At 37.3% G+C, this 57671-nt stretch carries 45 protein-coding genes and 1 riboswitch (1 of these 46 running past the window's edge); of the genes, 22 read left to right on the plus strand and 23 right to left on the minus strand.

Annotated features, from left to right (window positions below):
* Nucleotides 1-202: 202 nt before the first annotated feature.
* The 3 genes from OM074_RS11610 to OM074_RS11620 form a co-directional block, all read right to left on the minus strand.
* Nucleotides 203-1639: a DUF5723 family protein gene (locus OM074_RS11610; protein WP_301199644.1), complete on the minus strand. Its 1437-nt coding sequence runs from the start codon at nucleotides 1637-1639 to the stop codon at nucleotides 203-205.
* 24 nt (nucleotides 1640-1663) lie between these two features.
* On the minus strand, nucleotides 1664-3325 hold the full coding sequence (locus OM074_RS11615) for a hypothetical protein (protein WP_301199645.1): 1662 nt from the start codon (nucleotides 3323-3325) through the stop codon (nucleotides 1664-1666).
* 93 nt (nucleotides 3326-3418) lie between these two features.
* Nucleotides 3419-4306 carry a hypothetical protein gene (locus tag OM074_RS11620; RefSeq protein WP_301199646.1) on the minus strand — a complete coding sequence of 296 codons (888 nt, stop codon included), beginning with the start codon at nucleotides 4304-4306 and terminating at the stop codon, nucleotides 3419-3421.
* Between the two features lie 291 nt (nucleotides 4307-4597).
* Here OM074_RS11620 and OM074_RS11625 point away from each other — a divergent pair, with 291 nt between their 5' ends.
* Nucleotides 4598-4798, plus strand: coding sequence for a hypothetical protein (locus tag OM074_RS11625; protein WP_301199647.1), 201 nt, complete (start codon nucleotides 4598-4600; stop codon nucleotides 4796-4798).
* Nucleotides 4799-4856: 58 nt separating this feature from the next.
* The gene (locus OM074_RS11630) at nucleotides 4857-5591 is read left to right on the plus strand and encodes an alpha/beta fold hydrolase (RefSeq protein WP_301199648.1); all 735 of its coding nucleotides are present in this window, start codon (nucleotides 4857-4859) and stop codon (nucleotides 5589-5591) included.
* Between the two features lie 80 nt (nucleotides 5592-5671).
* On the opposite strand, the gene OM074_RS11635 is transcribed toward OM074_RS11630, so the two are convergent.
* On the minus strand, nucleotides 5672-6583 hold the full coding sequence (locus tag OM074_RS11635) for a proline dehydrogenase family protein (protein ID WP_301199649.1): 912 nt from the start codon (nucleotides 6581-6583) through the stop codon (nucleotides 5672-5674).
* 415 nt (nucleotides 6584-6998) lie between these two features.
* Here OM074_RS11635 and OM074_RS11640 point away from each other — a divergent pair, with 415 nt between their 5' ends.
* Together OM074_RS11640 and OM074_RS11645 are read left to right on the plus strand one after the other, a co-directional pair.
* Nucleotides 6999-11945: a PKD domain-containing protein gene (locus tag OM074_RS11640; protein WP_301199650.1), complete on the plus strand. Its 4947-nt coding sequence runs from the start codon at nucleotides 6999-7001 to the stop codon at nucleotides 11943-11945.
* A 7-nt stretch (nucleotides 11946-11952) separates the two neighbouring features.
* Complete coding sequence (locus OM074_RS11645; RefSeq protein WP_301199651.1) at nucleotides 11953-13014, plus strand: PorP/SprF family type IX secretion system membrane protein; 1062 nt, start codon at nucleotides 11953-11955, stop codon at nucleotides 13012-13014.
* 421 nt (nucleotides 13015-13435) lie between these two features.
* Here the strand turns inward: OM074_RS11645 and OM074_RS11650 are convergent, their stop codons facing one another.
* The 3 genes from OM074_RS11650 to ppk1 all read right to left on the minus strand — a co-directional run bounded on the left by OM074_RS11650 (nucleotide 13436) and on the right by ppk1 (nucleotide 17603).
* A complete protein-coding gene (locus OM074_RS11650) occupies nucleotides 13436-13870 on the minus strand; it encodes an Hsp20/alpha crystallin family protein (protein WP_301199652.1) in 435 nt (144 codons plus the stop codon).
* A 476-nt stretch (nucleotides 13871-14346) separates the two neighbouring features.
* Complete coding sequence (locus OM074_RS11655) at nucleotides 14347-15591, minus strand: Pycsar system effector family protein (RefSeq protein WP_301199653.1); 1245 nt, start codon at nucleotides 15589-15591, stop codon at nucleotides 14347-14349.
* On the minus strand, nucleotides 15588-17603 hold the full coding sequence (gene ppk1 / locus OM074_RS11660; RefSeq protein WP_301199654.1) for a polyphosphate kinase 1: 2016 nt from the start codon (nucleotides 17601-17603) through the stop codon (nucleotides 15588-15590). Before ppk1 ends, OM074_RS11655 begins: the two co-directional genes overlap by 4 nt.
* Nucleotides 17604-17885: 282 nt before the next feature.
* On the opposite strand from ppk1, the gene OM074_RS11665 reads away from it, so the two are divergent.
* Both OM074_RS11665 and OM074_RS11670 read left to right on the plus strand, forming a co-directional pair.
* A complete protein-coding gene (locus tag OM074_RS11665; protein ID WP_301199655.1) occupies nucleotides 17886-18659 on the plus strand; it encodes a hypothetical protein in 774 nt (257 codons plus the stop codon).
* 162 nt (nucleotides 18660-18821) lie between these two features.
* Nucleotides 18822-19874, plus strand: a complete 1053-nt coding sequence (locus tag OM074_RS11670) for a TlpA family protein disulfide reductase (RefSeq protein ID WP_301199656.1) — start codon at nucleotides 18822-18824, stop codon at nucleotides 19872-19874.
* A gap of 19 nt (nucleotides 19875-19893) precedes the next feature.
* Here the strand turns inward: OM074_RS11670 and OM074_RS11675 are convergent, their stop codons facing one another.
* The gene (locus tag OM074_RS11675) at nucleotides 19894-20673 is read right to left on the minus strand and encodes an EFR1 family ferrodoxin (RefSeq protein ID WP_301199657.1); all 780 of its coding nucleotides are present in this window, start codon (nucleotides 20671-20673) and stop codon (nucleotides 19894-19896) included.
* Between the two features lie 353 nt (nucleotides 20674-21026).
* On the opposite strand from OM074_RS11675, the gene OM074_RS11680 reads away from it, so the two are divergent.
* The 6 genes from OM074_RS11680 (at nucleotide 21027) to OM074_RS11705 (ending at nucleotide 26730) form a co-directional block, all read left to right on the plus strand.
* On the plus strand, nucleotides 21027-21407 hold the full coding sequence (locus OM074_RS11680) for a response regulator (protein ID WP_301199658.1): 381 nt from the start codon (nucleotides 21027-21029) through the stop codon (nucleotides 21405-21407).
* 136 nt (nucleotides 21408-21543) lie between these two features.
* Nucleotides 21544-22323, plus strand: coding sequence for a transporter (locus OM074_RS11685; RefSeq protein WP_301199659.1), 780 nt, complete (start codon nucleotides 21544-21546; stop codon nucleotides 22321-22323).
* 44 nt (nucleotides 22324-22367) lie between these two features.
* Nucleotides 22368-22931: a GNAT family N-acetyltransferase gene (locus tag OM074_RS11690; RefSeq protein WP_301199660.1), complete on the plus strand. Its 564-nt coding sequence runs from the start codon at nucleotides 22368-22370 to the stop codon at nucleotides 22929-22931.
* Nucleotides 22932-23158: 227 nt separating this feature from the next.
* A complete protein-coding gene (locus OM074_RS11695) occupies nucleotides 23159-24118 on the plus strand; it encodes a sugar kinase (protein WP_301199661.1) in 960 nt (319 codons plus the stop codon).
* A gap of 304 nt (nucleotides 24119-24422) precedes the next feature.
* Complete coding sequence (locus OM074_RS11700) at nucleotides 24423-25784, plus strand: MFS transporter (RefSeq protein WP_301199662.1); 1362 nt, start codon at nucleotides 24423-24425, stop codon at nucleotides 25782-25784.
* Nucleotide 25785: 1 nt separating this feature from the next.
* Entirely contained in the window at nucleotides 25786-26730 is a 945-nt protein-coding gene (locus OM074_RS11705; RefSeq protein ID WP_301199663.1) for a glycoside hydrolase family 43 protein, read from the plus strand.
* Nucleotides 26731-26874: 144 nt separating this feature from the next.
* Here the strand turns inward: OM074_RS11705 and OM074_RS11710 are convergent, their stop codons facing one another.
* Entirely contained in the window at nucleotides 26875-27888 is a 1014-nt protein-coding gene (locus OM074_RS11710) for a LacI family DNA-binding transcriptional regulator (protein ID WP_301199664.1), read from the minus strand.
* Nucleotides 27889-28105: 217 nt separating this feature from the next.
* Between OM074_RS11710 and OM074_RS11715 the strand changes: the two genes are divergently transcribed.
* The 4 genes from OM074_RS11715 (at nucleotide 28106) to OM074_RS11730 (ending at nucleotide 34435) form a co-directional block, all read left to right on the plus strand.
* Nucleotides 28106-30760: a TonB-dependent receptor gene (locus OM074_RS11715; RefSeq protein ID WP_301199665.1), complete on the plus strand. Its 2655-nt coding sequence runs from the start codon at nucleotides 28106-28108 to the stop codon at nucleotides 30758-30760.
* Nucleotides 30761-30826: 66 nt separating this feature from the next.
* A complete protein-coding gene (locus tag OM074_RS11720) occupies nucleotides 30827-31459 on the plus strand; it encodes a zeta toxin family protein (RefSeq protein WP_301199666.1) in 633 nt (210 codons plus the stop codon).
* A 29-nt stretch (nucleotides 31460-31488) separates the two neighbouring features.
* Nucleotides 31489-33201, plus strand: coding sequence for an alpha-amylase family protein (locus OM074_RS11725; RefSeq protein ID WP_301199667.1), 1713 nt, complete (start codon nucleotides 31489-31491; stop codon nucleotides 33199-33201).
* 1 nt (nucleotide 33202) lies between these two features.
* The gene (locus OM074_RS11730) at nucleotides 33203-34435 is read left to right on the plus strand and encodes an MFS transporter (RefSeq protein WP_301199668.1); all 1233 of its coding nucleotides are present in this window, start codon (nucleotides 33203-33205) and stop codon (nucleotides 34433-34435) included.
* Nucleotides 34436-34499: 64 nt separating this feature from the next.
* On the opposite strand, the gene citC is transcribed toward OM074_RS11730, so the two are convergent.
* The 11 genes from citC to OM074_RS11785 all read right to left on the minus strand — a co-directional run bounded on the left by citC (nucleotide 34500) and on the right by OM074_RS11785 (nucleotide 45349).
* The gene (gene citC / locus OM074_RS11735; RefSeq protein ID WP_301199669.1) at nucleotides 34500-35576 is read right to left on the minus strand and encodes a [citrate (pro-3S)-lyase] ligase; all 1077 of its coding nucleotides are present in this window, start codon (nucleotides 35574-35576) and stop codon (nucleotides 34500-34502) included.
* Nucleotides 35569-36963 carry a triphosphoribosyl-dephospho-CoA synthase gene (locus tag OM074_RS11740; protein WP_301199670.1) on the minus strand — a complete coding sequence of 465 codons (1395 nt, stop codon included), beginning with the start codon at nucleotides 36961-36963 and terminating at the stop codon, nucleotides 35569-35571. Before OM074_RS11740 ends, citC begins: the two co-directional genes overlap by 8 nt.
* 63 nt (nucleotides 36964-37026) lie before the next feature.
* The gene (citF, locus tag OM074_RS11745; protein WP_301199671.1) at nucleotides 37027-38580 is read right to left on the minus strand and encodes a citrate lyase subunit alpha; all 1554 of its coding nucleotides are present in this window, start codon (nucleotides 38578-38580) and stop codon (nucleotides 37027-37029) included.
* Between the two features lie 215 nt (nucleotides 38581-38795).
* Entirely contained in the window at nucleotides 38796-39689 is an 894-nt protein-coding gene (locus tag OM074_RS11750) for an HpcH/HpaI aldolase/citrate lyase family protein (RefSeq protein WP_301199672.1), read from the minus strand.
* 2 nt (nucleotides 39690-39691) lie between these two features.
* Entirely contained in the window at nucleotides 39692-40015 is a 324-nt protein-coding gene (citD, locus tag OM074_RS11755) for a citrate lyase acyl carrier protein (RefSeq protein ID WP_301199673.1), read from the minus strand.
* 326 nt (nucleotides 40016-40341) lie between these two features.
* Nucleotides 40342-40896 carry a 2-oxoacid:ferredoxin oxidoreductase subunit gamma family protein gene (locus tag OM074_RS11760; protein ID WP_301199674.1) on the minus strand — a complete coding sequence of 185 codons (555 nt, stop codon included), beginning with the start codon at nucleotides 40894-40896 and terminating at the stop codon, nucleotides 40342-40344.
* Between the two features lie 31 nt (nucleotides 40897-40927).
* The gene (locus OM074_RS11765; RefSeq protein ID WP_301199675.1) at nucleotides 40928-41692 is read right to left on the minus strand and encodes a thiamine pyrophosphate-dependent enzyme; all 765 of its coding nucleotides are present in this window, start codon (nucleotides 41690-41692) and stop codon (nucleotides 40928-40930) included.
* Nucleotides 41693-41695: 3 nt separating this feature from the next.
* Nucleotides 41696-42778, minus strand: coding sequence for a 3-methyl-2-oxobutanoate dehydrogenase subunit VorB (locus tag OM074_RS11770; protein WP_301199676.1), 1083 nt, complete (start codon nucleotides 42776-42778; stop codon nucleotides 41696-41698).
* Nucleotides 42779-42842: 64 nt separating this feature from the next.
* Nucleotides 42843-43076 (minus strand): 4Fe-4S dicluster domain-containing protein, encoded by a 234-nt coding sequence (locus OM074_RS11775; protein WP_301199677.1) that lies wholly within the window; start codon nucleotides 43074-43076, stop codon nucleotides 42843-42845.
* Between the two features lie 185 nt (nucleotides 43077-43261).
* Entirely contained in the window at nucleotides 43262-44581 is a 1320-nt protein-coding gene (locus OM074_RS11780; protein WP_301199678.1) for an aminotransferase class I/II-fold pyridoxal phosphate-dependent enzyme, read from the minus strand.
* A gap of 243 nt (nucleotides 44582-44824) precedes the next feature.
* Entirely contained in the window at nucleotides 44825-45349 is a 525-nt protein-coding gene (locus OM074_RS11785) for a flavodoxin (RefSeq protein ID WP_301199679.1), read from the minus strand.
* A gap of 300 nt (nucleotides 45350-45649) precedes the next feature.
* On the opposite strand from OM074_RS11785, the gene OM074_RS11790 reads away from it, so the two are divergent.
* The 5 genes from OM074_RS11790 to OM074_RS11810 all read left to right on the plus strand — a co-directional run bounded on the left by OM074_RS11790 (nucleotide 45650) and on the right by OM074_RS11810 (nucleotide 52154).
* Nucleotides 45650-46750 carry a sugar kinase gene (locus OM074_RS11790; protein ID WP_301199680.1) on the plus strand — a complete coding sequence of 367 codons (1101 nt, stop codon included), beginning with the start codon at nucleotides 45650-45652 and terminating at the stop codon, nucleotides 46748-46750.
* Nucleotides 46751-46901: 151 nt separating this feature from the next.
* Entirely contained in the window at nucleotides 46902-47255 is a 354-nt protein-coding gene (locus OM074_RS11795) for a hypothetical protein (RefSeq protein ID WP_301199681.1), read from the plus strand.
* Between the two features lie 45 nt (nucleotides 47256-47300).
* The gene (locus tag OM074_RS11800; protein ID WP_301199682.1) at nucleotides 47301-49682 is read left to right on the plus strand and encodes a TonB-dependent receptor; all 2382 of its coding nucleotides are present in this window, start codon (nucleotides 47301-47303) and stop codon (nucleotides 49680-49682) included.
* 25 nt (nucleotides 49683-49707) lie between these two features.
* Nucleotides 49708-50199 (plus strand): DUF4625 domain-containing protein, encoded by a 492-nt coding sequence (locus tag OM074_RS11805; protein ID WP_301199683.1) that lies wholly within the window; start codon nucleotides 49708-49710, stop codon nucleotides 50197-50199.
* A gap of 216 nt (nucleotides 50200-50415) precedes the next feature.
* Nucleotides 50416-50534, plus strand: a riboswitch (SAM riboswitch).
* 249 nt (nucleotides 50535-50783) lie between these two features.
* Nucleotides 50784-52154: an aspartate kinase gene (locus tag OM074_RS11810; RefSeq protein ID WP_301199684.1), complete on the plus strand. Its 1371-nt coding sequence runs from the start codon at nucleotides 50784-50786 to the stop codon at nucleotides 52152-52154.
* A gap of 278 nt (nucleotides 52155-52432) precedes the next feature.
* Here the strand turns inward: OM074_RS11810 and OM074_RS11815 are convergent, their stop codons facing one another.
* The 3 genes from OM074_RS11815 to OM074_RS11825 all read right to left on the minus strand — a co-directional run bounded on the left by OM074_RS11815 (nucleotide 52433) and on the right by OM074_RS11825 (nucleotide 56670).
* Entirely contained in the window at nucleotides 52433-53494 is a 1062-nt protein-coding gene (locus OM074_RS11815) for a substrate-binding domain-containing protein (protein ID WP_301199685.1), read from the minus strand.
* A 218-nt stretch (nucleotides 53495-53712) separates the two neighbouring features.
* Complete coding sequence (locus OM074_RS11820; protein ID WP_301199686.1) at nucleotides 53713-55221, minus strand: UxaA family hydrolase; 1509 nt, start codon at nucleotides 55219-55221, stop codon at nucleotides 53713-53715.
* A gap of 9 nt (nucleotides 55222-55230) precedes the next feature.
* Entirely contained in the window at nucleotides 55231-56670 is a 1440-nt protein-coding gene (locus tag OM074_RS11825) for a tagaturonate reductase (RefSeq protein ID WP_301199687.1), read from the minus strand.
* A gap of 268 nt (nucleotides 56671-56938) precedes the next feature.
* Here OM074_RS11825 and OM074_RS11830 point away from each other — a divergent pair, with 268 nt between their 5' ends.
* A protein-coding gene (locus OM074_RS11830; protein ID WP_301199688.1) for a GNAT family N-acetyltransferase crosses the window boundary here: on the plus strand, nucleotides 56939-57671 show its 5' portion. Its footprint extends 389 nt past the window's final position; 733 of the gene's 1122 nt are visible here — the first part of the coding sequence; its start codon is at nucleotides 56939-56941; its stop codon lies off the right edge, out of view.

Consider the following 57671-nt stretch of genomic DNA (forward strand, 5'->3'; position numbering starts at 1 on the left):
TTTGACTTATTTAGAATTTTATATCTAGAAAAATACTATTCTCTGAAAACAATTAATTCTCAAAGAATAGTACTTTTTCAGGTCTGACTATTTATAAGTCGTTTTTTGTTTTATTTTGACAGGCTGGAGTTAGGGAAAATAAAAAGCGGCTTTAAGAAAAACATAACTTAAAGCCGCTTTTTATTAAATTATTCTGAATTGATTACCTGTGCGCAATCATCGATTTGTTTTTAAATCCTTTTGCCCCAAAAACAAAGTTAATACCAGTCATTAAAGAAAATGATTCCATATGTAAGGGAGCAGGATAGCTTGTTCCATCATCTTCAATAGTATGGTATTTAAAAGGAATGTGGTCGGCAACAATGTAAAACTGTATTGGTCCGCCTTTTAATGCCAGCGCTAAACCAATAGCACTGGAACCGTTAATTTCCTTGTTGTAATTGATACTTGCTGTAACAAAACTGTAAGGATTGAAATTAGCCGACAGGTTAAACTCCTGGCGGAAATTGTATTTTTCAAAGGTGCTTCGCGACAATAATCCAAGGCTTACAGCGTGGTTTACTTTATATTGCCCCCCAATGTACAATGACGGGGTTAGTCCGGTTGAGAATTTCTTATTGCCGGTTTCACCCTGTAGTACATCTGTAATTGAGTCCATTTCGTTCTCAAACATTTCGCCAATGCTGTCAAGGGTTAAAACACCCACGTCTGCACCAGTAAATTTATATTCCCCGCTAAAGGATTGTGAATGTAAATCTTCTTTCCATTTGATGAACCCAAGGTTGTTTAATGCTGCCGAAAAAACGATTTTGTCGCTATAGGCATAAACTCCTCCCAGGTCAAAAGCAATACCGCTGTTTTTAAATCCTGAGCCATATTTGCTATTGTATTCGCTGTCTTCTAAATCCTGGAATTCAACATTGTCGGCAAAGCCATCTTCTCCTTCTTCCACTTCAAGAGGAGCCGATGCGTATATATTTCCTTTTACATTAAGAGTGTATTCTTCCAGTCCTGTTTTGATAACAAAATTATCTATTTCAGATAATGAGGCCACTTGTCCGAATAAAGGTTTAACGTGGATACCAACTGTTAACTTTTCGTCAATTTTATGGGCGTAACCTAATGATATTTCTTTGTAGGCCATAAGCTTTTCCCCGGTTCTTGACAGGTCAAGTGTGGTATTTACCGGAAGCCCTTTGTCTGCTATCTCAAAAAAGTCGCTGGCTATATTGATCCTGGCGCTTATTTTTTCAGCAAAAGAAAAGGTAAAATACCCTCTTTCCCCGGTCCTGAATCCAAAACCGATAGGGGCTATGCTTATTTCTGATGAGAGTGCACTTGATTTCCCAATACTGGTGTATAAATCGTCATAGTTAAACGATTTGTCAATAGGCGTAACCCACTGGCCGTTTTGTTTTTGTAATAAATCTTCGGCAGCCAGGTCGGTGTGGATGCCGGCATAAACACTTGGTATAGAAATATAAGTGTTGGCGCGGGGCATCATGGCCGGGTTGCTGATGTTAACCTGTGGGAGGCATTCTAAATAATATGTGGATAAAGGGCTCTGGGCGCTTAGGTTTACACCATATAACAAAGTGGCAAAAACAATAACAGCGCGTATATATTTATTAAAAATCATCTTCTTATTCTTAAATTGTTAACATTACTCTATATTGCCTTTTGCTTCCATTGAAATGGAGATGTCGCAATAGTTATCTTCCCGTATACGAACCAGTTTTTCACCATTTTCTGAGGTGGCAGATAATGTTTCTACAAATATGTACATCACTTCAGAATCCCTGAAAAGCTCCATTTGTTCCTGGGAAAGCTGTGCTGAAAAGCTGCTTGCTGATAGTTTGGTAACTATACCATTTGCATCAACTTCCGGTCCGGCAATGCTTACCGGGGTATCAAATAATTTGTCAACAATGTTATAGTTTGCATCCCTGAAAGATACTTGCATCATGATGTCAAATGGAATTCCATTGCTCATATTCAGATGGATGGTTGCTTCTTCAAAGTTTTCGGTGAAGTCATCGTCCTCTCCTTCACCAACTTCTTCAACGTAATTAAAATCAACGGTATCGGTGCGGGCATATTGAGATGCTTTGAACCACAATGGTATTTTTATATTTACAGAAGCATTGACTTCACTTGTACGGCTGATAAAATAGGATTGAGAAGGATCTGAGCTGACAATATTGGTGGCAATTTCTCCAATAACCCGGTTGGGCTGAAATACACCCAGTTCCATTTCGAGGATATTTGAATTGTCGCCCGATATGACTTTGTTTGCCAAGGAAGGGGTGACAGGGTTGCCATAGGTTGCTGCTTCAACAGAGAATGTGTTGTCGTCTAATTCAAGCGTTTTGCTTGTTGATGAATAGGTATCTAAAAATGAAATCTCGTTGATGCTGGCTTCAAAAGGAACTCCAATTGTGCTGGATGTGTTCACGTCGATCCAAATATTCCCAAACTCAACCAGGCTGTTGATGTTCATATCCTCAAAAGCATCAAATTCAAGGTCGATACTTTCCGTGTCCATTGGGCGGGCATCAAAATATCCAAAAGCTACATCAGGCTCTATGTCTGTAATCAGGAAATTGACCTCTACAGGAGTTGGTATTGCAGGTGAAAGAGGGTCTATTTCAAGCGAAATGTTAGTAAACTCAATAACAACATTTACTATACCTGCCGGATTGGCTTCGTCTTGTTGAAATTCTATTTCATACCCAGCCAGCGATTGTTGAAGCGAGTAAGTATTGTTGCCCGGAGTGCCATCAACGCTAAATGTTGTAGATAAAATTTCTCCGTCTTTACTAACTTCAGGAAGTGATATTTTTACATCGGCCTGAAGTCCTGCCGGGGTGTTAATATTAAGGTTTAAATCTGCTCCAGAAATAATCATGCGATCTAAACGGATGCCTTCATCCTCGCTCATGGTTATTGTTTCGGTATAGGTAACATCATCATATGGGATTAAGGCATTTGATGCTTTTAGTGTTGATTTTGAAGGTAATTCCACCGGGGTATAGTACCAGGAGTAATTCACATCAGATAATGTGTAAACATCATCTATTTCAAAAGGGTATTCCTCGCTGAATTCATAATACAGGTTTCCTTCGGCATCTTTTGTAATCCAGCCTTCTTCATCAACTTCTTCAAGAAAATCCTCTACTGAAATATGAAGGTTGCTAAGTGGTCCGGCAAACTCATACGTCCTGTTGGCTTCGTCTGCAATATCATCAACATTTATAGTGTCCTGTTCGCAGGAAGTAAGCATGCAAATGCCCGATAAGAACACTGCGGTTATTAATTGATGCATTTTCAAATTAATAGATACAAGTTTATGTATCCAACTTCTTTTTTCAGGAAGTTTGTGTGTCATTTGATTTATCATTTTAGTTTTCATTATTAATTACTCGTTTACACTTATTGAATAAATGTCGTACCCGCCATTGCCACCATCTCTGTCTGAAGAAAATAAAATGATGTTGTCACCAGGGTAGGGTTGAAAGAAAAGTTCGTTTGCCGGCGAATTGATCATGGATCCCATGTTTACAGGTTCGGTCCATGAGCCATCTTCGTTTTTAGTGGTTTTAAATATGTCGTAACCTCCCAGACTGTCGTGACCTTCTGATGAAAAGTACAGGGTGTTGCCATCCGGGGATATATATACAGCTTCCTCGTTGTATTTTGTGTTGATTACAGATCCCAGGTTCTGTAATCCGCTAAAACGGCCTGATCCGTTGTGCTTGCAAACCCAGATGTCTTTTTTTCCATGTCCACCCACTCTGTCTATTACAACATAGGCCGATCCGTCTTCTGCGATAGAAATGCTCGATTCGCGATAGGCAACATGGTTGATGGCACCTTTGAGTATTTTCTTCTTCAGGACTTTGCCGTAGTTTATTTTTGCCGAGTTAAGGGAGCCGTTTTTTCTCTTCCCTTTATAGAAAAGAATCTTTTCGTTTTTGCTGTCTACACCAGCGATGCTAATATGAACCGATTTTTTGAATCCTTTGGTTGGATAAACCTGGATACTTGAATCGTTTGGTGCCCCTAGGCAATAATAGATTTTTTCGTTACCATGGGTGTTCATCTTTTTACCCCTGGTAGAGGTAAAATACATTAATGAGTCCCAAGGGGTAACCAGAGCGGCATATTCGTTAGCGCTTGTGTTGATTGTTGGCCCCAGGTTTTGGGGATAATCCTTAAATGAGACCGTATTTTCTGTGCTGTTTTGGCTATAGGTTGCAGCTCCTGTTAAGGCCGTAATCAGGAATAGAGTAAAGAATTTTCTCATGAGTTTTTATATTTTTTCTTTTTATGTGTGCAAAGAAACAGATTGCCTGTAAAATGTCAATTAATTTATAGTTAAATGTCGTGAAATGTACGCCGTGTAATTATAAAAGGTTTGAAAATTGTGATAAATAATAGCTTTTTTTACGCAAAGTAAATGTTAAGAATAAAATAGGGGAATGTTTGTGTACTTGTTTGGTCAAATATTTCGTTTGATTGGTCGATGTTTTTATGTGACATATATATAATTTGATAATTTTGTTAGGAGTGATTAATGTGAGCTTTTCTAAACTATATGCGGAAAGATTATAAGAAATTTAGTGAATTTATAGATAGTGTTACTTTTACATTTGATCCTGAAATGGATGTTGGTGAGATTGAGCGAAAGATAAAAAGTCAGATACCTGAGCATACATTGCCAAATCAGTTCTATTACATAACAAATAATTATACCCGGGAGATTATATATGTTTCCGAAAGTATTACTGAATATTAAAAACACTGCACAATTGATGTTGGAATATGTGCAAAGTAGAAGATAAACTTTACAGGTTATGAATATTTTATTTATACCAGGGAATTCGCAAAGTGTGGATTCTTTTTCAGAACAAATAGGTAGTTCATTATTTGATAAGCACCAATTAACTGTATTTGACTTAGAGGGTGAGGTAAATGCACTTGAAAATCCTGGTCCGATATCATTTTTTTCTGATTTAAAGGAGCGTTTATTGGAGTTGCACAGGTTTAAAAAATTTGATTGTGTTGTGGGGCATTCCTGGGGAGGGCATTTAATTGCTGAAAGTGTTGCCCAAATGGAAGGGGTGAAAGGAATTGTGACTTTTGGAGCTCCATTTATAGCAAAGCCGCCTCGTATGGAAGATTCGTTTCTGCCTAATCCAGCAGTCCCTTTGTTTTTTACTAAAAATTTAAATGATGAGCAATTGGTGCAATTGGCAAAGGCTTGTTTGTATAATAAAGACTGGGTTCAACATATTTTTAATGGTATGAAGAAAAGTTCCGGGATAATTAGGGAATTAACCCCGGCGGCAATTTCTACAGGGAGTTATGTGGATGAGGTTGAGCAGGTGGCAAAGCTTAGTATTCCTATATGCATAGTTCATGGTGAAAAGGATGAAATGGTTAATGCTGACTATTACGGCACAATGGATATTCCTACATTATGGGGTGGCGAGGTGTTTCGTATTTCAGGTTCAGGACACTTTCCTCAGCTTGAAAACGCCGAAGAATTTAATAATTTGCTGGCTCGTTTTTTTGAAGACTTATGCTAATACTGGTTTTGTAGAAAATAAAAACGGACATTGTGTTTCCCCCACAATGCCCGTCTCATAAACATAACCAATATATTAACCTAACCTTTTACAAAAATAGATTTAATGATGTGTTGTGCCATTTTGGGGTTTTCCTTCAGTCGCCTGGTTGAATAGCCAAACCAGTCCTTCCCATATGGAACATACACTCTCATTTCGTGTCCGTCTCCAACGATGCTGTTTCTTAATTCAGGAGTTACTCCATACAGCATTTGGAATTCGTACATATCTTTGGGCACATTGTATTTTTTTATTAATTCAAGTGCTCCTTTAACCAAAGCTTTGTCGTGTGTTGCGATACCTACGTAAACACCTTTAAAAAGTAGTTTTTCCAAAAGTTTTAAGTAGTTCTCGTTTATTTTTTTTGGATCTTTGATTGCAATTTTTTCCGGCTCCACATAAATGCCTTTGCATAGTCTGAAATTCAATGGAGAATCCGGAGTGTGCAGATGCATCAAGTCATCAATGTCCTTGCTTGTTCTATGCAAGTAGGCTTGTAAAACCAGTCCTACGGTTTTAGGGAATTCGTGTTTTAGCCTTTTATACAGAGTCAGCTCCAGATCAACGCATTCAGAATCTTCCATATCAATCCTCACAAAACTATTGTGCCTGGCAGCAAGTTCAACTATAGTGCGGATGTTTTGATAACATTTTTCCGGATCGAGCAATAGGCCGAAGCTGGTTGGTTTTAATGAATAATTGCCTTTAATGTTGGCATTTTCAAAAGCACCTATGATATGAAGATATTGATCGCGGTTTTTAGTCGCCTGACTAAGGTTTGTGATAAACTCACCCAATAGGTCGATAGTTACCATAACGCCATGCTCATTTAAGCTTTTGGAAGCTGTGATGGCTTCTTCAATTGTTTCCCCTGCAATGTATTTTTTAGAAAAAACCCATACAAACTTCTTTGGGAAGTAGGGAACAACTGATGCTATTGCTTTATTTATCATATTCATAAATTTACTTACTAATAAAATCTTACAAAATACAAGCGTATTTTGTAAGAATAGTAAATAACCAGACTGTTATTAACGATGTAAAATTCTACTTTTGGTGAAATATAAAAAATGACGAATCTCATTAAAACCCTTGAAAATAGGGAGATGCTGATATAAATCATGTAATTAACATACGTTTACAAATGTGGGTTTGTAGTTAAAGTTAAAATTGTAAGTAGTTTGTGGTGTGTATGTTGTTTGTTGATCATAATGTAGTTTGGAGGGAGTGTATTTGTCCATGTAAATATTTGCATTGTTTAAAGATGTTGATCAAATATTTTTTTAAAACAATCTAAAAAAAATGTGTTTTCATCAAAACTATTTTTAAAATTCCTCGTTAAATGGCATAACACAAAACGAAACCAAGGTGAAAATTCAACACAACACAACAATACACCTGGTACTTTTTTTATTTTTGACATCCCTGCTTCCATCAAAAGTTTTGTCGCAGGACTGTTCGTATTTATCTAAGGCCAATGATATTGTGCCTAATGGTAAATGTGCTCCCGTTGATGTAGTGTGGGTAGTAACCTACCGGGGGGTTAATAATCAAGGAGCCAGTGTTCAGATACAATATGATTGGGACGATGGAAACCCTGTTGAAGTAATAGATGCTTCAAACCCAGGGGTTGATCCCAAAGAGTGGCAAGCTACACATGCCCATACTTATCCAAATACAGGAGATTTATGTAATTACCATCCAAGGGCAACCTTAGTTGTTAATGGAGTGGTATGTACGAGTTCTGTGCAGGAACAAATTGTAACAGTTTGGGATACTGACGACAGGAATGGAGGAGAGCTTGCAATTGATCCTCAGGTGTATCCGATATGTGTTGGTAATGGTGCCACTTTTCATTTTACGGATAATAGTCAGTGGAATTGTACTCCTCCGGATGAAAATGACGTTATTAATAATGAAGACAGGTGGATTCAGTGGATTTATGGAACGGGAGGAACTACTATAGTTGATGCAGAAGTGGGTGGTGTAGTCAGGACTTATCCTTTTGCCGGGAGTATTGATCATGTTCCTGGTCCTATCGAAGGGCCAATAGCCCCATATAATACCACAATGGATATAACAATCCCGGATCACCATCCGGTGGGTGCATTTTTTGAAGTTACTTTAAGGAATTGGAATGTTTGTAATCCCTATGATGAAAACTTAACGGATGGCTTGCCTCCTGCGGATCCCTTAAACGGGGATTATCCTCCGGTTACTACTACTGCAATGGCATTGATTGTTCCGTTGCCCAAAGCAAATATAAATGCGGTTCCGGATGTATGTGTGTCTGACGCTGCTTTTATGTTGATTGCCGCAGATGGAGGTGGTCAGTGGAGCGGCCCTGGTATAACAGATGCCTGGAGCGGTATGTTTGATCCAGGGACTGCCGGCCCGGGTACCCATACTATTACGTATAATATTACTGATGGGAATGGATGTTCGGATGTTGGGCAGGTGGATATTAATGTACTTGCAGGGCCTCAGGCTGGTATTCTGCAAGGAGGAACTACTAGTTTATGTCCCGGTATTTCCTTGTCGTTAGATGGAAATCCTACAGGAGGAGTTTCTCCATATACCCATTTGTGGAAAGGAGATATTGCTCCCCTGAATGATATTTCGGTTGTTGACCCGGTTTTTTCTACCAATACGGTGTCTTCATATGAGTTGATATACAGGGTGGAGGATAATAATGGTTGTTTTGATGAAGATACGTTGGATTTAACTGTTGAAGAGGTAAGTATTTCGTTTGCGAATACTGCCTTAGAGCTCTGTAAGGGAGATGTGGTAACAATGGCACCCTCGCCAGGTGGGGGCTCCGGTAATTATGTTTTTCACCAGTGGACGGGAGCCCGCGTTGACAAGCTTTCGGATGTGAATATCCAGAATCCGCAATTTAGTGCCGATGAAGTGGGAACCTTTGTATATACTTACACCGTTAGGGATGCCGATGGTTGTGAGGATTCTGATGATATTACGGTTGTAGTTTATGATCAGCCGGTTGCAAATGCTGGAATTGATATTGATCAATGTGGCTTGCAAACCTCATTGGCGGCAGTTCCGAGTGTGGGCAATGGTTTCTGGAAAGTAGTTAATGGTAGTGGGGTGTTGACCTTTTCTGATTTTAGTGCTCCGGATGCAATAGTAGTGTCAGATGTATATGGGAGTTATGATTTAAGGTGGGTTGAAGATAATAATTCATGTAGCGATTCTGCAGATATTACGGTTTCTTTTACAGAGGTTCCTAATCCATCAGTTATGGCAGATAAAGATACCTGTGGTTTGTCGATGAAGTTGGTTGCCTATCCGCATATTGGTGTTGGACAGTGGATTAAATCAAGTGGCCCAGGTAGTGTGGTTTTTGATGATGTAGCAAATGACACCACAAATGTTTTGGTGGATGCGGCAGGAGCCTATGAGTTTACCTATTTTGAAGATAATGGTAATGGATGTGTAGGGGATGCTACGGTAAGTATTACTTTTTACCGGGTTCCGGAGGCAAATATAACGCCACCGCCGGCTATCCATTGTACGCCTTTTGAATTACAGTTTGAAAATTTATCGGTTAATGCAGATAGTTATTACTGGGATTTTGGAAATGGAAATATTTCTGTTGAAGAGAGTCCTGTTCAGGTGTTTAGTAACAATACACCTAATCCGGTAACTTATGATATAATGCTTATTGCCAATACGGTTGATGGATGTTCGGACACTATTGATGCATCTATAGAGATTGCTCCTGCACCTGTTTCGTATTTTGAAATGGATAATTCAATAGGTTGTTCGCCTTTGGAAACGGATTTTACAAATAAATCGCAAGGGGCTACTTTTTATGAATGGGACTTTGGAGATGGGGCAGATAGTGAAACGTCAGAGCATGTATCTCATGTTTTTAACAATAAAGAAGTGTATACCCAGTCGTTTGGTGTGCAGTTGGTTGTTAAAAACGATTATAATTGTACCGATACTTCCAGATTATATACAACTGTGTATCCGTTGCAGGATTTTAATTTAGTAGCAGAACCGGATAGCGGATGCTCTCCTCTTAAAGTAAGCTTTGTGGCTGACGCCGGAGCCTTTAAGTATGAGTGGGATCTGGGGGATGGGAATCTTAATCAGGGCATTCATTTGTATACCAAAGTTTTTACAAATGACACAAAAGGAAAGGAAAGACATTCGGTAACATTGTATTCAACGTCTGTTTATGGTTGTGTGGATACAACAGAAACGGAAGTGGTGGTGTTACCTTCGCCAGGTGCAAATTTTGAGCCCAATGATTTTGCAGTGTGCTCTCCTAAAGAAGTAACTTTTATTAATCATACATTAGATATAGAAAAATCGTACTGGAGTTTTGGGGATGGTGATCTTCTGTCTGTTGATGGTAATCAATCTGTAGTGCATATATATGAAAACGGGGGTATGGTTCCGGAGGACTTTAAAATACGATTGGTTGTTGAAAATAGTTTTGGCTGCCAGGATTCGATGGACGGTTTTACAACTGTTAATCCTGTAGTTGTGGCAAAAATATCTGATGGACTCACGGCATGTTCTCCATACGAAGCTCAATTTACAAACCATTCGGTTGGTAGTATTAATTACTTGTGGGATTTTGATGATGGTAATACATCAAATAATGTTCAGGGGCAAAATGTTTTTGAAAATCCGGGTGATGTGCCAATGGACTTTGATGTGAGTATGGTTGCTACGTCTGCTTATGGCTGTAGCGATACAGCGCATACGGTAATGACGATCCTGCCTTCACCGGATACTTATTTTGAACCCAATGATTTTTCTGTTTGTTCACCCAAACTGGTTGAGTTTACCAATTATACAGAGAATATTGATCAGTCTTTCTGGACTTTCGGGGATGGGGGTATGGCTATTGTGGAAGGCAATCAGGGTGTTGAACATACGTATTACAATGAGAAATATACCCCGTTGGATTATAGGATCAGACTGGTGACAGAGAATAGTTTTGGGTGCCGGGACTCAATGGATGGTTATACTAGTGTGAACCCAAATGTGGAGGCTGTGGTTTCTGGGGGAGGCCAGGGGTGTTCTCCTTTGGAGGTTAGTCTGGGAAACAATTCAATCGGGGCAAGTAAGTTTATTTGGGACTATGGCGATGGAAATACTTCTGGTGACTACCTGGGCTTAAATGTATTTGTTAATGAGAGTGCTGAGGATAAAGAATTTGAGGTGTCATTGATTGCAGAGTCAGTTTACGGTTGCCTTGATACGGCTTATGCAACGGTGAATGTTTATGCTACGCCGGTTGCTGATTTTTCTGTTACGCCCGATTACCAACAGATGCCGGAATCTACGGTTGAGCTATCTAATCTGACCATGGGTGATCAATGGACTTATGAATGGAATTTTGGGGATGGGGATGCTTTTAGTGGCAAAGATCCGGTTAGTCATAAGTATATAAATTCAGGAGAGTTTGATATTACATTGAAAGCGTATAATGGTCAGTGTGAGAATATAATTGAGAAAAGGATAGAGATTCTTCCTAATATACCAACGGTGGATTATGGTCCGGCGAGCCAGGGTTGTCCTTCGTTAACGGTTGAATTTTACAGTGAGGCTGTTGATGTGGAAACTTTCCTCTGGGAATTTGGGGATGGAAGTGTTTCGTCGCAAGCTAATCCGGTACATACTTATTATTCCTCTGGAGAGTATCAGGTGAGGCTTACTGTTGTGGGACCCGGGGGGCAAGTGGTTAAGGATGATCTTGTGATTCAGGTGTATCCACAGCCAACTGCTTTCTTTGAGGCGTTCCCTAAAGTGGTTACAGTGCCAGGTCAGAGCGTTACGTTTGCTAATAAGTCTGTGGGAGCAGATGCTTATGTTTGGGATTTTGGTGATGGTACGGTGTCTACTGCGGTTAGTCCCGAATATGAATACCAGGCAAAGGGTAATTATAATGTGTCTTTGGAGGTGGAGAATGAGTTTGGTTGTAAGGATGTGTTTGAATTGAACGAGCCTATTATTGCAGAAGAAGGTGGAGATATTGATTTTCCTAATGCCTTTACGCCTAATCCTTCAGGTGAAAATAGTGGGGAGTATGTGTTTGGAGATAAAAACAATTATGTGTTCTATCCTGTGGTTCAGGAAGGGATTGTAGAGTATAAAATGCAGATATTCTCCCGTTGGGGACAGTTGATATTTGAGAGTGATGATGTAAATGTGGGATGGAACGGTTATCATAAAGGGAGTTTGTGTGCACAGGGTGTATATATATGGAAGGTGACGTGTAGGTTTGGTACCGGTCAGGTGAAAGTATATACAGGAGATGTAACATTAATAAGGTAACAGGGAAATGACAGCAATAAGGAATATCATATTTGTAGTGTTGGTTTTGTCATGTACCGTGATGGAAGCTCAGGATCCTCATTTTTCTCAGTTTTATGCCAATCCATTGTATATGAGTCCATCATTGGCAGGTTCAACTGATGGAGGGAGATTGGTGGCCAATTACAGGAATCAGTGGCCGGGTGTGCAAACTGCTTATGAAACTTATTCGGTTTCGTTTGATAACTTCTTTCATTCTATCAATAGTGGGATTGGTTTTTTGTTGTATCAGGATGTGGCTGGTTCTGCAGGGTTAACGAGTAATTTGTTGGGATTTCAGTATAGTTATAATTTGATGTTGAATGATGAATGGCAGGTAATTCCCGGTCTGCAGTTTAGTTATGGGAGTAAATCCATTAACTTTAGCAAGCTTAATTTTGGTGATGAGATGATTGGGGGTGGCGGGTCTGGCTCGTGGCAGCGATTAAATAATGAAAAAACCAACTATATCGATTTTGCGTCTTCGGTATTTTTGTACAGTTCTAAATATTGGTTTGGATTGACTTTGGATCATATGGCTCAACCAAATTATACCTTTTTGAATGAAGAGATGAAGATGGCTTTGAAGTATGTTTTTTTTGGGGGAATGAATATCTGGACCGAAAAAAGCAGGATGAAAGGTGTTAACAGGTCGTTTTCGTTAAGTTATCGTATTCAAAAACAACTCAAAAATACGCAGTCTGATCTGGGGGTGTATTGGCATAATGATCCTCTTGAGATTGGAGTGTGGTACCGGGGTGTTCCTTTTATTTCTACAGATGGGGCATCCAATGTAAACCAGGATGCTATAGTGGCTTTGCTTTCGTATAATTATGGCCCTTTTAGGGTGGGATATAGTTATGATGTTTCCATATCGGGATTGGGGTGGAATGCGCAAGGAGCCCATGAGTTGTCCCTTATCTTTGAATTTAATCAGCGTAATTTAAGGTTGAATGGTAAACGGCCGGCATTACCTTGTTCTGAATCAGCTAATCCTTTGTCTAGTACTTCAAGAAGTAAGTATAAGAAAAAAAGGAGACGGATTTTTTAGGATAACGGGAGTGGGTTGGTTATTGTTTTCTCTCAATGTAGCGTTTGATTATGGCTGTCAGTTTTATTTTTCTCCCAAAGTAATGCATTATTGAGTGTGTCAGCTTTTTTTTCTTGTCAATGTAATACTTCATTGGCTCTGTTGGTTTTTTATTCGTGGTATTGAAGACCTACATAGGGAGTATCAAGAAAACTCATGATTCCTGCGCTTACCCCTTTGGTTCCCCTAAAGGGGAAAACTCCAACGCACTGTGTGGAAGCAACTTCCCCTTTAGGCACTGAGGGGTGTGGGTGGGCTAACAAAAATTTTAGCAGTTTTCTTGCCAACACTGCATAGGGAGTATCAAGAAATTTACCAAGAAAAAAAAGGAGACTTCCTATGGAAATCCCCTTTCTCTTAAATCAGACTAATACAAAAATATTTAGGCAATTTCTACGTTTCTTGCCGGTTTTGGTTTTACTTCTTCGCGTTTTGGGAGAGTGATGTTTAGTACTCCGTTTTCATACGAAGCTGTAATTTTTCCGTCGTCAACTTTCTGTTTTGGTACAACAAAGGTTCTTGAAAAACCAGCGTAGTTAAACTCGCGTTGTGTGTATTTTTTGTCTTGCCCTTCTTTGTTTTCTTCTTTTGCAGATACGGTCAGCTTGCCATTGTTAAACTCAATGCTAAAGTTTTCCTTTTTTAATCCTGCAGCAGCAAGTTCAATTGAATATTGCTCATTGTCTTCGTAAATATTTACGGCAGGCATGGTTTTGTTGCCACTATATAAACCATTTTGGTTCATGTGGAAATCCCCATTCATAAAATTGTTTAATAATGAATCAAAGTTGCTGTTTGTTTTTCTGATAAGTGTCATAATTAAATCCTCCTATTTTAAATTTTTAATTTTTTTTCGATTGTTAATTCGGGAAGTAATATTTCAAATGAAGTGCCATCTTGTTAATTGGGACAAGAGGGCAGGAGGAGATCATTTATTAGTGTCAATATGGCACATTGGTGTTGTTTTTAAAAGACAAAATGACAATGTTAGATTTTTGTTATCTGTAATAATGGAATTATAAGGTTGTTTATCAGGGTGAAAGGTTGATTCTATGGGTTGGGATAGAGAGGTGGCGATTTAAAAAAGAATTCAATAATTAAGGTATTGGTAACAGATGCGTAATGATTAGGAAGTACTAAAACTGGATATTTGTTGCAGAACAAAAAGCATATAAGATAAATTTTCCTCCCAACAATTCCTGTGTGTACCGGAGGTCGGTTCTTTCCTGAATTCGACCTCCTTTTTTTGTCTTATTGTTTCTGGTTTAGTTATGAGGGGGCTAGAATTTGCAATTAATTTACGGTTGTAAAATATTGGTAGTTCATAAAAATTTTGACAACAAAGATGATGCTTGATATAATCAGACCGGTAACAAAAGTGATGTATCCTACACGTAGAAATGTATATTTCTTTTTTAGTACAATGCCCAGGTAATATAAATCACGGGTTAATGTTTTGTATAGATAGTCTTTGTCGTTGAGCAGCTCTTCAATACCCCATTCAAAATCATCAAGGTTCATTTTGTAAAAGTTTCCAAAGAAAACCAGGTTGCCTCTTCTGTTAGTTACATCATCCCTCGTTAGCAAACCATGTGTGGTTCTTGGAATGGTAGATACAATAGATATTATGATGGTGGTTATACTGCTTAGTACCAGGGTTAGCGCAGGGAAAGTTAAGTAGGGGTTGTTATCTAGTTTAGGAAACAGGGTAGATAGTACTATGGATATAATAATCGCGTTAACGCTTATTAGAGTGTTGGCTTTATCATCGGCAATCCTGCTTAAATTCAGGTGGTTTCTCAGTTCGATCCGGAACATGGTTTCCACTCCTTTGTCAGGTTTTGTTTTGTTATTTTTTTTTGCCTTTCCATTGGCCTTTTTCTTCTTGAATTTTGAAGTTTGTTCCTCAAGTTCATTAGAATTTTCAATTCCCATTCCGGAAAGCTCTAATAACCGAGCCTTGTTTTTTTCTTTGCCCTTATTGAAATTCTCGAGGGCGTAAGGCGTAAAAAAGTTGTTTTCTTCAAAAAAACTAATGCACTCGTTTATCCATTCCTGTGGTGTTAGTTTTTTTAAGGTGTTGATTTCCTTAAACAGGTTGATAAACGGACGGGTGATGTAGCTGTCTTTTCTTAAGTGAGATAAATCAGCATCCTTGATTATGCTCTCGTATATATCTGCAGGTTCGTGTTTTAGGTTGGTGGAAAGGATGAGCCTTGTGATAAAATCAATTTCCTTTTGTGGGAGTTGTTTTTCTTTAAGAACCCCGGAAGCAAAAGTGGCAGAAGTCTTTTCGTGACCTTTGTGGTCTTCACAAGTAGTTACATCGTGGAAAAGAGCTGCAATTTGCATTAATTCTAATTCTCTTTCAGTAATACCTTCGGTATTTGAAGAAATCTCGGTTGTAGCCTGGAATACATTTAAGGTATGATCCCAATTATGGAAATACATTGCAGGATTGCTGGTTTTTTCAATTTTATCCTTTGCAATTTCAATACATTCTTTAACCAAGTTGGTCAAGCTCTCTTCTGCCATCATCTGTTCGTTTTATTATTCTGTTGATTGATAAGATCAAACATTTTTAATTGGGAGGATTTTTCGTTGCTGCCGGAAACATAAATGTTTTCTTCTCCATTGGAAATATATCTCCCTTTTAAATTGTCGGTAATTTGATAATTTATTTCCTCACATAAAAGTTTTTGGTCAGTTTCTTTAAAGACAGGAAAGGCCACTTCAATTCTCCTGTACAGGTTGCGTGTCATCCAATCAGCAGATGCCAAATATGTTTTGGGCTTGCCGTTGTTGTAAAAATGATAAATGCGGGTGTGTTCCAGGTATTGGTCCACAACGCTCACAACCTTTATGTTTTGTTTTTGCATCTTGCTTAAGGGGGTATAACAGCATATGCCACGAACAACCATGTTTATTTTTACTCCTGCATCGGCAGCTTTTCTTAGCCTGTCTATCATCAGTGGGTCTTCCAGGCTGTTAAGTTTAATGTTCATCTCTCCCCGGAGTCCTTTTGATGCAAATTCAATCTCGTTGTCAATAAGGCTTTCGATAGTATCCCTTAAAATAAAAGGTGCTACCAGTAGGTGCCTGAATACAGGTGTGGTCTGTTCGTTTTTTAAATATGCAAAAACTTCATTAACGTCATTGGTATAACGGGGATCTGCTGTTAATATTCCATGATCGGCATAAATTTTTGCAGTTTTTTCATTCAGATTGCCAGTACCCAGGTAGGCATAGGTGCGCAATTGTTTGTTTTCCAGTCTTTTTATGGAAAAGGTTTTGGCATGTACTTTTAGGTTTTTGATGCCATATTTTACTGTGGCGCCTGCTTTTTCAAGTCTTTCGCCCCAATAAATATTAGATTCTTCATCAAAACGTGCCAATACTTCGGATAGCACAAATACTTTTTTGCCATTTTGAGCTGCCAATTCCAGGGCTTCGCATACTTTTGATGCTTTGTTTACCCGGTAAAGTGTGAGGTTAATTTCTGTTACATCTTTATCTGTGGCTGCTATTGTTAATAGGTTGGTGACATAATCAAAGCTTTGGTATGGGTAGCTTAAAAATATATCGTCCTTTTTTATTTCTTCAAAATAGTCATCCGACTTTTCAAGTCGTGGACAAGGTATTTTTTGGGGTTCCTGGCTATAAAGGTGTGCCTTGTTGCTGTAGGTAGGAAAACCAAAGAAATCGTAATAGTTGTGGTATTTTCCTCCGGGGAGCAGGCTAGCCATGTCAATATCGATCTTTCGCCGCAGGCTGTTGATGTATTTAAAAGGGATGTTTTCGTTGAATAACAGGCGGCATGGCAGACCGGTTTCCCTTTTTTTAAGACTTTTCTTTATCTTTTTTACAATGCTTTCGTCCTGGTCTTCATCAATATAAAGCTCGGCATCCCTTGATATTTTTACAGCAAATATTTCGGCATCTTTGTGTAAGAATTTCTCAATGTTGTATTTAAAAATGTCATCGAGCTGTATGATGCGGTGTTGTTTTTCATCTTTAAAAATGGTGATAAACCTTCCCCATTTATCATAGTCGAGTTCGAGTAAATACTGCTTGCTTTTGTGAATGCAAAATAAGTAAATGGCCTGGTTTTTAAGGTTGATGTTTGATTCATCGGTAATGTCATAAAGGGAGAACTGTCCTTGCAGGTGTTGGTCGTAATATTCCGAAACCTGTTTACGATCTTCATCACTAATGTTGTTATGAAGCAGATGGATGCCTTCCTGTGCCATTTCCGGGATCAATTCAGTATAAAAAATACTGCCTAATTGTTCTTGTTGCCGGCTTACGGTTGTATTAATTTGTTGGAGTATAAATGAAGGGCGGAAGCCGAATTTGTTTTTCTTGTCGCCCTTGTACTTCTGTTCAAATTTATGACTAGCAACCCTTACTTTATAAAATTCTTCAAGGTTGGATGAATAGATAGCAACAAATTTTAAACGTTCCATTAATGGGATTGACTTATCGGCAATTTCCTGTAAGATTCGGGCGTTAAAACTCAGCCAGCTTAGATCCCTGTCGACATACTTCATGTTTTACTTCAATTTTTGATAGGTTTTCAATCATAGACAACTGTTCTCAAAATTACATGTTGTTTTGGAATAATTAAATTTTAACCAAAATAATTTAAAGGTAATTGTCATTTATCAATTATTTTTAGTTTTGTCGATTAATCATAAAATTGTCGATGTTCATCATGCGGAAATGGATGTTTGTCCTAAAGCGGTAACAGTGGTGTCACCCTTTCGTATGTTGTTTTGAATGAAAAGTTCATTGTTGACAGAACAGAATAAACACTAAAAACTTTTAACGTTATGAAAAAGGTATCATTATTATTTTTAATGATTGCTGTTTGCTTATGCACATTTGCTCAATCGAAGTACCAGCCTAAGGTAGTTGTATTGTTTATGGGTGAAAAAAATGCCACTTTTGATGAAAGTAAATTCCCTGACTGTAAGTTCTATTACACTCCGGGTATTACTGCAGAGGTAAAAGAGGCCAAATCTGCAACCGGTATGGGGCTTGCTGCTATGGGAATTAAAAAAGAAGGTGCTGCTTATGATATTACATATAGCGGAGCTCCGGCAGAAGCTTATTCGTTGGCTTGGAACGGAGGAATCTTTTTTGATAAGGATGGTGTGGTTTCAGGACTTTATAAGTCGTTTAAAAACGTTGCCTTAAGCCCTAAGAAGAATATGCAGGGAGTAATTGAATTCGCTGACTATAATGCTTTTGCAAAGGATTACGTAAAAAAGAGCAAGTTGACTAAGAAAGCTAAGAAAGATCCTAAGAAACCAACAACCTTTTTTGATTACCATGGTAAAGAATTGCCTGGCGATTTTGAAGTTCAGGATGCTTCAGGTAATAAAACAACTATTAAAGATTTAGTAAAAGGTGAGAATCTGACTTTGCTTTATACTTTGTATTTAAAGCCTGATTGTGACTTTAAAGCCGGAATGGAAAGCGGTAAAGGTAAAAAAGGCAAAGAGTGGATAAATGCCAATATCAATACAGCTCAGGCCATTGCAAAATTAAAAACACTTGAGGATATTGAATATTCTATTTTTGGCCATAAGGTTGTTTGGTAGCATGTAATATTGCTTAATTCGTTAATACTATACATTTAAAGACTGTTCCTTTTTGGGACGGTCTTTTTTATTAGATGGAATAGTAGTAGTTGTTGCTTCTGTTCTCAGTAATTAATTTAAATTTGTTTTTGTTTCCAATTAAACTCCAAAACAAATCATACAATGAAAAGATTACTGTATATATTAATTGCAGTATTATTATTTGGCTGCAATAAAAATGAAACTCTAAAAATAGCAATAGAGAATCCTTATTCAGGAAAATTGTATTTGTATAATACTGTTACGCAAAAAGCAGATACAATATCTTTATCCGGTAATCTGTTTGATATTAATATTGGAGATATAGAAGAACCTACTTTATACCATATAATGTTTGAGGGGATTAATAAAAGCGACAGACCAATATATTTAATCCTTTCAAAAGAAGTGACAGAGATAAAATTTGCAGATTTAATTGAGGTCAATAACAAATTTTCAGCCAATATTAGAGCTAAATATCCTAACAGGCCTATATTTATGGCAGATCCGAATAATAATAGTGAATTCTATAAGTTTCAGGATTTATGGATTGAATTCTTTAATAATGTAACAAATTCTGAGTTGAATAAAGATGATATAAAAGAGTTATACTTAAAATTTATTGATGATTCAGAAAAGATAATTTTAGCCAACAATAATAAACTTGTTGCTGCTTTTGTAATTAATTATTTGATGAATAATAATCTAATACACCTTGATAAAATTCAATTATTCTACTCCTATTTAGAACCAAGAATACAAAAGACTCCATTGGGGCATATAATAGGAAATGAAGTAGGATTTGCAAAGCAGACGGCAGCTCCAGAATTTTCATTTAAAGATAATCATGGGAATTTGTGCTCGCTTGAAAATCTTAAATCAAGTAAAGTATTATTGCACTTTTGGTCTTCATCTTGTGCTCCATGTATTGAAGAAATACCGGAATTATTAAAACTATCGCATGAAAACAAGGGTTTAAAAATCATCAATATATCATTAGATTTGGATAGTATAAGATGGGTTTCAGGAATGGAGAAGTTAGGGATAGCTGGCATGGTTAATTATTGTGATTTTAAAGGAACATTAGGAAAAATTGCAACCGATTACCATATAAATTCAATACCTGCAAATTACCTGATAGATGAAAATGGAAATATTCTATCAAAGGCTCAAACAATCAGTGAATTGCTAAATTAGTTGATGTTTTTTCGATTTACTACAAATTCCTTTGCAAGGAAATATCGTTAAGTGAAACTGACGGGTGGTGATGGCGGGGTTTGCCTACCGATAATTTTTTATACTGAATAACCGATTTGGAGCAAAAGTGCAAACAGGCAAAGCAACTGTGGCAGTTATCCAGCCTTTGGATATGTTTGCCATGTAACCTGATGTTTTGAAAGGGGCAAACCTGCATGCAATACCCGCAACGTATACAGCCATCATCTATGGTAAAAAACTTTTCTTTTGCCTTCGTTTCTTTAGTTACAAGTTGTTTAATATCAGCGAATACGGCAAATTCTTTGTCAAATCCATTTTCCAGCTGCCTGATTTTTTTACTGATATCTAACACTTTCTTGTGCGCTTCCTGGTATTGTTGGTCGGGGTGTTTTGTTTTTGATAAGCTTATATATGGAAAATGAGCTGCTACCATTGGGATAAAATAGCCTGCATTTAGTGTTTGCCCTAATGCCTGAAGGTATTTTACGGCTAAAGAAAGGGCATTGCCAAGCTTCGGGTTTGCACCTGTAACTATAACAAAAATATATTGGGGCTTCTGAAAGTTCATTTCTGATAAAAACTCGCAAACAATACGGGGAATCGTCATAAAATGTATAGGAAAAATAATGCCAACCCTTTGGGCACTAATCTTTATTGGCCTTTGCTTTAAACACCCGATGATTGGAAAAATTTCACAATCCGTTATCTGGTCTTTGATAGTTCGGGCTACACTTAAGCTATTGCCGGTACCAGAGAAATAATACAATGCCGTATCCATAATACATAAAATGAGCATGCAAATATACCGGTTTAAAATTGAATTGCACAGAACCTGTAGCAGAGACTAATTAATTCTAATAGTGTGGTTTTTTGATCCTGAAAATAATCTGATTGAAATAGGTGAAACCATTCCCTGTAAAACACTTTTATAATAGCGGAATGACTGTAGAGGAAATAGCAGAAAGAACTTCTGTTCCAATTTTAATGGTTGGGGAGATCAGTAAAGATTAAGAAAAGAAATAGCTATTTTATCCATTAGTCAAACAATGTAAAGCACTTCATCATAAAAATATATCCATTCCTATAAAATACAAGTATTAGTGTATATCATTTGATGCTAAATTTTGAAGGATGAAGAAGATACTCATAGTTGATGATGCCCCAGATTCAAGAGTTATTATCAAAAATATATTATCACCCTATAATGTAGAAATTATTGAGGCTTGTGACGGGGTAGAGGGGTGGAAATTGATTTTGGTAGAGAAACCGGATCTTATTTTGCTGGATTTGGAAATGCCAAACAAAAATGGTTTTGAAGTTTTGGACGATATACAGGAAGAATGGCTTGATGTTCCTATCGTAATTATTACCGGAGACCAAAATGACAGTACTTTAGGAAACTGTCTGTCGAATGGAGCAACCACTCTAGTCCATAAACCAATAGATAAAGAGGTGTTAAGAAAGAAAATATCTGAAATATTAAGCGATATTGTTTTGAAGGATTTAAACTGAATTGAAAATCATTCTGCTTAGTTCATATAGATATTATTAGGTACAAGAAAAAATACAGGTCTATTGAACAAAACCAAGTTTTAGTGTTTTTTATACATAATGATTTGTGTTATAAATTAACCTGAAATGATAATATATGAGAACGATATGGATACTTGTTTTAGTTACTCTCTCTGTTGTTGTTTATGCTCAGGACGGAGTTCCGGAATTGATTACAGACAGGCCTGACCAAACCGAATCTTCATCGGTAGTCCCCCTTAATTCATTGCAAATTGAAACAGGATTTGTGAGAGAAAATAACAAAACGGATGATGCCAGGCTAATATCCTTTGCTTATAATACTACCTTGTTGCGTTTTGGTTTGTTCAATAATTTTGAGTTGCGTTTAGGTATTGACTATTTGGGTGAAGATGTTTTGGCAAATGATACAGGGGTTTCTGATATTTACTCAGGTTTTGGACCTTTATACACGGGTTTTAAAGTGAAAATTGCAGAAGAAGATGGTTGGCGACCTGAAGTTGCCTTTTTGGGTGGATTGGCTTTGCCATTTACCGCCAATAAAGATTTTAAGACTGATTATTCAGCATTGAGTTCCCGGTTTTCCTTTGGACATTCCTTTTCAGAGAGGATTTCTCTTGGTTATAATATTGGCGTTGAATGGGATGGGGAAACACCTGTGCCCGGATATATTTATTCGGCAGCCTTAGGAGTTGGGTTAACAGAAAAGCTTGGAGTATTTTTGGAAGGCTTTGGGTTGATTCCGGAAGAAGGAGGGGTAGAACATTTGTGTGATGCAGGTTTTACGTTTTTAGTTTTACAAAACTTTCAGTTGGATGTTTCGGGAGGTATAGGAATAAATGAAAATGCAATTGATAATTTTTTTAGTTTTGGTTTTTCGTATAGGTTCTTTAAATAGAAATTAAACCTGATATTATACATATAGGAAATAAAACTTGAATAATGATCACCAGGAGTTTAATAATTAAAGTTGATTCAGAAATTAATTTGAAGCAACTGGAGCAGTCGGATTCTAAGGATATTTTTGAAACAATTGATAGCCAGCGTCTTTATCTTGGTCGGTGGCTGCCTTTTGTAGAAAAAACCAAAGCCTTGTCTGATACAGAGGGATTTGTAAAATCAATTGTTAATGCTCCGGGTGAAAGCTTTGAATATGTTTTTACCATAAGAAAAAACAATGAGTTTGTGGGACTTATTGGTTTTAGGGGCACTGACCGGATTAACAACAAAACAGAAATAGGATACTGGCTTTCTGAACTATACCAAAAGCAAGGGATCGTTACCAAATCGGTGAATCAGTTATGTGATTTTGCCTTTGATGAACAGGGCATAAACCGGGTTCAGATCAAATGTGCAGTTAAAAATCAGGCTAGCAACAATATTCCGGTACGGCTTGGATTTAAGTTTGAAGGGATAGAACGATCAGGAGAATTGCTATCAGGAAATGCGTATACTGATTTAAATGTTTATAGCAAACTGAAAGGGGATAGGAGATCAGGAAATTAGTCATTTTAAAAATCTTTATGCGTTTAAGGTGGGTTGCAAATTTTGAGCAATTATCATCGACATAGAAAATTACTTGCGATAGGTGATGCGATAGGTTCAAAAATGTTAATTTTGTTACGTATTAAAGCCAGAATATAACATATACCAATATTATTTAATGTATTGACTATTGCCTGTTGTTATTAATAGGGGTGGTTGTGCATTGAAACCAAAAAAACAATCTACCGATGAAAAATAGTTTGGATGTAATTACATTTGGAGAGTCGATGGTTTTATTTAGTCCTGGAGACAAGGGGCCGTTGCGACATGTCCATAATTTTACCAAGTCAATTGCCGGAGCAGAATCAAATGTTGCCATAGCACTAAGCAGACTTGGGCATAGTGTGGGATGGTTTTCAAAAATTGGCGACGATGAATTTGGTCGTTACATAAAGTTCATGGTCAGGGGCGAAGGAGTTGATGTATCACGTACTATAATAGATAAGGAGCATCAAACCGGGCTTTTATTTAAGGAATTATTTGAACATGTAAACCCCAATGTGTATTATTACCGGAAAAATTCAGCCGCAAGTTTCCTTCAGCCTGCTGATTTAGATCTGGAATACATTAAAAGTGCAAAGATCCTTCATATTACAGGTATAACACCTGCAATAAGCCAATCAGCAAAAGAAACTGTACTTGAAGCTATAAAAATAGCAAAGCAAAATGGTATTACAGTTTCGTTTGATCCTAATATAAGGTTGAAATTGTGGTCGCTGGAAGAAGCAAAGGAAACCATTCTGGAAATATGTAATCACGTGGATATTTTATTTCCTGGAATAGACGAATCAGAGATATTATTAGGGGATACAGATCCTCAAGAAATCTTTAAAGCTTTCCATGGTATGGGAATTAGTGAAATTGCCCTAAAGCTTGGAAAAAAGGGTTGTATGGTTTCTGATGGAAAAGTTACTGAGTTTGTACCGGGCTACATAGTGGAGCACCTGGAGGATACTGTAGGAGCAGGAGATGGTTTTGCAGCAGGGTATTTAAGTAGCAGGTTAAAAGGCCTTTCAATTCAGGAGGCAGGTGATTTTGCCAATGGAGTGGGTGCTATGGCTACCTTGGTAAGAGGCGATAGTGAGGGATTTCCTACTTATCAGCAACTTCTTGCTTTTACCGGAAAAATAGATTCTATTGATAGGTAATAGCCTTATCAACCTGGACTAGTCAAAAACTACTATTTGTTTTTGGCTGGTACAGGTTAGGTTTATAAAAAATAAGAATCTGATCATTATCTGCATGAGCTCAAACCTTACCTCGCACCCCTCCCCGTCAGTACACTTCAGTTTATTTATTTAAATATCCACCGCATATATTTAAAATTCCACTGGTATTATAAAATTGCTTTTGATCTTTGTGCATGGGAGTTAATCCATATTGTGGTAATAAAACAGACCTTGGAAAACTTCTTTATTCAACAAAATTCAAACATTCATTAAAGAAGAATAAATGAAACCTCAAAAGCTAAGTGTACTTGAAAAAATCGGATATGGCTCGGGAGATGCGGCAGTAAATGTTGTCATTTCATCTATGTTCCTTATCATCACTTATTTTTATACTGATGTATTTGGTATTAAACCCACTGATGTTGCTCTAATGTTCTTATTGGTAAGACTTATTGATGCCATAAGTGATCCATTAATGGGTATTATTACAGATAAATATAAATCTAAAAAGTATGGTCGTTTCCGTCCTTATTTCTTGTATTTATCTATTCCTTTCGGGATTTCAGTATTTCTGACGTTTACAACTCCCGGATTTGATTATACAGGTAAACTGATCTATGCTTATTGTACATACATCTTAGTAACCTTAATGTTTACTTCAGTTACCATTCCTTACATTTCATTAATCGGGGTGTTAACAAATGATCCAAAAGAGCGCTTGTCTGCAAGTGGATATCGTTTATTCTTTGCAAAAGTAGCAGCATTTGGTGTATCTATTTTGGTTCCAATCATGGCTAAATCATTCGGAGCTGGAAACATTGCTCGTGGATATCAATTGGCTATGGGTGTTATGGCACTTGGGGGTACACTATTATTTATATTTTGTTTTGTTACAACTAAAGAACGTATCGAACATATTGTAGAAAAAACACCTTATTTACAACAATTAAAATACCTGATTAAAAACGGTCAATGGATGTTACTGTTAGGTTCGTGTTTATCGGGTACTACAGGCTATGTTATTCGTGCCTCAGTCGCTATTTATTACGCAAAGTATTACCTTGGAGGAGATGAGGTTGTACAATCTACATTTATGGGTACCGGAGTTGCAGCTGCTATTTTAGCTATGCCGGCTTCTACTCTTATTACCAAACGTTTTTGTAAGGTGAAATTATTCTGGATGTCACAGTATGGAGTAGGAATACTGAGTATCCTTATGTTTTTATTAATTAAACCTCAACCAGAAAGCATGATGTCTGCTTACGTAATGTATTTCATTCTTTCGTTTGTAGTTGACATTCATGCTCCAATATTCTGGACTGCTATTGCTGAGGCTGTAGACCATGGACAAGCTGAAACTGGTGTACGTGTTTCTGGTTTGGCATTCGGAGGTATTTCGTTTGCGCAAAAAGCAGGTATGGGTGTTGCCGGAGCTGTTGTAGGTTTATTACTTTCTGGCTTTGGATATGTAGCACCAACTGAAGAAATTCTTAATCCTGTTCAATCAGAAACTGCTCTTTTAGGACTGTCTTTAATGTTAACAATTATTCCAGGAGTATTCCACGTAATCAATGGAATGTTGATTATGCGATATAAGATTACAGATAAGTATTACGAAACAATAAAAGCAAAAATTCATATTTAAGATGGCAACAGAAAAAAGTGCTCCTATTGTAGAGCAAAGAGCCGATCCATTTATTTATAAACATACTGATGGGTATTATTATTTTACCGGTTCGGTTCCTTCGTACGACTGCATAGAACTCCGTAAAGCAAAAACGCTTGAGGGATTACAAGATGCAGAAATATTTAGTATCTGGCACAAGCACGAGTCTGGTCCGATGAGCCAACATATCTGGGCCCCTGAAATTCATTATCTGGATGGGAAATGGTACATTTATTTTGCAGGCAGCGAAGTTGATGATATTTGGAAATTAAGGCCATATGTATTGGAATGCAAAGGCCAGGATCCTTTGAAAGATGAATGGATAGAGTTGGGGCAGATGCAGCCGGCAGATGGAGACAATAAAACATTTATTGATTTTTCGCTGGATGCAACCATCTTTGAAAATAAAGGAAAAAGGTATTTCTGCTGGGCAGAAAAAACAGGGGGGCAGTTTGCTGCTTCCAACTTATATTTGGCAGAAATGGAGTCGCCCATTAAATTAAAAACAGTCCAGTTTATGCTTACTACGCCTGATTATGATTGGGAACGTGTTGATTTTTGGGTAAACGAGGGACCTGCTGTAATCAAGAATAAGGGAAAGATTTATATTGCATTTTCAGCGAGTGCTACGGGAGCATGTTATTGCATGGGGATGATGGAAGCTGATGAAGACTCCGATTTGCTGGACAGGAATTCATGGAAGAAATCAAGGTATCCGGTTTTGGAATCCGATTACGAAAAAGGAATATACGGACCCGGTCATAATTGCTTTACAGTAGCCGAAGATGATAAAACACCATTATGTGTTTATCATGCCCGGGATTACGAAAAAATTGAAGGTGACCCCTTGTATGATCCAAACAGGCATGCCAGGGTTATGGAAGTGAAGTTTGACAAGGAAGGCAAGCCTGTTTTTGAGTTTTAAATATTATATCTTCAATATTCTGCAAAAAAAATGGCAGAATATTGAAGATGAGTTGAATAAGTAATAATGTATATTTGGTCAATTAGTTACTTCTTAAAGTAAATTGATTAAAGCATAAATTGAATATTTTGCTATCCGCTAGAATTATGTAGAACCCCCGACTATCAGTTGTCCATCCAAATATACCACCCTTGGTTCCGGATCAGCAAAAGGACTTATTTTTATTCTTTGAAAAAGCATTTCTGCAGAAGTTTTTCCTATCTCTAAACCTTTAGGCTGGATGGCCGTGATCACAGGGTTATACATGCTTCGGAAAGGTTCTTCGCAAAAAGCTACTACCGAAATATCATTGGGAACAGGTAGTCCCTTGCTATAAATAGCTTGCATTACACCCGAGAGTGTTAAGTCGCTGATGGCAAAAATAGCATCCGGGGGATCAGGGAGTTCTAACAGGTCAATTGTTTTTCGTTTTGCTTCTTCTGGCCATTCACATGAAATAACATAGTCTTCGTTATACTCAATTCCATAATTCTTCAAGGCGGATTTGTATCCATTGAGCCTGTTTCTGCTAATTAATAAGTTAATGTTTCCTGTGCAGATGGCAATTTTTTTTCTTTGTTTGCTTATTAAATGAGATACAGCATCAAATGCTGCTGAAGTATCGTCAAGCAGAACCACATCAGTGTTTATATCCTGTACCACTCTGTCGTAAAAAACCATAGGTAATCCCATGTTGATAACCTGCTGAAAATGTGTAAAATCAGTTGTGGTTCTTGACACGGAGGCGATAATACCTTCCACATTGTTGGCGATTAAAATATCAAGGTTTTCAACTTCTCGCTCATACGATTCTTTTGATTGTAAGATCAACAGGTTGTACCCGTATTTATGAACCACTTCTTCAATACCCTCAATTACAGAAGGAAGAAAAAAGTGTGAGATTTGAGGAGCTAATAGGCCTATTACTTTACTTTTTTTATGGCGTAATGATGCTGCTACAGTATTAGGAACATAATGTAGTTTCTTTGCCATTCGTTTTACCATGTCCCTGGTTTTCTGACTTACATCCGGGTGGTCTTTTAAGGCTCTGCTAACTGTGGATTTATTTAAACCCAGCTTTTCTGCAATGTCTTTTAATGTGGCAGGATTTCTTTTCATTTTGAAGCTGTTTTATAAGAGAAAGATTAGTATTTGTATTCTGCAATAAAAATAATAAAAAAAGATATTAACAACAACCGGTTGTGCAACCGGTTGTTGTTGTAAGTGTCATAAATACAGGGTTTGAGCTATTGTGTCGTATGTTAACAAATACTAAATTAGCATCATATTTATGAATTAAATACTAAAGCAGCTTCGGTTAATTAAAAAAAATGTTATGAAAAGATCCGTATTAATTATTGCAATGGTTGTTTTTTGCTCGTTGTATACAATGGCACAAAATGGAGTATTGAAAGGAAAGCTCACTGATAAAAATACAGGTGAGCCATTAGTGGGGGCAACAGTAATGATAAAGGGAACCAGTATTGGTACTATTACAAACTACGATGGTGATTATGAACTTACAGATCTAGAATCAGGACTTCAGACATTTGTAGCTGCCTTTATTGGGTATTCAGGTCAGGAAAAAGAAATAGAAATTGAGGCAGGTCAGACGGTAACTTTTGATTTTTTGCTGTATCAGGATTTGATTGGTTTAGATGAGGTTATGGTTACAGGTGTTGTAAACCAGAAGTCCGCATTAGAATCTAGTGTTGCTATGACAACGATCAAACCAAAGTTTATAGAAGAATTTGGAGCAGTTACTACTGCAGAAATGTTTAAGGCCATTCCAGGTATACGCTCTGAATCATCAGGAGGTGAAGGAAATGCCAATATTGCAGTTCGTGGTGTTCCTGTTGCCTCAGGGGGATCAAAGTTTTTACAACTGCATGAGGATGGATTACCTATCCTTCAGTTTGGAGATATATCATTTGGTAATGCAGATATATTCTTACGCGCCGATCAAACAGTAGGTCGTGTTGAAGCGCTAAAAGGTGGTAGTGCATCTACTTTTGCAAGTAACTCTCCTGCAGGTATTATTAACTTTATTAGTAAAACAGGTGATGTTGCAGGAGGTAGTATTGGAACAACCCTCGGGGTTAACTATAACTCTTTCCGTACTGATTTTGAGTATGGTTCTCCTATCGGTGATGATTTGAAATTTCATATTGGAGGATTCTTGCGCCAGGGGACAGGACCAAGAGATCCTGGTTATACTGGTAATTATGGAGGACAGATAAAGGCAAACATCACAAAAAGTTTTAAAAATGGTTATGCTCGTCTCTATTTTAAATATTTAAATGATAAGGCCATTAGTTATATGCCTATGCCTGTAATGGTAACAGGTACTACAAAAAATCCAACATATAAATCAATTCCTGGATTTGATTTGAAGAAGGGAACTTTACAAAGTTCAGAGTTTCTTTTACTAAACAGTACTGATGGTCAGGGAAACGGACGTATTAGCAATATTAAGGATGGTATGCATCCTGTTTCAAGTGCAGTTGGTGGTGAGTTCTCTTTTAATATTGGAGAGAATTGGCAACTTAAAGAGAAGTTTAGAATGGCCTTTACCAATGGAACATTTAACTCACCATTTCCAGCTCAGGTTGGTACTGCAGGTGATATAGCAGAAAGTATCGCTGGATCAGGTTATACATTAAGCTATGCTAATGGAGCTAATGCTGGTATCTCATTATCTTCTTCTCAAATTAGTACTCTTAATGGAAATGGATTATTAATGAGAATACACACATTTGATGTGGAAATGGATAACTTGAATAATTTTACTAATGATGTTTTTATAACACGCAGGGTTGATAAAATGAAAGCTACTATAGGTTATTATAAAGCCTACCAAAAAATTGCAATGACCTGGTTGTGGCAAACCTATTTAACAGATGTGAGCGATGATGGTCCGCACTTAATGGATATTTCAAGTGCAGATGGTTCGTTTAAAAGCGAAAATGGTTTGCTTTCGCACGGTACACCATACTGGGGACATATTACGAGAGGTTATGATATGACTTATAATATCGATGCACCATATGCTAATATTGAATATGAAGTGTCTGATAATTTAAATATGGATGCTAGTATACGTTACGACTTTGGTAATGCAAATGGTTATTATTTAGATAAAAACTTAGCAGCCACAGATGTAAACAAAGATGGAACTATTTCTTCTGTAGAACAGGAAGTTCCTATTCTGGATAACACGAATCCTAATATGGTAGACTATAACTTTGATTATATGTCGTATTCGTTTGGAGTGAACTATAAGTTGAACAAAGATCAGGCTGTTTATGCCAGATACAGCAAAGGAGGCCGTGCCAATGCGGATCGCTTATTGTATACAAGCTTTTTGACAGAAGAAGGAAAGACTATAGAGGGATTAGATGCAGATAAAATTATTCAGGCAGAACTAGGCTATAAATACAAATCGCCTAAGGTAGGTTTAATTGCTACTGGTTTTTACACTAAGATCAATGAGCAGAACGAGGAGTTTGGTCGTGCTATTAACAAAGAATTTCAAACAGTAGGTGTTGAACTTGAGGTTATTGCACAATTGGGTAAACTAAATATCAATTCCGGGGCAACTTATACTAATGCAGAAATTCTTAAGAGTATCAATTCTGATGAAGAAGGCAATACTCCTCGACGAGTACCTGCTTTATTATACAACATTAGTCCATCATATCCTTTAATGAGCAATAAACTAGTTTTAGGATGCAGCTTGATTGGTACATCAAAAGTATACGCTCAGGATGATAATGCAATTGAACTTCCAGGGTATGCTTATTTAAATGCTTTCGCAACGTATAAAATCGCTAAAGGATTTACACTTAGAGCTAATATAAATAACATAACTAACACTTTAGGTTTTACAGAAATGGAAGGGGATGCTTTTGTTGATAACAGCACAAACTATTTAAGGGCCCGACCAATTACAGGAACAGCATCTACAGTTACGCTAACTTATAAATTTTAATTTAAGAATAACCGGGAGTTTGTCTCCCGGTTATAATCCCAGACAGATAATTTTAAAAGGAGATATATGAATCCACATGAAAATGCAGCAAGCATAATAATTCCCAAATTGGTAGATAAGGTTAAAGGAAAGGGCGGACGGTATATTGTTACTTTGGCAGGAGAAAGTGGATGTGGAAAAACTGAAACGGGGAAAGCTTTGGTTAACGAATTTGCCAGACACAACATTAATGCTTTAGTATTGGGGCAGGATAATTATTTTCATCTGGCTCCACTTGCAAATGATGCCCGGCGAAAAGCTGATCCTACCTGGCTTGGTCCCAGAAAAGAAGTGAATTTAAAATTGTTGAATCAGAATTTGAAAGAAGCCATTGGTGGAGCTGATCATATTGATGTTCAGTATATTGATTATGATACTAATGTGGAGTCAACCATTAAAACTGATTTGAGAGGAATCGAAGTGGTTATTGTTGAAGGTACTTATACTTCGCTGTTAAAGAATATAGATACAAGGATTTTTATTGATGCGGATTATAATGATACCTTGAAATATAGAAAAATCAGAAACCGGGGCAATGAAGTGAATGATCCATTTGTTGAAGGAATTTTGGAAACAGAACACAAGATTATTTCAGGGCATATATTCCTGGCCGATTTTATAATCAGCAAGGATTATGAGGTGGAAGAAGTTGAAAGATAAGGTAAAACTCCCCTATTGTAAACATGTATATGATGGACTCATTAGATAATTTAGTAAAAGTTAATGCAGGGCCTATGCTAAATGCATATCCTGATAGCATTGGAGGAACGTTAGGGAATATGGTTAAATTCCTTAAAAGGGATGAGCTTAAGGATGTATTTCGGTCCTTTTACATTTTACCCAGTGTTTTTAACACAGATTTGGATAGAGGGTTTTCTGTTATAGATTACAATTTAAATGAAATATTTGCATCTCAGGATGACTTGTCGGAACTGGGAAATTTGAATATTGCCTTAAAATTCGATTTTGTATTAAACCATTCTTCAGTCCTTTCAAAACAATTTCAGGATATTTTGAAACATGGAGACAAATCTAAATATAAGGATTTCTTTATTCGGTGGAATAGCTTTTGGGATGGCTGTGGTTGTTTAACTGAAGGGGGATACATACAGCCTGATGAAAAGTATCTTAAAGATATGTTTTTCCGTAAGCCAGGGCTCCCGATATTGATGGTTCGTATGCCGGATGGGAAAGAGATACCTTATTGGAATACCTTTTATCAGGAAGTCAAGTATGAAAAGGTTGACGCTCAGGATCTGATGAGAGTTGCTGAGGTACAATATTCTTCGGCAATAAAGCTCGCTGAGCTGATTAATTGTGCTTTAGAAAAGGGGAAAACTCCTTCAGAAATTGATTTCGGCTGCTTTAAAAAGTATCAAAACATTGCCATTAGTTTGCTTGAATCCCGTAGAAAGTATTTGGGACAAATGGATTTGAATATTAAGTCGCCCCAAGTATGGGAATTTTATGAGGATACTCTTAAAAAACTATCAGGTTATGGTGCAGAGATTATTAGGCTTGATGCTTTTGCTTATGCCCCCAAAGAACCTGGATTACCTAATTTTTTAAATGATCCGGGAACCTGGGATTTGCTAGGCCGGGTTAAGAATATTGCCGATAAACACAATCTGACACTGCTACCCGAAATTCATTCAAAGTATGAGGAGAAAATACATGAAAAGTTAGCAGGTGAAGGTTATTTGACATATGACTTCTTTTTGCCGGGTTTAATTATTGATGCACTAGAAAGGAATACTAAAGAGGTTATTGTTCGTTGGATTAAGGATATTCTGGAAGAAAATATCAAATGTGTGAATATGCTCGGTTGTCATGATGGTATTCCATTGCTTGATTTAAAAGGATTGTTAACCGATGATCAAATACAATCGTTGATAAATGTTGTTGTAAATAGAGGGGGCTTTGTTAAAGATTTGCATGGCAAAAAGAATATGTATTACCAGGTGAATGCTACTTATTATAGCGCCTTAGGAGAAGATGATAGAAAAATGTTGTTGGCAAGGGCAATACAGATTTTTATGCCAGGGAAACCCCAGGTTTGGTATCTGGATCTTTTGGCAGGGAAAAACGATCATGATGCAGTCGCAAAGGCAGGCCCGGGAGGTCATAAGGAGATTAATCGCACAAATCTGAATTTGGAAGATGCTTATTTATATTCACAAAAGGACGTTGTAGTCAAACAATTATCTTTACTAAAGTTTAGAAATGTTTTTCCAGCGTTTGGATTTGATAGCAGATTAACGATTATGGACACAACATCGGAAATGCTTAAATTACAGTGGGAGAATAAGGGATATACAGCTACTCTTGAGGCAAATTTAAATGATTATTCATTTGCAATAGAAGCATTGAATGATAAAAATGAAACGGTTTATAAGTTTTAATATGGGAAATTCAATTAGTGCACAGAGAAATACAAACATTGGCCTTATCAAATGGCTCACATTTTTAATGTTTACAATGTTTGCAATGACAACTGATGCTGTAGGGGTTATAATTCCTGAGGTAATGAAACAGTTTGATTTAAGTATGACAGCTGCAGGATTAATGCATTATGCACCAATGATTGCTATTGCCCTGGCTGGAATACTGCTTGGTTTTTTAGCAGATAAATTAGGAAGAAAGAAGACGATCATTATTGGTTTGGCACTATTTGCTCTAAATTCCTATCTTTTTATCATTGGAAATACCTTTGCCTTTTATTTGAGCTTAATGGTTATCTCAGGATTAGCTATTGGTGTTTTTAAAACGGCTGCCTTAGCATTAATCGGCGACATTTCAAATTCAACAGATGAACATACTTCTACCATGAATGCTGTGGAAGGTTTTTTTGGGGTGGGGGCTATTATCGGGCCTTTTATCGTTTCTTACCTCTTAACTCAGGGGGTAGACTGGAAGTGGTTGTATGTGGTTGCAGCTACATTATGTGTAGTTTTAATTGTTATTGCCCTGATGGTAAAATATCCAGACACCAAAAAAACAACAGAAGAACCTAATAATCTCAAGGGAACTTTAAAGATGATGAAAGATCCTTATGCTCTGGGGTTTTCTATGGGAGCATTTTTATATGTGGCAGTGGAGTGTGCCATTTATGTTTGGATGCCTACTTTGATTGAAGGATATCAAGGGGATTTTGAATTTGTAGCAACATATGCACTTTCTATTTTTTTTATTTTGCGTGCCAGTGGGCGTTTTTTAGGGGCCTGGCTAATGGCTCACTTTAATTGGTCATTGATGTTGAGCGTTTTTAGTGTGCTTATTTTAGTTTGCTTCATGGGGAGTGTTGTTGGGGGTATTAATTATGCAGTAATATTATTACCATTGTCAGGATTGTTTATGTCAGTTATATATCCAACAATTAATTCTAAAGGAATCAGCTGTTTTCCAAAAGCAAAACATGGTTCGGTTGCAGGTGTAATTTTGTTTTTTACGGCAGCAGGCGCAGCATTAGGCCCCTTGGCTATGGGTGCTGTGAGTGATGCTATGGGGAGTGATGCTAAATATGGTTTTATTTTGGCAACGGTTTTTGCAGGAATTTTATTTTTAGGAACCTTAATTAATATCATTTACAATCCTGCGGAGAAAAGATTAAAGGAGCTAAACGAATCAGAGTATTAACATACAAAACAGGATATTGTAGAGGGTTTGATGATTAGTATAAGGCTTAATTGTCAAACCTTCATTAATGCCTGGCATCTGACTTTTGCAGTACCTGTTCAACCTTATCAATCAAACCATGATTGTTGATGTATCCCAAAGTTGATTTGGGTAATAGATCATATAATACCTCTGTATTTCTGTTTTTTATCGCCTTCCTAACTTTGCTGGCACTGATATACTCCTTTTCGTTATCTTCAATTTCTCTTCTTTGGACTTCAATAAACTCAATGTTGTAATCAGGAAGTATTTCCTTCATCACTTCATTATAGACTTTGGTAGTTGCACAGTAATTTTCGGTACCCACATATCTTTTTTTTATGCCTAAGGCCGGGGCTAAATGTTGGGCAAAAATATTAATGTCCAGCTCAGCTTGTTTTTTTGTTATGGTATCCACCATTTCGTTTTTAAGGAAATAATTTGGAAAGGTGGCACATGAAACCACGTATTCATCACCCTTTACTAAAACTACGTTTTTAAGGTGGGCAATCCCCTGGCGGATCATTTCAATCCTGTCCTTAAACGAAAAGGCGGAGCGCTCGCTTTCTACCACAAAAACATAAACCAACTGATTTTCAGAAGATGCCCTTTCAATTAAATACTGATGGCCTAAAGTAAATGGGTTGCAGTTCATAACAATGGCTGCTATTTCAGTTTCCTGCTTGTGGCTTTTGACCTTGTGTAGATAGTTTTTATAGTTGTTTATGTTTTTGTATCCAAATTCCAGTACCGATATCATAGGATCGGCTGATGCAATATGGTTGTATCCCAAACTTTCAAAACGGACAATGTTTTCCGGACGGGTAAATACAAAGGCCTGCTGATGATTCACCATAACTTTTTCTGTTAAATGGGTTACCATAAAGGCAAAGGCACCGGATTCCCGGAAATGGGGAGCTACGGCCAAATATTTTAAAATTTTGCCATGGTATGAGCCAACGCCAACAATGTCGTCATTTAGGTTGTATAGCATTGCAGAATATTCCACAGTTTTTTCATCAAAGTCAAAACCTAAAGGGGACATAAAGTCCTTGATTAGCTTTACATCAAATTTGCAGCTTAAATCTGCTTCTTCAATTCTGAAATCTGAATTCTCAATCATATTTACATTGATATAATAAAATAGTTACAGCCAGCAAGTCTGCAGAACCTCCCGGCGATATTCCTTTGTTATTACACCACGATACTAATTTGTTATATTCATCTTTCTCACCTTTTTGCCAATGATCCAAGGCTTTTTGTGACCTTTCTTTTAATTCGGCAAGTGTGTTTATATCTTTTCTGAATATGACATTCGTATCGCTATTTACCGACATGATTTTAAGCAATACAGGTATAAGGGCATCGCTCAATTCACGATCGTTGTATTTTGTAAGATTCTCTTTTAAAAGTCCGTTTAAAAAGGGAAGTGCATGTTTTACTACAGTAGGCATGCCGTTTTGAGCTTCCCCTCTAGCCCCGGCTGCTTCAGGCCCATAATCAAGAAAACACATTTGTCCATGTGATAATTTCATGTGGGTGTTTGTGGTTATTAATTCCCGCTCTACTATACCTTTTGTTAATTCTGAAATGGTATTTGAAAAAGCCTCAACTTCAAATGTTCCCTCGTGCCTGACCACCCGAATGATAGAAAACATACTGATGGCCATTAAAAATATGGCCCCTTTGTGTGTATTTATATTTTGGGTAGCAAGCAACATGGCTTTTTCCATTTGCAACCCGATTTCCCTGATTTGTGGAAGTGCTTTTGAAATATCCTTATCATTAAAACTAATGGCAAGGTTTCCAATATCTTGCAAATAGGGGGAAATCATTGCTGTGGACTGCAAAAAAGAAACGAAATCCATATCGGTATGTGCTCCATTATGGTTTCTGCAAACCAAGCCAGGTTTAGGACTCAGTGCTACTTCTTGTAAAAGTGCGTATGTAATATAACCAGTTACTTTTTTAATAAGAGCATCAGAATTTTCTTTATCCAGATATGATTTCATGTCTGAAAGCATTCTTTCTCTGACCATCATTAAATCATGACGCTTGTTCTTCCTACAAGATTCCGCAGGTTCATTGCAAATAAAACAAGATTTTGCTTTACCTGAAGATATGGGGATTCCTTCAATATCCAATACATCCAGATCAACGATCCTTCCTAATACAAAGGTTTCTTCAAATGCTTCGGTGGTTTCCTTTAAAAAAGAAGCAGTGGTTAATTCATGATCAAATAAATATGCAATCCAGTCACCTGCCTCATCGCAAAATGGAAAATGCTTCTCCCAGGAATGAACACAACATCGGCTTGTATAAAACTTTTGGAAACAAGAGTCTACATGCAAGATAAACTCTTTGACAATTTCAGAAGTTTTTGGCAAGCCAGGAATGTTTAATTGCAAAGAAACCATATGAAACCGGCCTTCGGTTAAGGCCAGTTTCTGTTGCATACGCATTTCCCGGGCTTCAAGTAATCGCTCTATTTCAGTTTTAACTTGTTGCATAATATTATTGGAGTTTTCTTGCGAAGATTAAATAACACTATAATCTAATAACCAATAATTTGTTTACTCCACCACTTGTCTGATCACGTCAATAACAGTTCCGTCTCTATACTCTACGATACCAACGATTCTATCCGTTGTTTCAATCGGCTTCGCTTTTCCGGTAATACCTTCTACCTCCTTAGCCAAATCATGGATGTCTTTTACTTCAATGCCCCCATCAATCAGGTTTTGCTTTAATTCCGGACGATTAGGGTTTACGCAAATCCCTCTTTCAGTAACCAGTACATCAATGCTTTCTCCCGGGGTAACAATAGTGTGTACTTTCTCCTTAACAATAGGAATTCTTCCCCTGAACGAAGGACAAACAACCACTGTTAGGTTTGCACCCGATGCAGTATCACTATGCCCTCCCGAAGCCCCACGCACATATCCTTCAGAACCCGTGATTACGTTAACATTAAAATCCGTATCAATCTCCAATGCCCCCAAAACAACAATATCCAGTTTGTTGGTCATGCAGCCACAGTTAAACGGATTGGCATATACACCAGCCGGAATTTCGATATGATAGGGGTTTTTCATGAGTGAAGAACTCACTTCTGCATCAAAAGACTGCACGTCAAAGATGGAGCTAAACAATCCTTCATTAAGCATGTCAACACCAACCGACGTAACGCCACCAAGAACAAAGCTTCCCTTGGTATTTGTCTTTTTCATTATTTTTCGGATGTACTTTGCCACAGCCAGAGAAGCGCCTCCTGCACCTACCTGAAAACTAAAGCCTTCTTTTAGTTCGCCGGATTTTTCAATGACATTTGCAGCTAACCGTGCAATTTGTAAATCCATCGGTGCTTTGGTAATACGGGTAGATCCCCCTGCAATTTTCGTAGGGTCTCCGATTGAATTCACTTCAACTACGTAATCAATATAGTTTTGGGTAATTGATTGAGGGACACATGGGTAGTCTACAATGTTATCAGTAACTACCACTACCTGTTTAGCATACCATGAATCAATAGTGGCATAACCCATTGATCCAAAAGCTGATTTGCCATGTGTGCCTGTGGCATTGCCTTCTTCATCGGCTGCAGAGGCTGCAATGATGGCCAGGTCAATCTTTATTTTTCCGGTATGAACACAGCGTACACGACCTCCGTGCGAGTGTATTACAAATGGTTTGGGTAAAACACCCTGGGCAATAGCCTTACCTAATTCACCCCTGATCCCACTCGAAAACACCTGAGTTATAGTTCCATCCTTAAAAAATGGCAATAAAGCATCATGGGCAGATGTCAGGCTACTTGATGCTAATGTAATATCTTTTATCCCCAGCTCTGCCAATATGCGAATGGAATTGACTACAATGTCATCACCTCCACGCAAATGGTGGTGAAAAGAAACTGTCATTCCACTGTATGGTTTTGTTTTTTCAATTGCCTCTCTTAATGTTTTGCAAAGTTTGCTTGAGTGCGGCATTTTTGCTTTGTTTGGTGGAGGAACTGTTTTTTCTTCCATCCAGCCTTTTTTAAGTTTAGTAAAAGCCCCTTGAAAAGGTTCTAAACTACCAATACCATTTAAATTATCAGGTATTTCTATATTTAATATGTTTTTCACGACTTTGTTTTTAGACAATTAGATAATAGATTAGAGTATAATAGACTGACTTGCATTATTAATTATCATTATGAGAATCAGCTCATATAATAAGGAGGAGTGCCTTGATGTAGGAGAGGGGAGATGGTTTTTAGCCTTATGCTTTGCAAGCTGTAAATCACTGTAAACTGCTTACTGAATACTGCTAACTATCTTATAACTCACCTCTCACCGTTTTAAAGCTCACTCACTTCAATGTCTGCCATTTCCAGAACCCTCAAAGCTCTTTGTACAACAGGGGCATCTACCATTTTGCCATCTACAGCAAATACTCCAATTCCTTCAGCCTTGTTGCGCTCAAAGGCTTTTACAATTTTGGCGGCCTTCCTAATCTCAAGATCTGTTGGCGTAAAAACTTCGTTTACAATCTCAATTTGCCGGGGATTGATAATGGCTTTTCCTGTAAAACCAAGTTTTTTAATGTATTCTGCTTCCTCTCGTAGTCCTTCTTCATTTTCGGTATCTACATAAACAGTATCAAATACATCTATTTTACAGGCCTTAGCAGCCATTACAATCTGCTTTCGGGCATAGTCAATTCCGATACCATCTGTGGATTTAACCAATTGCATATCTGCAGCTAAATCTTGTCCTCCAATAGAAATAGCGTCAATTCTATCCGAATATTGCGCAATTTCATATACGTTTTGAACCCCAAGGGCGGTTTCAATCATAACGTGTACCTTCATTTTATCATGAGGTAAGCCATGTTTGTCCTCTATTTCTTCTATTACCTTTATAATTCGGGTAATTTCCTCTACTGTTTCAACTTTAGGGAGTCGGAGTGCATTGGGTTGGAGAGGAACTATTTGCTGTAAGTCCTCCAGGCCAAAAGGTGTGTCGATGTGGTTCACACGTACCGTGACTTCGCATCCCTCGTAAGAGATGTATTGTAGCATATGTGAAACAAGGATTCGGGCAGAATCTTTTTGGTTTAAAGCAACGGCGTCCTCCAGGTCGAGTAAAATGCCATCAGCACCATATACACTTCCTTGTTGAAGCATGGCCGGGTTGTTGCCCGGGATGTAAAGCATGGTGCGCCTTTTAAAAGTTCGCTTCTTTTTTGTCATAACTATTTTGTTAGAGTGCCGGCCTGAACCTGAGCTGATCTTTTTAAAGCAGTTTCTAAACGGGCCGAAATTGTAGGTGGTAATGCCCCTTTGTCGTTTACGATGATGCGTATGTCATCAATGTTGTAATGATCTAAATCGCGGTTGATTTGTTGTAATACATCGTCACCAAATTGTTGCATAACGATGGATTTTAGCTCAATTGTCCTGCCAGTGCCTTTGGCCACCGGTTCAACCATAATCAGGATGTCGCTAGACTCAAAACTACCGGCTTGAGCTTTAACTTTCAGTACCATTTTTATTAGATTGAATAAATTATTATTCAAATTTTAAAGTTCTGCAAACATTTTCCTAACATTAAAAATGGTTGTATAACATGTTTGTTCTGAATGGGTGGTAATGTGCAGTAAATCAGATTGAAAGGAAAGGTTGATTTTTGTCAATGTTTCGTTTTAGAGGATAAATATTGAAAATAATTCAGTAGTGTTAGTATTTTTCAATACAATATCATTTGGAAGAAGGATTGATTAAAATGTGAAATAATAACATAAAAAAAGACGCACTTTAATAGTACGTCCTTTATATAAGATATTGCGTAAGCGAGCTGTAAACATTTGCTCATCTCTTGCTTTGTAAGATTCATCCTTGAAGCCTATGCTTCTACCTCCATCTCATGAATAATCTCCATACCTCGGTTGATCGCCTTTTCATTCATAGGAATTAAATGGTGGTGACGTTCAGGCAGGGACTTTTTTAAGCCCTTGATTACATTTTCTATTTTAACTACCGGTTTAACTTTTAAGTATCCACCCAAAACAATCATATTAAATGTTTTAACCGAACGCATACGAGCTGCTTCTTCTGTTGCGTCGATACGATAAACGGTAATGTCTTTACGGGTAGGGTGATGGGTAATTCCATTTCCATCGTAAATTAGTGTGCCGCCTGGTTTTACATGTGCTTCAAACTTATCCATAGATTGTTGATTAAGAATTATGGCAGTGTCATATTCATGTAAAATAGGAGAGCTGATCTTGTCATCACTGATGATTACAGTAACATTGGCTGTACCCCCACGCATTTCAGGTCCGTATGAAGGCATCCAGGAAACTTCCATATCCTGCATTACACCAGAGTAGGCAAGAATTTTACCCATCGAAAGTACCCCTTGTCCACCAAAACCGGCTATAATTATTTCTTCTTTCATTTTTCAAATAATTTAATTGGTTCTTATCGAACTATTCATCTTTAAGGTCGCCCAGTGGATAATAAGAAAACATGTGTTCTTCCATCCATTTGTTAGCCTGAACGGGAGACATTTTCCATCCGGAATTACACGTGGAAACAACTTCAATTAATGATGTTCCTTTATTGGCTTGTTGGTTTTCAAAAGCTTTGCGAATTGCTTTTTTCGCTTTTCGGACGTTGGCAGCAGTATGTACAGCCTGTCGTGTTACGTAGCATGTTCCAGGAAGCTGGGCCAATAGTTCCGAAATCTTAATAGGTGCACCATCGTGACTCACATCTCTACCTGCAGGACAAGTTGAAGCTGGCATGCCGGGTAGTGTTGTGGGAGCCATCTGTCCGCCAGTCATACCATAAATACCATTATTTATAAAGATCATAACAATATTTTCTCCGCGGTTACAGGCGTGTATGGTTTCTGCTGTTCCAATGGCTGCAAGGTCACCATCTCCCTGGTATGAGAATACGTTTTTTTCAGGCATTAATCTTTTAACAGCTGTAGCCAGGGCAGGGGCTCTGCCGTGAGCAGCTTCCTGCCAGTCAATATCAATGTAGTTATAGGCTAAAACAGAACACCCAACCGGTGCAATTCCAATAGTAGTTTCCTGAATCCCCAGTTCGTCAATTACCTCTGCAATTAATTTATGAACAGTTCCATGGCTACATCCCGGACAATAGTGCATGGTATTGTCCAGGAGAACATCTGTTTTTTTATAAATCAGATTTTCGGGTGATATGATTGTATTTGTATCTGACATGGCTTAACCTCCTATAATTTTTTGTTCCAATGCTTCAATTACTTCTCCCGGCGAATGGATTATTCCCCCCAATCGGCCATAGTGTTGCACCGGAATCTTGCACTCTACGGCAAGCTTTATATCTTCTATCATTTGACCAGCACTCATCTCTACGGATAAGATTCCCTTTACCTGTGCAGCCAAATCTTTTAATTGCTTTTCGGGGAATGGGTATAAAGTGATAGGGCGAAGCATCCCCACTTTAATTCCTTTTTCACGGGCAATTTCAACAGACTTTTGGCAAATACGGGCACTAGAACCATATGCAACCAGTAAATATTCTGCATCATCACACATGATTTTTTCGTAGCGAACTTCATTTTCTTCGCAAGCTTTGTATTTTGCCTGTAACCTGTAATTGAAATCTTCCATCACATAAGGATCCAACTCTACAGAAGTAATGATCCTTCTTTCCTGCCCTTTCTTTTTACCGGTTGTTGCCCATGGGAAGTTCTCTTCAATATATTCAGGAGTCCATCTTGGTTTAAATTCCTTAAGCTCAACTTTTTCCATCATCTGACCAATGATGCCATCAGATAATATCATGACCGGGTTTCTGTATTTAAAGGCTAGTTCAAAGGCATCCTCAACAAAATCGGCCATTTCCTGAACAGAAGCTGGCGCAAGGGTGATTAATTTGTAATCGCCATGTCCTCCGCCTTTTACTGCCTGAAAATAATCCGATTGCGCAGGTTGGATGGTTCCCAATCCCGGGCCTCCTCTCACTACATTTACAACAACACAAGGAAGTTCGGAGCCTGCAAGATATGTTAATCCTTCCTGCATTAAACTAACTCCCGGACTCGAAGATGAAGTCATGACTCTTTTACCACAACCGGCACCTCCATATACCATATTTATTGAAGCTACTTCACTTTCTGCCTGAAGTACTACCATTCCTGTAGTATCCCAGGGCTTTTCGGCCATGAGGGTTTCCATAACTTCCGACTGTGGAGTAATAGGATAACCAAAATACCCATCAACTCCATATCGGATTGCTGCATGGGCAATTGCCTCATTACCTTTCATTAATTTTAGTTCTTTCATTTGTCTAAAATTTATTCTTTCAATTGCTATCTGTTATATAGCTTTTTTTAAGAAGATTGTTGAACTAGGCCTTAACGGGCTTTGCTCTGTATACTGTAATACATGTGTCGGGACATATTACCCCGCAATTTGCACAGCCAATACAGGCATCCGGATTTCCCATATAAGCATAATGGTATCCTTTGCCATTAACATCGGCTGCTAAATTAATTACCTGAGTAGGACATGTTGATACACAAACGCCACAACCTTTGCATTTTTCTGTATCAACAACAATCGCTCCTTTAGCTTTTGCCATAACCAATTCGTTTTTTTTAAATTTAGTCGCAATTTATACAATAAAGCGGTTTTTATTTATGATGGGAATCATAACAAAAAGATGTTATATGTCAGCCCCACATAGTGTATTAAGCAATACAAATATTTATTGCTTAATAGCCGCATTTCATTAAAATAAACTACTGTTTTTACCCTGTATGGTAGTTAATGAAGACTTTCGTTGAAGAGTTTTAAACGTTCCTCTAAGATAGGGAATCGTTCTCTCACAGTATGAGACACACAAGCTCTCAAACCTTCTTTTTCACTACCGGTATTTTTAAGTGCAATACCACTGATTCCAAAATACAACAGTTTTTCCAGTAATTCTCCTCCGGTTAATCCCGGATAACTTATTGTAAAATAAAATCCATCGGCAATAGGGGTGTCAATATCTTTATCATAAACTATGGAGAAACCATATTTTATAAATATATCTTTCATTAACCTGGCCCTTATGCCATATTCTTTTACCTCTTCTACGAAATTGAAATCACCGTTGCAAGCTGCTCTGTACATGGCTGCTATAGCGTATTGTGCCGAGTGACTTGCTCCAGCGGATAGCGAATATAGCAATCTTCCGACAATTACACGTCCAAAATTACCTTTTCCAAACCTTATTTTTAATGATTCAAAATAAGAGTTGAATAATTTATTGGAGATACACATGGTCCCAAGTCGTTGACCGGCATACGAAAAGAACTTGGAACTGGATATTAGCAGGGCATAATTATCGGTATAACGAGCAACGGTAGATTGGTAAGGTGGTTCAAAAGGAGTCGAAATGTCAATTCTGAAGTCCATACCAAAATAAGCAAGGTCTTCAATAACAATTGTGTCGTATTTGTTGGCAAGGTTCCCTATAATTTCAAGCTCGTCTTCGTGGAAGCAAATCCAGGTAGGATTGTTAGGATTTGAATATACTATAGCACAGATATTTCCTTTTGCCAAAAAGCTTTCCAATTTTTTTTCGAGCTTAGCTCCTCTGAAATTAAAAACATCAAAGGCTTCGTGCTTGATTCCCAAAACATCTAACTGTAACTTTTGTACCGGAAATCCCGGGTCGATAAATAATATGGTATCCTTTTTTTTGTTTATGTTGGATATGGCCAGAAATAAGATGTAGCTGCCTTGCATGGAACCTACAGTAGGAATACAGCTTTCCGGGGATATGTCAATATCCATAAAGGCTTTAACAAAGCGACTGGCTTCCTCCTTAAAGGGTTTAACACCTTCGAGCATTGGGTATTTTGATGCTACCCCTTTTTTTAGAGCAGCAATTTCTCCCTGAACTCCAAATTTGTTAGGAGGCAGGCTGGGAACCCCCATTTCCATACGGATGAATTTTTCGCCGGAGCGTTCTTCTATTTCATTTACCACGGTAACAATGTCCCTGATGGTGGCATGCGCCAGGTCGCTTAGGTTTTTGTGTTCGAGCGTAGATTTTACTATCTCCTCGTCAATCAAAGTTATATGTTTTGTGTTCATCGTTTTTGTTGATTTTAAGGGTAAAATTCATTTTGGTAATAATTGATGAACAGAAGAGGCAGCGCTTAAACCTGTGTTAGTACTATAAAAAAAACAGGTTATTAGGAGTAGGCTGCCAGTGGCAATAATCAAAAGTTCTCGCTAAGTACACAAAGTTTGTTGCCGAGTGCCCAATGCAGGTGGTGGGATAAACTGATGTGTGCTCTCGTTTTATACTAAGCGTTCTTAGCGAGAAACAAACATTTAAAAGTTATAGTTTTCAATAAGTTCGGATAACCAGGCTGTTAGCCTTTCTTCGGTTTTTTCGCTTTCGTTATCCTCATCTAAAGGTAATCCGGCAAATTTGCCGTCAACAATAGCTTCCGATTCGTTAAAGTTGTATCCATCTTTGTTACAAAAACCAACAATATTGGCTTTTAAAGGATTTAGTTTTTCATAAAGCCAGCCAATAGCGTCAACAAAATGTTCCGGATAATTAATCTGATCTCCCAAACCATAAATCGCAACTGTTTTATTCTCCCATTTCACCTCTTTTAAATGAGTTTGAAAAACATCCCAGTCGGTATCAGTGTGTTCCGAATCCCAGTTGGTGGTTCCAATAGTTGAAATGCCTAGTATTACTTTGTCGTACTTGTCAATTATAGATGCATCACAGTCCTTTACTAAATGCAGGTCGGCTTTTATAGTACCTAGTTTTTCAACAATAAGGTTTGCAATTTTACCAACACTTCCTTTTTCAGGGCCGAAGAATATCCCAATTTTTCCCATAATATTTTTAAATTTTAGTTGTTTCCTTATTTCAAATTTCATGTAATTATATCACTTAAACAATAACATTTCTCAGGTAAAAGTTCTTGCTTTTATTAAATATAAAACATAGGATTCTTATAATGTGGCTTTCGTGAGGAATGAGTTTAAACTTAAAATCAAAATTGTTTCTCTGGTTTTAAACTGATGAATAGTATGAATAACATTAATTTGAGGATAAGATACTTTTGTACTATCCTATAAATCCATATTTTTGCATAAATATTTATTTCATAGACAAAATCAAAAAACAAAAATCAAATGGCAACATTGAATATTAAGCCTGCGTCTGAGTGTGCATACGATTGTATTTCTCTTGGAGAAGTGATGTTAAGGTTAGATCCGGGTGAGGGTCGTATCCGAACTGCACGTCAGTTTCGCGCCTGGGAAGGTGGCGGAGAATATAATGTTTCTCGTGGATTGAGAAGGTGTTTCGGGAAAAGAACTGCTATTATTACCGCTCTTGCAGATAATGAGGTAGGTGCCCTTGTTGAAGATTTTATGCTTCAGGGAGGTTTGGATACCCAGTTTGTTAAATGGGTAGATTATGATGGTTGTGGCCGTACTGTTCGTAACGGGTTAAACTTTACAGAAAGAGGTTATGGTATCCGTGGTGCAAAAGGTGTTTCTGACCGGGGAAATACGGCTGCGTCTCAGCTTAAACCGGGTGATATTGATTGGGAACATATATTCGGAACGTTAGGTGTGCGCTGGATGCATACCGGTGGTATTTTTGCTGCTCTTTCAGTAACTGCTGCTGAAACGGTGATTGAAGCGGTAAAAGTGGCTAAAAAATATGGTACTATCGTTTCTTACGACTTAAACTACCGTCCTTCGTTATGGAAGGCTATTGGCGGAGAGGCTAAGGCTCAGGAAGTAAACCGTGAAATTGCAAAATATGTTGATGTAATGATTGGTAACGAAGAGGATTTTACAGCTTGTTTAGGTCTTGAAATTGAAGGTAACGATGAAAACCTTAAAGAATTGGATCTTGAAGGATACAAAGGTATGATCAAGTCAGCCGTTAATGAATTTCCTAACTTCAAGGTGATTGCAACTACTTTGCGTACCGTGAAATCAGCAACAGTAAATTCATGGGGTGCTATTTGTTATGCTGACGGAGAAATTCACGAAGCAGAACACAGAGAAGATCTTGAGATTATGGATAGAGTTGGAGGTGGAGATAGCTTCGCTTCTGGTTTAATTTATGGTTTCCTTGAGTATAACGATGGAGCTAAGGCTGTTGAGTACGGTGCTGCACACGGTGCATTGGCAATGACTACACCTGGTGATACAACAATGGCTACTTTAGCTGAGGTTGAAAAAATCATGGGTGGCGGAAGCGCTCGTGTTGATAGATAATTATTGATCAAATAATATTTTATAATCCTGTTAACTGTATAGTTGACAGGATTTTTTTTAGCAAAAGCATTTGTGTAGTGTAAAAAACAGGAAGTTTTTCTTTAAACAATTTCTTCATTTTTATGTTTGAACACTATACTTTTGCAAAGCAATGAATAAAAAGCAAGTCATATCTTTATTAACAGGTCTGGTTTTAATATATACATTTATTTTCCAGGCAATGCACGTAGTGGTTCATCATGCCAAAAGTGTAGATACGGTTGCTCATCATTGTTGTTCAAGTAAGAGTTGCGTTAATAACAGTCATGCATTTGTTCTAAAAGAAACAAATTCAAAAAGATGTCCTATATGCGACTTTGAGTTTGCTTCGTATAATATATCCCATAAAATAAGAGTTGAAAAACCACAATTGGTAAATCATAAGCTTTTATTAATCCGGGATACAGAATCTTCAAAACAAGACATCCCTTTAACAACCCAACTTAGGGCACCTCCGGTTATATAGTTATTATCAAATAAAATAGCTTTATAAAACTGCAAAGGGAAATTTATGCCATTAAAAAAACTTGCATTAACCCTGTTGCTTTGGTTTGTTATTGTCTTATCTCAAGCGCAGTACTTTACTCTGAGTGGTGTTGTGCTCGACGAACAAAATAAACCACTGCCTGGGTGTCATGTACACTGTAAGGAGCGATGCCATATTACCAATTTTAATGGTGAATTTGCTCATAATAAGGTTTCTTCAGGAGAAGTAAAACTTACTTTTTCATTTATAGGTTATCAGCAATTAGATACCATTGTAAATATGGATGAAAATGTAATGCTCAAAATTAAGTTGCAACCGGAAAATAAACTGTTAAATGAGGTATATATCAAATCAAATGCTATCAATACTCATAAAACACAAAAGAATGAGGTTGTTAATGCCACTTATATTGAGCAGAACTTATCAGGTACCTTATTAAAAACTATGGAAAGGCTTTCGGGTGTAAACTCAATGGATATTGGGGCAAATGCGTCAAAACCGATTATTCGTGGAATGGGTTTTCAGCGTGTGGTGGTAAGCGAAAATGGTGTAAAACAAGAGGGCCAGCAATGGGGTGCCGATCATGGATTGGAGATTGATGCCTTTAGTATTGAAACGGCTGAGGTGGTTAAAGGAGCGTCTGCAATAGAATTAGGTAGTGATGCTATTGGCGGGTATATCAATATCAGCAATAATTCAGTACCCGAAAAGAATGCTGTTTCAGGAGATGTTACTTTGTTAACCAAATCGGTAAATGCTACTTATGGAGGATCGTTTTTTATTAAAGGAAGAAGCGAGAAGAAATTTTTTAAACTAAGAGTTTCTGCTTTGGATTTTGGTGATTATAAAGTTCCTACAGATCAGATTGTTTATTTGACCCGGGAGATGCCGGTTTATAATGGGAAGTTGAAAAATACTGCCGGTAACGAACAGGATTTTTCCATTCAGGTAGGACATCTTGGTGTGCGTTTTAAATCTACATTGCAACTCAGCAGTGTAAACCAAAAGTCCGGATTCTTTCCTGGTGCACATGGTGTTCCTGATATTAAAAGAATTCAGGATGATGGAGATAGCAGGAATATTGGGTTTCCTTATCAAAAGGCTCATCATCTGAAAGTTTTAAATCAGAATAAATGGTTTGTAAACAATGGCAATATCAGTGTGGATTTAGGTTTTCAGAATAATGTTAGAGAGGAGTGGAGCGAATTTCATACACATTATCCTGATCAGCCGGTACCGGAGATCAATCCAAATCAGGAATTTGATTTTAACCTGAAAACGTATTCTGCCAATGCAAAGCTTACGAAAAAGATTAACGATTATCACAAGCTGTCTTCAGGATTTCAGGTTCAGCATAAGGATAATGATGTTGGCGGGTATAATTTTTTGTTGCCAAAGTATCAAAGTACATCATTGGGCGTTTTTGTCCGGGATGAGATCAATCTTACCGATCATCTTAATTTTAATGTTGGGATAAGGTTTGACCATAGCTCGGTTAAAACCAATGAATATTTTGATCCTATCTTATATGATTATTTTATTTCGGAAGGAGAAGATGCTGAAGGTGCGAATAATTATGCTTTACGAAGTGTTGATTTATCAAAGCATTATGGTGATGTGAGTTGGTTGTTAGGCCTGGTTTATACCCCAAGTGAAAACTTTATTGCCAGAATGAATTTAGGTAAAGCTTTCAGAACACCAACGGCGGTTGAACTTGCTTCTAATGGAATTCACCATGGGTCTTTTCGTCATGAAATGGGAGATGAAAATTTAAAGTCGGAAAAGGGATATTACATAGATGGAAATTTAGAATGGATCAGCAGGGGTTTTAGCCTGGAGTTTAGTCCGTATATGTATTATTTTTCTAACTACTTGTTTTTAAAACCTTCAGGTGATTGGAGTTTATTGCCGCATGCCGGACAGATTTATCGTTATTCTCAGTCTGAAGCAATTTTAAGTGGCGTTGAGTTAAGTATAACCAAAAACTGGTTTAACCAGCTAGGTTCAACGTTTATTTTTGAATATATCTATAACCAGCAAGTTAGTTCGGATAAAACACAACGATATCCGCTTCCTTTTACACCTCCGGTGAATGGATTTATCGAGTTTGATTATAGTCGGTTTAAGCAGGGTAAGGTAGTAAAAGATAGTAGAGTCTATATCAATTCGCGTATAGCATTAGCGCAAAACAGAGTATCCCAAAATGAAGAAATTACAGATGGGTATGTGTTATTGGGAATAGGGGTGTCAACTAAAATTAATTTCCTAAACCAGGAGTGTACAGTAAATATTCAAGGAAGTAATTTACTCAACACAAAGTATTATAATCATGTTAGTTTTTACCGTAAGGTAGAAATACCGGAACCAGGTCGTAATATTCAATTATTACTGAAAGTTCCGTTTTAAAATTAATTAGTAAAAAAATAAAACCATGAAAAAGTTATTTTATATCATACCAGTATTGGCTTTATTATCATTTGTATCATGTAGCGATGAAGATGATATTGATACAACAAAGCCTGCAATTAGTATCATATCCCCTGCTGATGAAGATGGGTTTGAACCTGGGGATGAGATTAGTTTCTCATGTATGTTTTCGGATGATACAGAACTTGCATCTTATAAAATTGAAATACATAGTAACTTTGATGGTCATGATCATGAACATACCGCCGTTATGAAACAGGCATTTGAAGAAGAGGGGCATGAATGGAGCTATAGTAAGACTTATACATTTGAAACAGGTCAAACAGTTGTAAATGTTGAGGATTTGAAGATTCAGATTCCTGCAACAATAACTCACGAAGGAGTGGAAGAAGAAGTTGCAGAAGGAGATTATCACTTTGGTGTCCATGTTGCAGATGTAGCAGGTAATGAAACTTCTGTATTTGTGGCTATAGAAATTGGTCATCACCATCTTTAAGCCAATTGATTTAAAAAAGTATATTTAACTTAAGGGTATGGCTTCTTTATAAAATAGTAAAGGTCATGCCCTCTTTTCTAATTAGATATTTACATCCACCGCAATAGCCCTTTATTCTTAACATGCCTTTCATATTTCCTTACAATCCTGACAAATGTCTTTTAAAATAGCCTCGGAACCCATTAATTTTGTCATCAATAAGCTGCAAAGCAGCTCAGTTTATAAAGAAGAGGGAAGAGACAGGCTCGGTGATCCTCTGGCAACCATAAGGTTTTTTAAAGACTTTTACAGGTGCCAAAACCTGATTCGTATAGTATTAACGAAGATGATAAACTAAAATATGATGCAAGAACATTTCTATCGAATGCCCTGCCGGGCGTAGAATAAATTTCAGACTTTTAGATAATAGATAAGAGGCATTAAACTTTTAGTGTCGATAGGAAGATTAATGTATCTAAAAGTTGAAGTCTCTTATCTTTTTAATATTTTGAGTTGAAATAAGAAGAAAGCATTTGTCACCCCGTAGAAATACGTTGTGTTTACAGTCTTTATCTCTTATCTAAAATCGATTATATATAATTAGCATGAATAAAGTAGTAGCAAAGTTTGGTGGATCAAATCTTAAAAAGAAGGAAGATATATTAAAACTGGTTCAAGTTATAAAAGCCTATAACCGACCTATGGTTATAGTGGTATCTGCTTTTTACGGAATTACGAATCATCTGATAAAATCACTTGAGGAAGTTAAAAAAGATGAATCACATATAGAAAAACTAGTTGTGTTTCTGCGTGACCTGAAGAAAGAAGCTATCCTCGAGAATTTTGACGATAAACAATGGCAAGATAAAACCATGAAGGAAGTGGAAGGCCGTATTCGTGAGCTGAGCAGATACCTTACCGGTATACATTATATAGGAGATGTGCCTGAATTTGTAGAAGATGTCATTTTGAGTTATGGAGAGCGGCTAAGTTCGCTGGTTCTATCCAATATTTTACAGAGCAAAGGTATTAATGCAGAAGAGGCGTTACCTGAACAAATGCCGTTGGTAACAGATGGAGAGTTTGGCAATGCTACAGTAAACTATGATGTGGCTTCATCTCATGTAAAAGAGCGTTTAAAAGAAGATAAAATCTATGTGGTACCTGGATTTTATGGCGTATCTGAAGAAGGAAAGGTTACTTTGTTAGGGCGCGGGGGGAGTGATTATTCTGCAGCGGCTATTGCCAGGTGTCTTGAAGCAGAATCCTTGGATGTTTGGAAGGATGTAGATGGCTTTATGAGTGCAGATCCTAAGTTAGTTCGTAACCCCCGGCGCATTACTCATTTGTCGTATGCAGAAGCAGCAGAGCTTTCTTATTTTGGAGCAAGTATTCTGCATCCCCGCACAGTGGAACCATTAAAGGAAGTTGTGATTCCTATTCATATAGGTAATATCGACGCTTTTAATGGAACTGTTCAACCAAGAACCGTGGTTCATTCGGATGAGACGGTTACAGAACAGATTATAAAAAGTGTTACCTATAGTGATGACTTTTGTATACTTAAGCTCCGGGGTGCTGGAGTGGGGTTGAAAAAAGGCGTTTTGGCCAAAGTAACAGTTGCGCTTGACAGGGCCGGGATTAATATTAAATCGGTAATTACATCGCAGGTGGTAATTAATATATTATTGTCAGCAAAAGATATTAAAAGAGCTTATAAAGCTGTTGAAGAACTTGAACTGTCTGCTATTACAGAACTATCTGCCACAGAGAAGATCTCAACCATAGCTGTTGTTGGGGAAGGCTTATTAGATAAACCGGGTGTTGCAGGGCGGCTGTTTACAGCTTTAGCAAAAAAAGATATCAATATCCGGATGATTGTTTCCGGAGCCTCGGTGGTAGCCAGTTATTTTATGGTAGCCAACGATGACAGGGATGCTGCCATAGAAGCTATTCATCAGGAATTTTTTGGGTGAACTTTTAATAAAACTATCATGTACTGGTGCGAGTATTGATCTCGCACTGGTGATGATGGTATTTGTTAATAAAAATCTTTGAGCAAAGGAGGATATTTAAATCATTCTTAGGAAGTTATTTTAATCTATTGTATGTATTACAATAGTTCGTTAGTTTTTTATAAGTGTTAGATTATGAGATACTTAATAAAATCAACTCAAATTAGGTAAAGATCTTATTTTAAGCATCTTGCAAATAAGTCTCTTATCTCTTATCTAAAATCTAACGATCTGTTATATTACAAACTATTAATAATCCCATCGTAAAACTCAATGTTCTCCTTATTTAAAATATCTATGGGCAGAAAATAGTTGTTGTTGATTTTTTCTCGTTTGAAAAGAGCATTGAATAAGAGTATTACAGCATTGTAGCCTTGGTTTTTCGATTGTTGGGCAATTAAAAACCGGATGTATCCTTCTTTTACTAATTCCAGATTTTCTTCAAGAGTATCAAAGCCTATAACAAGGATATTTTTAATATTGTGTTTCTTTAAAATAGAGGCAATTCTATATGCCCTTGAGTTTGGTACATAAATGATTTTAATGTTTCCAGCAGAGCTTAAAAAGTCCAAAAAGCTTTTTTCATAGTTTTTTTTATCTGCAGAAACTTTTACGTAAAAATGCTCAATTCTGCTTTCGTTAATTCCCTTATCGCCAAAGTAGTCCGTAAATCCTTCAATTCTGGATTGTAAATGTGAATATTCTTGCATTTCACCTGAAATATAGGCAATCAATATTTTATCATTGGCGTTTAGAGCAAGGTCGCACAAGCTGGCAGCTACTTTACCGGCAGAGTAGGCTTCCTGTCCAACAAAAGAAAGAGGTTTTAGTTCTTGCTGGAAAATGTTTAAATGGATAAAAGGAATATTATTCTTTTGTAGTGAGTTTGCAAAAGTTACTGAGGGTTCCCTGAACATAGGTACATAAACCACCCCGTTGGGATTTAAAGCCAATGCTTTTTGACAAGCCTCTTCAAATGAAGTAGCCTGAGAGGAAAAAAATACTTTGCTAATTCTAACCTTAAAAACACTTAGCTCGTTAATGGCTTTTTGTATACCGGCAACAGGTCTTGACCAGTATTTTGTTTCTTCGGGATTGGGTAATAAGCATACAATGTGAAGTTCTTTTTTCATGGCAAGATTTCTTGCCAGGATGTCAGGAGCATAGCCTAATTCTTTCAGTGCTTTTTTTACTTTCTCTTCAGCCTTTTTTGAAACTTTACCCCTATTGTGTAAGATACGGTCAACTGTACCTGTGGAAACTTCAGCCTTTTTTGCTATGTCAATAATCCTAACCTTCATATTATACCATTAATTGGTATTGTTTTTAATAATCTAATGCACAAAAGAAGCAAAATTTTACCAAATCAAGATGATTATTATTAATCATTTACCATAAGATATGAATCCGGTGTATAGAGGATTCATATCTTTATGGTATAAATATTGAGTTGTAAAATTTATACTTTTTAAATTGCAAATTGCTAACTGATCACTTTTGAATTAATAATTGATCATTGTCAAAGCGTTACGCCACTTTTAAATATGGCAATTTCACGATAGCCATTTATCTCGTTTCTTGTTTTTGTTCCGCTGGCAACATCTAAAACAAAATCTATAAACTCATTGCTCAGGTCTTCCATACTCACACCTTCAACCAGTTTGCCGGCATTAAAGTCAATCCAGTTTTCCTTGTGATTCGCCAATTGAGAGTTCGTGGCAATTTTCACCGTAGGTATAAAGCCTCCAAATGGTGTTCCTCTACCTGTAGTGAATAGTACCATTTGACATCCGCACATACCTAATGTTGTGGTTGCAACAAGGTCGTTGCCAGGTGCGCTAATCAGGTTTAATCCCGAAGTTTTTATACGTTCAGTATGTTTGAGTACGTCCTTAACTTTACTATTCCCAGCCTTCATTGTACAGCCCAATGATTTGTCTTCGAGTGTTGTAATACCACCATTTTTGTTGCCGGGTGAAGGGTTCTCATAGATGACCTGATTATGACGTTTATAGTAATTTTTAAAGTCGTTGATCATATCTACGGTCTTTTGAAAAACTTCCTTACTTTCACAGCGGTTCATTAAGATGGTTTCAGCTCCGAACATCTCAGGTACCTCGGTAAGAACACTCGTTCCGCCATAATGAATAACATAGTCGGAAACTTTACCCAGCATTGGATTGGCTGTGATGCCGCTGAACCCATCGGAACCGCCGCATTCAAGACCTAATCTAAGTTTTGACAGAGGCTGTTCTGTCCGGCAGTCTGTCTTCATGGTTTCAAAGAGTTCCGATACAATTCCAACACCCGTTAAAACTTCATCCTTTAATTCCTGGGTTGTTATAAACTTGATTCTTGAAGCGTCATATTCACCTAGTGCTTCCTTAAAAGCACTTACCTGGTTGTTTTCGCATCCAAGACCAATTACCAATACAGCACCGGCATTAGGATGTTGTACTATATTGCGAAGCGTTTCTCGGGTGTTGATATGGTCATCGCCCATTTGGGAACAACCATAGTTGTGAGGAAAAGTGTATATGCCATCAAAGTTCTCCAACTCATCAAAGAATATGCCTGATTTCATACATTGTTCGGTAAACTTTTTAGCTATCGTTTCCGAAACTCCGTTAACACAACCTACAGTTGGAATAATCCAAAGCTCGTTTCTGATACCAACCTCGCCATTGGCTCGTTCATAACCTTGAAAAGATTTTTCCTCCAACTTGACTTCAACATCGCATGAAACAGGTTCGTAACAATATTCCAAAATATCACCAAGGCCGGTTTTAGTATTGTGAACATGAACATGTGATCCCACGCTAATATTTTCCCTGGCTACACCTATCGAGCTGCCATATTTTAAAACAGGCTCACCTATTTTAATAGGTGCAATTGCAATTTTATGTGCTTGCGGAATATCAGATAAAACCGTAATGTTATTGCCATCAACTTCAAAACAGGTTCCTTTACTTACAGGTTCAAGTGCAACTACTACATTGTCACCAGGTTGAATATGTAAATATTTCATGATGTCTTATTAAAATGATTTCTCAATAGCCACTTTTATTCCATCTTCAACAATGCTCTTAACGCAACCAGCTACTTTGTCAGCCAATCCTTCAACTTCGGCAAGGTTTACACCCCAAATTTTTTCATTGTTGATAATTACTTTTGTTATTTCTTCAGGAGATTTGCCTGAATTCCATTCTCCTTGTATGAAATCAACATATTCAGGAGTGTCTTTTATCTCAAATGATAAACCATTATATTCTCCTTTATATAAAACAATAAGGGCAGCTAATGAAAAAGTTATTTTTTCAGGTAGTTTTCCAGTTCTGTTTAAACTATCAAGTAAAGAAGGGTAATCACGGGTTATCCATTTTGAAATTGAGTTAAGGGAAATGTCCTTTAAGAAATGGCGGATGTATGGATTGAAGAAACGTTCTAAAATCTCAGCTGCAAATTTTTTAAGGGCTTCTGTTTCTCCATGTATATTAGGTATCACTTCATTGTCTACCATATCAAGGATGAACTTTGATAGTGTTTTATCATCAAACGCTTCTTTAACGGTTTGGTGTCCACTTAATAATCCTACAGGAACCAGAGCAGTGTGTGATCCATTCAGGATACGGACTTTTTTGTCCCTGAATTGGGTCATGTCATCAAGCCAAACTACATTCAATCCCGCTTTATCAAATGGGAATTGCTCCCTTACTTTTTGTGGGGCTTCAATGGCCCATAGGTGAAAATATTCACCAACAACCACTAAGTTATCTTCGTATCCAAGCTCCTCTTGAATTTCTTTGATGTTGTCCTTAGGGAATCCAGGAACAATCCTGTCGACTAATGTGCTGCAGAAATTACAATTGTTGTTAATCCAGTCTATAAACTCTTGTTCTAAATTGTTTTGTTCAGCAAGTTCAAGTACAATTTCGTTTAAAACTCTTGCATTCTTGTCAATTAATTCGCAGCAAAAGAAGGTAAGTCCTTTGTCGGCATCTCCGTTAAAATGTTTAAATCTTTGGTAAAGCAATTGACAAACTTTTCCAGGAAAAGATTTTGGAGGAAGCGCGTGTATGTCTTCATTTTCTACTCTTGTAATCCCGGCCTCTGTTGTGTTCGATACAACAAGTTCTAATTCTGGTTTCAAAAAGTACTCTTTGTATGCCTCGTAATTACTGTAGGGATTTACAGAGTCCATAATACAATCGATCAGTTCGGTCTCTTTTGCCGGTTTTCCATCTTTAATTCCTTGAAGGGATACATGGTATAGGTTGTCTTGTTTTTGTAATAAATCAACCATTCCATATTCCAATGGTTGAACTACAACAACACCGCTGTTAAAATCAATGGCCTTATTGGCTTTGTGTATCATCCAATCAACAAAGGCTCTTAAAAAATTGCCTTCTCCAAATTGTATTACTTTAACTGGGTATTCAGATCTGCCAGGGTGATTTGCTTTGTTTAATGCCTTCATAACTAACTTGTATTTTGGTTTTTATTATTTCTAAATGCAAATATACAACAAAAATGTGCACGCACACAAATATTATTTATTAAAAGTGTGTACGCACACATTTGTTAAGTTTGTATATGACTTGATACCTGTTTGACTAATATTATTTTATATGGGAATCAATAGTTTTTATCTCTTATACAATAATTGATAAATGCATATTTGCCTTAATTTACGTTTGCTTTGTAAATTTTTAATTATTTTCGTCCGTTAATTCATTAGTTAAGGTATGAGTATTCGAGTTGAAGAGGTTATAAATCAGTCGCAAAGGAAAATATTTGTTGATTTCCCTTACCAATTATATAGGAACAATAAATATTGGGTTCCTCCTATTAAAGCCGATGAACTTAGTTCGATTGTGCCCGGGAAGAATCCGGCTTTTGATTTTTGTAAAGCGAAATTTTGGTTGGCTTATAAAGGTAATAAAGTTGTTGGTAGGGTAGGGGCTATTGTAAACGATTTATGGATTGAAAAGATAGAGGAAAATATTGGGCGAATTACCCGTTTAGAGTTTGTTGATGATTTTGAGGTTGTAAAAGTACTTATGGAAACAGCTGAAGCTTACCTGAAATCTCAAGGTATGACGGGAGTGATGGGGCCATTGGGATTTTCAAATCTTGATCATTCAGGTGTTTTAGTTGAGGGACAGGATTGGTTGCCTAGTATGGCCAGTGATTATCATTTTGCTTATTATCAGCACCATATTGAAAAACTGGGTTATACAAAAGAAATAGATTGGCTGGAGTTTCGGATTACTTTTCCTGAATCGCTTCCTGATAAGGCATTTAAAGTAGCAGAAATGCTCAAGAAGAGATATGGTTTAAAGGTGTTGAACTTTACAAAACGGGCTGAGTTGGAACCTTATCGTGAAATGATATTTAAAGTGTTTAACGAGGCTTTTGCCGGGTTGTTTGGTACTTTCAGGTTGCCGGATAAAATGGTTGACTATTATATCAATAAGT

It is taken from the genome of Plebeiibacterium marinum, assembly GCF_026013615.1.
Taxonomy (GTDB): domain Bacteria; phylum Bacteroidota; class Bacteroidia; order Bacteroidales; family Marinilabiliaceae; genus Saccharicrinis; species Saccharicrinis marinus_A.

Excerpts from the sequence above, each read along its gene's own strand:
- OM074_RS11650 (WP_301199652.1), bottom strand. The coding sequence starts at position 13,870 with ATGACACTTATCAGAAAAACAAACAGCAACTTTGATTCATTATTAAAC.
- OM074_RS11720 (WP_301199666.1), top strand. The coding sequence starts at position 30,827 with ATGAATCCACATGAAAATGCAGCAAGCATAATAATTCCCAAATTGGTA.
- OM074_RS11700 (WP_301199662.1), top strand. The coding sequence starts at position 24,423 with ATGAAACCTCAAAAGCTAAGTGTACTTGAAAAAATCGGATATGGCTCG.
- OM074_RS11805 (WP_301199683.1), top strand. The coding sequence starts at position 49,708 with ATGAAAAAGTTATTTTATATCATACCAGTATTGGCTTTATTATCATTT.
- citC (WP_301199669.1), bottom strand. The coding sequence starts at position 35,576 with ATGATTGAGAATTCAGATTTCAGAATTGAAGAAGCAGATTTAAGCTGC.
- OM074_RS11690 (WP_301199660.1), top strand. The coding sequence starts at position 22,368 with ATGATCACCAGGAGTTTAATAATTAAAGTTGATTCAGAAATTAATTTG.
- OM074_RS11655 (WP_301199653.1), bottom strand. The coding sequence starts at position 15,591 with ATGATGGCAGAAGAGAGCTTGACCAACTTGGTTAAAGAATGTATTGAA.
- OM074_RS11665 (WP_301199655.1), top strand. The coding sequence starts at position 17,886 with ATGAAAAAGGTATCATTATTATTTTTAATGATTGCTGTTTGCTTATGC.
- OM074_RS11715 (WP_301199665.1), top strand. The coding sequence starts at position 28,106 with ATGAAAAGATCCGTATTAATTATTGCAATGGTTGTTTTTTGCTCGTTG.
- OM074_RS11680 (WP_301199658.1), top strand. The coding sequence starts at position 21,027 with ATGAAGAAGATACTCATAGTTGATGATGCCCCAGATTCAAGAGTTATT.
- OM074_RS11620 (WP_301199646.1), bottom strand. The coding sequence starts at position 4,306 with ATGAGAAAATTCTTTACTCTATTCCTGATTACGGCCTTAACAGGAGCT.
- OM074_RS11760 (WP_301199674.1), bottom strand. The coding sequence starts at position 40,896 with ATGAAAGAAGAAATAATTATAGCCGGTTTTGGTGGACAAGGGGTACTT.
- OM074_RS11820 (WP_301199686.1), bottom strand. The coding sequence starts at position 55,221 with ATGAAATATTTACATATTCAACCTGGTGACAATGTAGTAGTTGCACTT.
- OM074_RS11685 (WP_301199659.1), top strand. The coding sequence starts at position 21,544 with ATGAGAACGATATGGATACTTGTTTTAGTTACTCTCTCTGTTGTTGTT.
- OM074_RS11740 (WP_301199670.1), bottom strand. The coding sequence starts at position 36,963 with ATGCAACAAGTTAAAACTGAAATAGAGCGATTACTTGAAGCCCGGGAA.
- OM074_RS11775 (WP_301199677.1), bottom strand. The coding sequence starts at position 43,076 with ATGGCAAAAGCTAAAGGAGCGATTGTTGTTGATACAGAAAAATGCAAA.
- OM074_RS11710 (WP_301199664.1), bottom strand. The coding sequence starts at position 27,888 with ATGAAAAGAAATCCTGCCACATTAAAAGACATTGCAGAAAAGCTGGGT.
- OM074_RS11645 (WP_301199651.1), top strand. The coding sequence starts at position 11,953 with ATGACAGCAATAAGGAATATCATATTTGTAGTGTTGGTTTTGTCATGT.
- OM074_RS11635 (WP_301199649.1), bottom strand. The coding sequence starts at position 6,583 with ATGATAAATAAAGCAATAGCATCAGTTGTTCCCTACTTCCCAAAGAAG.
- OM074_RS11815 (WP_301199685.1), bottom strand. The coding sequence starts at position 53,494 with ATGAAGGTTAGGATTATTGACATAGCAAAAAAGGCTGAAGTTTCCACA.
- OM074_RS11825 (WP_301199687.1), bottom strand. The coding sequence starts at position 56,670 with ATGAAGGCATTAAACAAAGCAAATCACCCTGGCAGATCTGAATACCCA.
- OM074_RS11725 (WP_301199667.1), top strand. The coding sequence starts at position 31,489 with ATGATGGACTCATTAGATAATTTAGTAAAAGTTAATGCAGGGCCTATG.
- OM074_RS11675 (WP_301199657.1), bottom strand. The coding sequence starts at position 20,673 with ATGGATACGGCATTGTATTATTTCTCTGGTACCGGCAATAGCTTAAGT.
- OM074_RS11810 (WP_301199684.1), top strand. The coding sequence starts at position 50,784 with ATGAATAAAGTAGTAGCAAAGTTTGGTGGATCAAATCTTAAAAAGAAG.
- OM074_RS11625 (WP_301199647.1), top strand. The coding sequence starts at position 4,598 with ATGCGGAAAGATTATAAGAAATTTAGTGAATTTATAGATAGTGTTACT.
- OM074_RS11615 (WP_301199645.1), bottom strand. The coding sequence starts at position 3,325 with ATGCATCAATTAATAACCGCAGTGTTCTTATCGGGCATTTGCATGCTT.
- OM074_RS11730 (WP_301199668.1), top strand. The coding sequence starts at position 33,203 with ATGGGAAATTCAATTAGTGCACAGAGAAATACAAACATTGGCCTTATC.
- OM074_RS11705 (WP_301199663.1), top strand. The coding sequence starts at position 25,786 with ATGGCAACAGAAAAAAGTGCTCCTATTGTAGAGCAAAGAGCCGATCCA.
- OM074_RS11695 (WP_301199661.1), top strand. The coding sequence starts at position 23,159 with ATGAAAAATAGTTTGGATGTAATTACATTTGGAGAGTCGATGGTTTTA.
- ppk1 (WP_301199654.1), bottom strand. The coding sequence starts at position 17,603 with ATGAAGTATGTCGACAGGGATCTAAGCTGGCTGAGTTTTAACGCCCGA.
- OM074_RS11780 (WP_301199678.1), bottom strand. The coding sequence starts at position 44,581 with ATGAACACAAAACATATAACTTTGATTGACGAGGAGATAGTAAAATCT.
- OM074_RS11630 (WP_301199648.1), top strand. The coding sequence starts at position 4,857 with ATGAATATTTTATTTATACCAGGGAATTCGCAAAGTGTGGATTCTTTT.
- OM074_RS11795 (WP_301199681.1), top strand. The coding sequence starts at position 46,902 with ATGAATAAAAAGCAAGTCATATCTTTATTAACAGGTCTGGTTTTAATA.
- OM074_RS11670 (WP_301199656.1), top strand. The coding sequence starts at position 18,822 with ATGAAAAGATTACTGTATATATTAATTGCAGTATTATTATTTGGCTGC.
- OM074_RS11750 (WP_301199672.1), bottom strand. The coding sequence starts at position 39,689 with ATGACAAAAAAGAAGCGAACTTTTAAAAGGCGCACCATGCTTTACATC.
- OM074_RS11790 (WP_301199680.1), top strand. The coding sequence starts at position 45,650 with ATGGCAACATTGAATATTAAGCCTGCGTCTGAGTGTGCATACGATTGT.
- OM074_RS11610 (WP_301199644.1), bottom strand. The coding sequence starts at position 1,639 with ATGATTTTTAATAAATATATACGCGCTGTTATTGTTTTTGCCACTTTG.
- OM074_RS11800 (WP_301199682.1), top strand. The coding sequence starts at position 47,301 with ATGCCATTAAAAAAACTTGCATTAACCCTGTTGCTTTGGTTTGTTATT.
- OM074_RS11785 (WP_301199679.1), bottom strand. The coding sequence starts at position 45,349 with ATGGGAAAAATTGGGATATTCTTCGGCCCTGAAAAAGGAAGTGTTGGT.
- OM074_RS11765 (WP_301199675.1), bottom strand. The coding sequence starts at position 41,692 with ATGTCAGATACAAATACAATCATATCACCCGAAAATCTGATTTATAAA.
- OM074_RS11770 (WP_301199676.1), bottom strand. The coding sequence starts at position 42,778 with ATGAAAGAACTAAAATTAATGAAAGGTAATGAGGCAATTGCCCATGCA.